At 62.6% G+C, this 45,042-nt stretch carries 39 protein-coding genes and 1 tRNA gene (1 of these 40 running past the window's edge); 16 read left to right on the plus strand and 24 right to left on the minus strand.

Features of this window, described 5'->3' with window-relative positions:
- The 12 genes from pheT to BM438_RS32185 all read right to left on the minus strand — a co-directional run.
- Positions 1 to 473: the 5' end (the start) of a phenylalanine--tRNA ligase subunit beta gene (gene pheT / locus BM438_RS32125; protein WP_093643290.1), read on the minus strand. It extends 1,963 nt beyond the left edge of the window; only the first 473 of its 2,436 coding nucleotides appear in the window; it begins with the start codon at positions 471 to 473; its stop codon lies off the left edge, out of view.
- Positions 474 to 610: 137 nt separating this feature from the next.
- A complete protein-coding gene (gene pheS, locus BM438_RS32130; RefSeq protein WP_028200200.1) occupies positions 611 to 1,624 on the minus strand; it encodes a phenylalanine--tRNA ligase subunit alpha in 1,014 nt (337 codons plus the stop codon).
- 157 nt (positions 1,625 to 1,781) lie between these two features.
- Entirely contained in the window at positions 1,782 to 2,141 is a 360-nt protein-coding gene (gene rplT / locus BM438_RS32135; RefSeq protein ID WP_006052502.1) for a 50S ribosomal protein L20, read from the minus strand.
- Between the two features lie 29 nt (positions 2,142 to 2,170).
- Positions 2,171 to 2,368 (minus strand): 50S ribosomal protein L35, encoded by a 198-nt coding sequence (gene rpmI, locus BM438_RS32140; RefSeq protein ID WP_028200199.1) that lies wholly within the window; start codon positions 2,366 to 2,368, stop codon positions 2,171 to 2,173.
- Between the two features lie 248 nt (positions 2,369 to 2,616).
- Positions 2,617 to 3,141: a translation initiation factor IF-3 gene (gene infC, locus BM438_RS32145; protein WP_074263967.1), complete on the minus strand. Its 525-nt coding sequence runs from the start codon at positions 3,139 to 3,141 to the stop codon at positions 2,617 to 2,619.
- Positions 3,142 to 3,190: 49 nt separating this feature from the next.
- Positions 3,191 to 5,098, minus strand: a complete 1,908-nt coding sequence (gene thrS, locus BM438_RS32150) for a threonine--tRNA ligase (RefSeq protein WP_093643293.1) — start codon at positions 5,096 to 5,098, stop codon at positions 3,191 to 3,193.
- A 251-nt stretch (positions 5,099 to 5,349) separates the two neighbouring features.
- Positions 5,350 to 5,426, minus strand: a tRNA-Val gene (locus tag BM438_RS32160).
- A 150-nt stretch (positions 5,427 to 5,576) separates the two neighbouring features.
- Positions 5,577 to 7,820: a RelA/SpoT family protein gene (locus BM438_RS32165; protein ID WP_093643296.1), complete on the minus strand. Its 2,244-nt coding sequence runs from the start codon at positions 7,818 to 7,820 to the stop codon at positions 5,577 to 5,579.
- Between the two features lie 84 nt (positions 7,821 to 7,904).
- Complete coding sequence (locus BM438_RS32170) at positions 7,905 to 8,258, minus strand: RidA family protein (RefSeq protein ID WP_028200195.1); 354 nt, start codon at positions 8,256 to 8,258, stop codon at positions 7,905 to 7,907.
- A gap of 106 nt (positions 8,259 to 8,364) precedes the next feature.
- A complete protein-coding gene (locus tag BM438_RS32175; protein ID WP_093643299.1) occupies positions 8,365 to 9,276 on the minus strand; it encodes an alpha/beta fold hydrolase in 912 nt (303 codons plus the stop codon).
- Between the two features lie 360 nt (positions 9,277 to 9,636).
- A complete protein-coding gene (locus tag BM438_RS32180; RefSeq protein WP_093643302.1) occupies positions 9,637 to 10,278 on the minus strand; it encodes a CoA transferase subunit B in 642 nt (213 codons plus the stop codon).
- Positions 10,279 to 10,280: 2 nt separating this feature from the next.
- Positions 10,281 to 10,985, minus strand: a complete 705-nt coding sequence (locus BM438_RS32185; RefSeq protein WP_054040428.1) for a CoA transferase subunit A — start codon at positions 10,983 to 10,985, stop codon at positions 10,281 to 10,283.
- A 250-nt stretch (positions 10,986 to 11,235) separates the two neighbouring features.
- On the opposite strand from BM438_RS32185, the gene BM438_RS32190 reads away from it, so the two are divergent.
- The gene (locus BM438_RS32190) at positions 11,236 to 11,781 is read left to right on the plus strand and encodes a LuxR C-terminal-related transcriptional regulator (RefSeq protein WP_054040426.1); all 546 of its coding nucleotides are present in this window, start codon (positions 11,236 to 11,238) and stop codon (positions 11,779 to 11,781) included.
- 37 nt (positions 11,782 to 11,818) lie between these two features.
- Here BM438_RS32190 and BM438_RS32195 read toward each other — a convergent pair whose 3' ends face one another.
- Complete coding sequence (locus tag BM438_RS32195; RefSeq protein WP_054040423.1) at positions 11,819 to 12,250, minus strand: acyl-CoA thioesterase; 432 nt, start codon at positions 12,248 to 12,250, stop codon at positions 11,819 to 11,821.
- Between the two features lie 91 nt (positions 12,251 to 12,341).
- Complete coding sequence (locus tag BM438_RS32200; RefSeq protein ID WP_093643305.1) at positions 12,342 to 13,118, minus strand: SDR family oxidoreductase; 777 nt, start codon at positions 13,116 to 13,118, stop codon at positions 12,342 to 12,344.
- Positions 13,119 to 13,308: 190 nt separating this feature from the next.
- Here BM438_RS32200 and BM438_RS32205 point away from each other — a divergent pair, with 190 nt between their 5' ends.
- Entirely contained in the window at positions 13,309 to 14,982 is a 1,674-nt protein-coding gene (locus BM438_RS32205) for an electron transfer flavoprotein-ubiquinone oxidoreductase (RefSeq protein WP_093643308.1), read from the plus strand.
- Between the two features lie 69 nt (positions 14,983 to 15,051).
- Here BM438_RS32205 and BM438_RS32210 read toward each other — a convergent pair whose 3' ends face one another.
- From BM438_RS32210 to BM438_RS32225, 4 genes are all read right to left on the minus strand, one after another.
- Positions 15,052 to 16,536 (minus strand): tetratricopeptide repeat protein, encoded by a 1,485-nt coding sequence (locus BM438_RS32210; protein ID WP_093643311.1) that lies wholly within the window; start codon positions 16,534 to 16,536, stop codon positions 15,052 to 15,054.
- A gap of 47 nt (positions 16,537 to 16,583) precedes the next feature.
- Entirely contained in the window at positions 16,584 to 17,684 is a 1,101-nt protein-coding gene (gene aroC, locus BM438_RS32215; RefSeq protein ID WP_093643314.1) for a chorismate synthase, read from the minus strand.
- Between the two features lie 70 nt (positions 17,685 to 17,754).
- Entirely contained in the window at positions 17,755 to 19,692 is a 1,938-nt protein-coding gene (locus tag BM438_RS32220; protein ID WP_093643317.1) for an MFS transporter, read from the minus strand.
- A 141-nt stretch (positions 19,693 to 19,833) separates the two neighbouring features.
- Positions 19,834 to 20,298, minus strand: coding sequence for a CBS domain-containing protein (locus BM438_RS32225; protein WP_054042287.1), 465 nt, complete (start codon positions 20,296 to 20,298; stop codon positions 19,834 to 19,836).
- A gap of 250 nt (positions 20,299 to 20,548) precedes the next feature.
- Here BM438_RS32225 and BM438_RS32230 point away from each other — a divergent pair, with 250 nt between their 5' ends.
- From BM438_RS32230 to BM438_RS32240, 3 genes are all read left to right on the plus strand, one after another.
- Positions 20,549 to 21,979, plus strand: coding sequence for an O-acetylhomoserine aminocarboxypropyltransferase (locus BM438_RS32230; protein ID WP_093643320.1), 1,431 nt, complete (start codon positions 20,549 to 20,551; stop codon positions 21,977 to 21,979).
- Complete coding sequence (locus BM438_RS32235; RefSeq protein ID WP_093643323.1) at positions 21,976 to 22,821, plus strand: alpha/beta fold hydrolase; 846 nt, start codon at positions 21,976 to 21,978, stop codon at positions 22,819 to 22,821. The genes BM438_RS32230 and BM438_RS32235 overlap by 4 nt, the downstream gene beginning before the upstream one ends.
- Before the next feature lie 199 nt (positions 22,822 to 23,020).
- Entirely contained in the window at positions 23,021 to 23,341 is a 321-nt protein-coding gene (locus BM438_RS32240) for an Mpo1-like protein (RefSeq protein WP_093643326.1), read from the plus strand.
- Positions 23,342 to 23,367: 26 nt separating this feature from the next.
- On the opposite strand, the gene BM438_RS32245 is transcribed toward BM438_RS32240, so the two are convergent.
- Positions 23,368 to 24,681: a YihY family inner membrane protein gene (locus BM438_RS32245; protein ID WP_208620732.1), complete on the minus strand. Its 1,314-nt coding sequence runs from the start codon at positions 24,679 to 24,681 to the stop codon at positions 23,368 to 23,370.
- Positions 24,682 to 24,801: 120 nt separating this feature from the next.
- Here BM438_RS32245 and wrbA point away from each other — a divergent pair, with 120 nt between their 5' ends.
- From wrbA to BM438_RS32270, 5 genes are all read left to right on the plus strand, one after another.
- The gene (wrbA, locus tag BM438_RS32250) at positions 24,802 to 25,404 is read left to right on the plus strand and encodes an NAD(P)H:quinone oxidoreductase (RefSeq protein ID WP_093643329.1); all 603 of its coding nucleotides are present in this window, start codon (positions 24,802 to 24,804) and stop codon (positions 25,402 to 25,404) included.
- Complete coding sequence (locus BM438_RS32255; RefSeq protein WP_093643333.1) at positions 25,401 to 25,853, plus strand: DUF2069 domain-containing protein; 453 nt, start codon at positions 25,401 to 25,403, stop codon at positions 25,851 to 25,853. The genes wrbA and BM438_RS32255 overlap by 4 nt, the downstream gene beginning before the upstream one ends.
- 89 nt (positions 25,854 to 25,942) lie before the next feature.
- Positions 25,943 to 27,361, plus strand: coding sequence for an FAD-binding oxidoreductase (locus BM438_RS32260; protein WP_093643337.1), 1,419 nt, complete (start codon positions 25,943 to 25,945; stop codon positions 27,359 to 27,361).
- Positions 27,362 to 27,412: 51 nt separating this feature from the next.
- Positions 27,413 to 28,219, plus strand: a complete 807-nt coding sequence (locus tag BM438_RS32265; RefSeq protein ID WP_093643340.1) for a metallophosphoesterase — start codon at positions 27,413 to 27,415, stop codon at positions 28,217 to 28,219.
- A 122-nt stretch (positions 28,220 to 28,341) separates the two neighbouring features.
- Positions 28,342 to 29,061: an SOS response-associated peptidase gene (locus BM438_RS32270; RefSeq protein WP_093643343.1), complete on the plus strand. Its 720-nt coding sequence runs from the start codon at positions 28,342 to 28,344 to the stop codon at positions 29,059 to 29,061.
- Positions 29,062 to 29,196: 135 nt separating this feature from the next.
- On the opposite strand, the gene BM438_RS45695 is transcribed toward BM438_RS32270, so the two are convergent.
- On the minus strand, positions 29,197 to 29,355 hold the full coding sequence (locus BM438_RS45695; protein ID WP_167378498.1) for a hypothetical protein: 159 nt from the start codon (positions 29,353 to 29,355) through the stop codon (positions 29,197 to 29,199).
- 220 nt (positions 29,356 to 29,575) lie between these two features.
- Positions 29,576 to 30,514: a LysR family transcriptional regulator gene (locus tag BM438_RS32275; protein WP_093643346.1), complete on the minus strand. Its 939-nt coding sequence runs from the start codon at positions 30,512 to 30,514 to the stop codon at positions 29,576 to 29,578.
- 155 nt (positions 30,515 to 30,669) lie between these two features.
- Between BM438_RS32275 and BM438_RS32280 the strand changes: the two genes are divergently transcribed.
- The 4 genes from BM438_RS32280 to BM438_RS32295 are packed head-to-tail and all read left to right on the plus strand — an operon-like array spanning position 30,670 to position 35,590.
- Positions 30,670 to 32,307, plus strand: a complete 1,638-nt coding sequence (locus BM438_RS32280) for an efflux transporter outer membrane subunit (RefSeq protein ID WP_244179511.1) — start codon at positions 30,670 to 30,672, stop codon at positions 32,305 to 32,307.
- 11 nt (positions 32,308 to 32,318) lie between these two features.
- Complete coding sequence (locus BM438_RS32285) at positions 32,319 to 34,526, plus strand: FUSC family protein (protein WP_093643372.1); 2,208 nt, start codon at positions 32,319 to 32,321, stop codon at positions 34,524 to 34,526.
- Positions 34,516 to 34,716, plus strand: a complete 201-nt coding sequence (locus BM438_RS32290; protein WP_054042269.1) for a DUF1656 domain-containing protein — start codon at positions 34,516 to 34,518, stop codon at positions 34,714 to 34,716. The genes BM438_RS32285 and BM438_RS32290 overlap by 11 nt, the downstream gene beginning before the upstream one ends.
- Before the next feature lie 13 nt (positions 34,717 to 34,729).
- Positions 34,730 to 35,590 (plus strand): efflux RND transporter periplasmic adaptor subunit, encoded by an 861-nt coding sequence (locus BM438_RS32295; protein ID WP_093643351.1) that lies wholly within the window; start codon positions 34,730 to 34,732, stop codon positions 35,588 to 35,590.
- A 408-nt stretch (positions 35,591 to 35,998) separates the two neighbouring features.
- Here the strand turns inward: BM438_RS32295 and BM438_RS32300 are convergent, their stop codons facing one another.
- Positions 35,999 to 37,678 (minus strand): methyl-accepting chemotaxis protein, encoded by a 1,680-nt coding sequence (locus BM438_RS32300; protein ID WP_054042265.1) that lies wholly within the window; start codon positions 37,676 to 37,678, stop codon positions 35,999 to 36,001.
- 521 nt (positions 37,679 to 38,199) lie between these two features.
- Between BM438_RS32300 and BM438_RS32305 the strand changes: the two genes are divergently transcribed.
- Positions 38,200 to 39,447, plus strand: coding sequence for an MFS transporter (locus BM438_RS32305; RefSeq protein ID WP_093643353.1), 1,248 nt, complete (start codon positions 38,200 to 38,202; stop codon positions 39,445 to 39,447).
- Between the two features lie 212 nt (positions 39,448 to 39,659).
- The gene (locus tag BM438_RS32310; RefSeq protein WP_093643355.1) at positions 39,660 to 41,564 is read left to right on the plus strand and encodes a propionate--CoA ligase; all 1,905 of its coding nucleotides are present in this window, start codon (positions 39,660 to 39,662) and stop codon (positions 41,562 to 41,564) included.
- 106 nt (positions 41,565 to 41,670) lie between these two features.
- Here BM438_RS32310 and BM438_RS32315 read toward each other — a convergent pair whose 3' ends face one another.
- Together BM438_RS32315 and BM438_RS32320 are read right to left on the minus strand one after the other, a co-directional pair.
- Positions 41,671 to 42,477, minus strand: a complete 807-nt coding sequence (locus BM438_RS32315; RefSeq protein WP_093643357.1) for a 5'-methylthioadenosine/adenosylhomocysteine nucleosidase — start codon at positions 42,475 to 42,477, stop codon at positions 41,671 to 41,673.
- Entirely contained in the window at positions 42,474 to 44,825 is a 2,352-nt protein-coding gene (locus BM438_RS32320) for a UvrD-helicase domain-containing protein (protein ID WP_054042258.1), read from the minus strand. The genes BM438_RS32315 and BM438_RS32320 overlap by 4 nt, the downstream gene beginning before the upstream one ends.
- Positions 44,826 to 45,042 lie beyond the last annotated feature (217 nt).

Consider the following 45,042-nt stretch of genomic DNA (forward strand, 5'->3'; position numbering starts at 1 on the left):
TTGAGCGTTTCGCGGATGTCCTGGCCGATCGGCGTAGCTTCCGGCAGGATCATCAGGCCGCTATGATCTTCCGAGAGCTTCAGTTCGCGTGCCGAGCACAGCATGCCCTGGCTTTCCACGCCGCGCAGCTTCGAGAGCTTGATCGCGAACGGCGTGCCGCCCTCTTCGGCCGGCGGCAGTTGCGCGCCAACCAGCGCGACCGGCACCTTGATGCCTGGCGCAACGTTCGGCGCACCACACACGATGTTCAGCGTCGCGCCCGTGCCGGCGTCGACCTGACACACGTTGAGCTTGTCCGCGTCCGGGTGCTTGACGACTTCCAGCACCTGGCCGACGACGATCTTCGAGGTCGGCGGCGCGGCCGGCCGCAGGTCTTCGACTTCGAGACCCGCCATCGTCAACGCGTGCGACAGCTCATCGGTCGTCAGTTGCGGATCGACAAAGGTTCTCAGCCAGGATTCCGGGAATTGCATGGTTCTGTGTACGTTCTGATCAGGTTAGGTCCAGGTCCGGCAGGCGGCCCATTGATTCACTGGGCACTGCCGGGGACGCTGCTGCGGCACTGCGTGCAGTGCCGCGCTCTATGCTTGTCGCGTTCGTACGCGCCAGTTCACGCGAATTGACGCAGGAAACGCAGGTCGTTTTCGAAGAACAGACGCAGGTCTTGCACGCCGTAGCGCAACATCGTGAGCCGCTCGAGGCCGCTGCCGAAAGCAAAACCGATGTAGCGCTCAGGGTCGAGGCCCATATTGCGGATCACCGTGGGGTGAACCTGGCCGGAACCCGAAATTTCGAGCCACTTGCCGGCGTTCTTGCCCGTTTCGAACAGCATGTCGATTTCAGCCGACGGTTCGGTGAACGGAAAGTACGACGGACGGAAGCGCACCTGAATATCGTCGCGCTCGAAGAATTTCTTGAGGAAATCGGAGTAGACGCCCTTCAGATCCGCGAAGCTGATGTTCTCGTCGATCCACAGGCCTTCGACCTGGTTGAACATCGGCGAATGCGTTGCGTCGCTATCCACACGATACGTGCGGCCCGGCACGATCACCTTGATCGGCGGCGTATTGGTACGGGCGTAGCGCACCTGCATCGGGCTGGTGTGCGTGCGCAGCAGCAGTTGACGGCCGTCGGCATCTTTGCCGTCGACGTAGAAGGTGTCCTGCATCGAACGCGCCGGGTGGTTCTCCGGGCTGTTCAGCGAGGTGAAGTTGTACCAGTCGGTTTCGATTTCGGGACCGTCGGCCACGTCGAATCCGATCGTACGGAAAATCTGTTCGACGCGTTCCCATGTGCGCATCACCGGGTGCAGACTACCTGCGCCGGTGCCGCGGCCTGGCAACGTAACGTCAATGGCTTCAGCGGCGAGGCGCTGGTTCAGCAACGCGTCGGCGAGCGCCTGACGGCGGGCCGTCAACGCGGCCTCCACTTGTTGCTTGACGAGGTTGATCCGTGCGCCTTCGGTCTTGCGCGTTTCGGGATCGAGTTTGCCAAGGCCCTTCAATAGCTCGGTCAACGCACCCGATTTGCCGAGAAAGCGCGCTTTCTCGTTCTCGAGGGTGGTGACGTCGGAGGCTTCTGCGAAGGCTTTTTGCGCGTCGGCGACAATCTGGTCCAGATCCATTGATCCCATCATTTCAACGTCAGTGTTCTATCGAAGCAAATCCGGTTCTACCAACAAAAACGGGGCTCGGTGAGGAGCCCCGTTTTTGCTGCAGCGTCACCGAGACTACCGGATGTTCGCTGCAACGAACCACGCAGTTTAATTGCCCAAAGCGCAATCAGGCTGCAACGGCGGCTTTCACCTGCTGAACGATCGCAGCAAAAGCAGCCTTGTCGAACACAGCCATGTCGGCCAGCACCTTGCGGTCGAGTTCGATCGAAGCCTTCTTCAGGCCGTTGATGAACACGCTGTACGTCATGTCGTGCTGACGCACCGCCGCGTTGATACGCGTGATCCACAATGCACGGAACACACGCTTCTTGTTGCGGCGATCGCGGTAGGCGTATTGGCCTGCGCGCATGACCGCCTGCTTGGCGATGCGATAGACGTTATTGCGACGGCCGCGGTAACCCTTGGCCAGCTTGATGATCTTCTTGTGACGGGCCCGTGCGGTAACCCCACGTTTTACTCGAGGCATGTCTTGCTCCTATGAGTGTCGGTTAAGGGTTAAGCGAACGGCAGCATTGCGCGCACGGAGTTCATATCTGCTTCATGAACTGCCGTCGAACCGCGCAAATGGCGTTTGTTCTTGGTGGTCTTCTTGGTAAGAATGTGGCGCTTGAAGGCTTGACCGCGCTTGACGGTACCGCCCGGACGCACCACGAAGCGCTTTGCAGCACTCTTCTTGGTCTTCATCTTCGGCATGACAACTCCATTATTAGATGGATATGGGTGTGCGGTCGGCCAGATGGCCATTACCCGCCCTTCGAAACCCATTCCACTTGGTATGCAGACCGCCGTTACTGCCGGCAGCCGCTTTTCAGAAAACGGCGCACATTTGCATATGCGCCGTTCCGAAACCTGCCGATCCCGCACCGGACACCCGGCACAGCATCGTTTCAATCTTTCACAACCGGAGCGCGCACCACATGGTGCGCCGCTGCTCCAGCGGCTTACTTCTTTTTCTTCGGCGCGAGCACCATGATCATCTGGCGCCCTTCCATTTTCGGCATCTGCTCGACCTGACCAACTTCGTCGAGGTCCGTGCGCAGGCGCTCGAGCATGCGCATACCGATTTCCTGGTGAGCCATTTCGCGGCCACGGAAACGCAACGTGATTTTCGTCTTGTCGCCGTCGTCGAGGAAGCGGATGAGGTTGCGCAGCTTGACGTTGTAGTCGCCGTCATCAGTGCCCGGGCGGAATTTAACTTCCTTGACCTGGACGATCTTCTGCTTGAGCTTGGCCTCGTGTTGCTTCTTCGCTTCCGAGTACTTGAACTTGCCGTAGTCCATCAAACGGCAGACCGGAGGAACCGCTTGCGGAGCGATTTCAACCAGATCCACATCCTGCTGTTCCGACATGCGGAACGCATCAGCGAGTTTCACGATGCCGAGCGGTTCGTTCTCGACTCCGACCAGACGCACCTCGGGTGCTGTAATTTCACCGTTGATGCGGTGCGCAGACTTATCAGTAGCGATGTTACGTTTCCTCTAAAAATTAAAAAAACGAGCCGGGCTGCCAAGTGGCTCAGTTGAACGACTGCACATCCTGGCGCAGACGCTCAATGAAGGTATCGAGAGGCATCACGCCCAGATCGACACCACCACGGGCACGCACGGCTACCGTTTGGGCTTCACGCTCTTTGTCGCCGACCACAAGCAGGTACGGCACCTTTTCCAGCGTGTGCTCCCGTATTTTATAGCTAATCTTCTCGTTGCGCAAATCAGCCTCTACTCTAACCCCTTGTTTTTGCAACGATTGGGCTAGCGACTGCGCATATTCGGCCTGACTTTCCGCGATATTCATCACCACAACCTGCATCGGCGCGAGCCACGACGGCATTGCACCAGCATGGTGCTCGATCAGAATACCGAGGAAACGCTCCATTGATCCGACGATTGCCCGGTGCAGCATGATCGGGCGGCGGCGGCTGTTGTCTTCAGCGACGTATTCGGCGCCCAGACGCTCCGGCAGCACCATATCGAGCTGCAACGTGCCGCACTGCCACGAGCGGCCGAGTGCATCCTTGATGTGGTATTCGACCTTCGGGCCGTAGAACGCGCCCTCGCCCGGCAACTCCTCCCACGTCACGCCGCAGGCCGTCAGCGCCTCGCGCAGGCCCTGCTCCGCTCGGTCCCATGTCTCATCCGTGCCGGCGCGCGCATCCGGGCGCAGCGACAGTTTGATCTCGACATTGTCGAAGCCGAAGTCCTTGTAGACGCTCATCGCCAGCGTGTTGAACGCGATCGATTCGCTGATGAACTGGTCTTCGGTACAGAAAATGTGCGCGTCGTCCTGCACGAAGCCACGCACGCGCATCAGGCCGTGCAATGCGCCCGACGATTCATTGCGGTGGCACGAGCCGAATTCCGCGTAACGCAGCGGCAAATCGCGATACGAGCGCAAGCCGTGGTTGAACACCTGCACGTGACCAGGGCAGTTCATCGGCTTGATCGCGTAGTCGCGCTTTTCCGATTCCGTCGTGAACATGTTTTCACGATAGTTCTGCCAGTGGCCCGACGCTTCCCAGAGCGAGCGGTCCATGATCATCGGCGTCTTGATTTCGAGGTAGCCGGCGTCATTCACGCGGCGGCGCATGTACTGCTCGACCTGCTGCCACAGCGTCCAGCCGCGCGGATGCCAGAACACCATGCCCGGCGACTCGTCCTGCATATGGAACAGGTCGAGTTGCTTGCCGAGCTTGCGGTGATCGCGCTTTTCCGCCTCTTCAAGCATGTGCAGATACGCTTCCTGGTCTTCCTTCTTCGTCCAGGCCGTGCCATAGATGCGCTGCAGCTGCTCGTTCTTCGAGTCGCCGCGCCAGTAGGCGCCCGCAAGCTTCATCAGCTTGAAGACCTTCAGCTTGCCGGTAGACGGCACGTGCGGGCCGCGGCACAGATCGGTGAAGCCGCCGTGCGAGTAAAGCTTGATTTCGTCGGTAGCCGGAATCGATTCGATGATCTCGGCCTTGTACTTTTCGCCGATGCTCTTGAAGTAGTCCACGGCCTCGTCGCGCGAAACCACACGGCGCGAAACCGGCTCGTCTTTCTTCGCGAGCTCCTGCATGCGCTTCTCGATCTTCTCGAGATCTTCCGGCGTGAAGGGACGGCTGTACGCGAAGTCGTAGTAAAAACCGTTGTCGATCACCGGGCCGATCGTAACCTGCGCTTCCGGGAACAGATCCTTCACCGCGTACGCGAGCAAGTGCGCCGTGGAGTGACGAATGATGTCGAGGCCGTCGGCGTCTTTCTCGGTGATGATGGCAAGCGCCACGTCATGATCGATCAGCGTGGACGTATCGACGAGTTCACCGTCGATCTTGCCGCCGAGCGCAGCTTTCGCGAGGCCGGGGCCGATCGAGGCGGCCACTTCGGCGACGGTCACCGGATGCTCGTACTGTCGAACAGAACCGTCAGGCAGACGTATCGAAACCATTGCGTTCTCCGTGGTGCCGACCGGCGGCGGCACATACAACCAGGTCAAAAACCAAAAAAAATGCGGCCCCGCTTTCGAGGGGCCGCATTCACATTTCCTGCTAACTACAGTGGCGAAAGTGGTCCTCGACTAGCGTCGCTCCGAAGTAGTTTCGGTCAGTGTTCGCGGTGCCATAACCGTATTTTGCCTTTTGCGCCGAAGCGCTTACTGCAGTTTGCGAAACCCCGGCAAAACCGGAATTTCTCTTTCGTTGGTAGGCTCGATTGGACTCGAACCAACGACCCCCACCATGTCAAGGTGGTGCTCTAACCAGCTGAGCTACGAGCCTGAAGAAACGAGATTATATGGAGCCCCACACCGCTTGGCAAGTACTTTTATGCGCCGACTTTAAATTTCTACTCACGCGCGCGAGCGCATCGAACCGATGCATACCGGGCACCTGCACGAATCCACAGGCACCCGCCGCCGCGTCCGCGCATCAACTCTTGCGTGAAGCGCGCACCACGCCGACTACTTCACCGAGCAACGTACACGCGCGCTGAATTTGCGCGGCGCTCGACACCTCGACAGTAAATTGCATGAACGCAGCGTTGCGACGCGACTGCGTCTTCACGCCGATCACATTCATCTTCTCGCGCGCGAAAACTTCGGAGATATCGCGCAGCAGACCTTGCCGATCCGTGGCCTCGATGCTGAGGTCGACGGGATAGACCGACTGCCCGCGGCCGCTCATGACATCTGCCGACCACGCGGTTTGCAACACACGCTCCGGCGCGCGATCGGCCATGCGCATGAAAGTCGGGCAATCGCTGCGGTGAATCGACATGCCCTTGCCACGCGTGACAAAGCCGCTGATGTCGTCGGGCGGCGCCGGACGGCAACAGCGCGCGAGTTGCGTAAGCAACGCGTCGACGCCGACCACGAGCACACCCGTGGAAGCCCCACGGGCGACGCTCGCGCCGCTACTGCGCTTCTCGAACTGTTCCGGCGCTTCGACCACGGGCTCGGGCGGCGGCGCATCGTGCAGCGCCTGCTCGACGAGCCGCAGACTGAACTCCTCTTTGCCGACCACCGAAAACAAATCGTCGGTGGTTTTGAAGCCGAGCTTGGCGGCGAGCTGATCGAGATTGACCGACGTCTTGCCCTCGCGCTGCAGGGTCTTTTCGACCATCGCACGGCCGCTCGAGATGTGCTCCTGCACTTCGACCGCGTTGAACCACGCGCGCACTTTCTGCCGCGCTCGATGGCTCTGCAGATACCCGAGTTGCGGGTTGAGCCAGTCACGCGAAGGACCACCCTCTTTCACCGCGACAATCTCGACCGTCTGACCGTTCTGCAACGCCGTGTTGAGCGGCACCATCGCACCATCGACACGCGCGCCACGGCAGCGATGCCCCAGTTCGCTATGCAGGTGATACGCGAAGTCCACCGGCGTCGCACCGTGCGGCAGCGGAATCACGCGTGCTTGCGGCGTGAGCACGTAGATGTGGTCATCGTCGAGCGTAGCCTGCCGCAATTGCTCCCACGGCTGCGCGGCGCGCTTCTCGCCGTGCTCGCCTTCGGAGACATCGTCTTTCCACGCGAGCAGTTGACGCAACCACGCGATCTTCTCGTCGTACTTCTCATTGGCGCTGAACTGGCCGCCGTAACCACGCGTGCCCGCCTCCTTATAACGCCAGTGCGCCGCCACGCCATACTCGGCGAACTGATGCATTTCCTGCGTGCGAATCTGTACTTCGAACGCGCGACCGTCGTCGCCGATCACGACCGTGTGCAGCGATTTATAGCCATTCGGCTTCGGCCGTGAGATGTAGTCGTCGAACTCTTTCGGCACCGGTTGCCACAGGTTGTGCACGATGCCGAGCACGGTGTAGCAATCCTTGATGTCCTGCACGATCACGCGAAACGCGCGCACGTCGTACAGTTCGGCGAAATCCAGCTCCTTGCCGTGCATCTTGCGCCAGATGCTGTAAATGTGTTTTGGCCGGCCGCTGACTTCAGCCTGCACGTGCGCCGCAGCCAGTTCCTGCTGCAGCCGCTCGATTGCCTGCGCAACATAGCTCTCGCGCTCAACGCGTTTCTCGTCGAGCAGCTTGGCGATGCGTTTGTAAGTGACCGGCTCTTCGAAGCGGAGCGCGAGATCCTCGAGCTCCCACTTCAGTTGCCAGATGCCGAGCCGGTTGGCGAGCGGCGCGTAAATATCGAGCGTTTCACGCGCCACATCAGGCGACGGCGTGATTTTCGCCGCCGCGTAATAGCGCAGCGATTGCAAGCGCGACGCGAGCCGTATCAGCACGACGCGAATGTCCTGCGCAAACGCGAGCAGCATCTTGCGCAGCGCCTCGACCTGCGCGCGGCGCGCGGCCTGCGCATCGCGCCCGGCTTCGGGCATCGCATTCTGCGCGGCGCGCAAGCTCACCGTACCGAGGCGCAGCAACTTGCGCACGTCGCCGACCAGTTGCGCGACTTCTTCGCCGAAGTTATCGGCGATCACGCGTTCCGGGTCTTGCAGATGCGGCGTTAGCGCAAACAAGGCCGCCGCCAGCACAGCCGGCGGATCGACGTTGAGCGTGCGCATGATCGACGCCGTACCCGCCGCGTGATCCGCCAGCAACTCGCCCGATGAGAGCCGCACTTCGCCCGCATGTTCGCGCACGAACGCCATCGCTTCGTCGAAGGAAGGGATGGGGGTCGGCGTGCTCGTAACGATTTCGGTAGTCATAGTGCGACGGCCCACCGGGCCAGACGGATCAACGGATTTTCAACAACAACTGCGAGACGACACTAAAGCCAGCCTCAGCCACGCTCAATCGCGCTGCGCCGCGACCACGACGATTTCGACGAGGCACTTCGGGTTAGCGAGCTTCGCTTCGACGGTAGCGCGCGGCGGCGTGGCGCCTTGTGCGACCCACTCGTCCCATACTGCGTTCATACCGGCGAAGTGCACCATGTCCGAGATATAAATCTGCACGGACAGCAAGTGCGACTTGTCGCTGTTGACTTCTTCCAGCAGACGGTCGATGTGGCCGAGCACTTCGCGCGTCTGACCCGTGATGTCCTGATCCGCGTCTTCGGCGATCTGGCCGGCGAGGTACACGGTGCCGTTGTACACAGCGGTTTCCGAGAGGCGCTTGCCGACGTGGTGACGAATGACTGCCATGAAGAATCCTGAGGTTGGTTGAAAATTGATCGCAGATGCGTTCCGCATTGCACCTACGCATCGCATCCACGGGTGGCCAATAAAGGACGCCGCGCGGAACTCGATATTATGACGCGTCAGCGGCCGGCCCGATAAAGAACTGCCTCGCGATGTCGATCTGATCGGCCGACAGAAACGCCGGCGCATGCCCTACGCCCGCGATTTCGGCGCTGGATACAGCACGCCCGGTCTCAACCATCTTCGCGACCGTCTCGCGCGAGAGCAGATCCGATTGCTCGCCGCGCACCACCAGTACCGGCCCCTGAAACGCAGCCAGCGAATGCCACAACGCGGCCTCGCCGAGTTTGGCCGCCTCTTCGGTTGTCGCGGTAAACGGCTGTGCGATTCGCGGGTCGTAACGGAACAACCATGCGCCGTCCTGTTCGTGCAAAAGCGGCGTATTGATCTCGCGCCACTCCTCTGGCGTGAGCGGACCGAAGGTTTGCGCGAGCAACGCGGCGTAATCGATGCCCTGCTGCAGCGTTTCAAAGCGCACGGGCTTGCCGAGGTAATCGCCGATGCGCTGCACAGCCACCGGCTCCAGATGCGGCCCGACGTCGTTCAACAGCATTTTACGAATCGGCGTTTCCGGCAGGCCGGCCAACGCGAGCCCGATCAAACCGCCCATCGAGGTGCCGAACCAGTCGACCGTTTCGACGTTCAGGCGCGCGATCAGTGTGACCATATCGGCGACGTACTGCGGCACGCTATAGAAGTTGGGGTTCGCGAGCCAGGAAGACAAGCCCCGCCCCGCTACATCCGGACATACCACACGGTAAGTGCCGGCGAATTCCGCAGCAAGGCGGTCGAAATCGCGCCCCGAGCGCGTCAAACCGTGCACGCACAGCAGCACACGTGGATTAGCGGGGTCGCCCCACTCGGTGTAGGCGATCCGGTGCAGGCCACCGGCGCTCGCGCACTGCACATAACGTTGGCGCGGCGCGGGCCGCTCGGCGGTGGATGCAGACGTCTCGGTCATCTGGGTTCCTTGCAAAAGCTCCATGGGCTCGACGCAGACCAAGCGGCGGGAAATGAATGTCGAATCTTCAAACGATTGTAAACCGCTTTGCCGCGCGGCAAGGATCGGCCGAACGGCCTAAGACTGATCAGGATGCACCAGGGTATAAGCCGCAGCGCCGGCGCCCGGATCCGGGCAGCGCAAAAACGGCGCGAAAAGGCGCCACCAAAACAAAACGGGCGAGACTCGCGCCTCGCCCGCCTACAACCTCGCGTCAATTCAATTCAATTCGCTTCGCAAGCCACCCCGAGACCTACAAGGCAACTCGCGTTGCCACCACCTTCCGTCACAAGGACCAAAGCAGGTGGCTGACACCACCATTCAGCTCACCGCGCTCACATCCAGCGGCGCGCCCGTCTTCGTCTGGATTTCCTCGACGCTGACACCCGGCGCCAGCTCAGTCACCTTCAGACCGTCTTCCGTGATTTCGATCACGCCGAGATCGGTAATGATCTGATCGACCACGCCCACACCCGTCAACGGCAACGTGCATTCTTCGAGAATCTTGTGCTGGTCGCCCTTCGCAACGTGTTCCATCAACACGACCACGCGCTTGACGCCCGCGACCAGATCCATCGCGCCGCCCATGCCCTTGATCATCTTGCCCGGGATCATCCAGTTGGCCAGATCGCCCTTCTTGCTGATCTGCATCGCGCCCAGAATCGCCAGGTTGATGTGGCCGCCGCGAATCATCGCGAACGAATCCGCCGACGAGAAAATCGACGAACCCGGCAACGTGGTCACCGTCTGCTTGCCGGCGTTGATCAGGTCGGCATCCACTTCTTCTTCGGTCGGCGACGGGCCGATGCCGAGCAGGCCGTTTTCCGACTGCAGCCACACTTCGACGCCGGCCGGCACGTGGTTCGCCACCAGCGTCGGCAAGCCGATGCCGAGGTTCACGTAGAAGCCGTCCTGCAATTCCTTCGCCGCGCGTGCGGCCATTTCGTCACGAGTCCATGCCATGATCAGTCTCCTTTCGCGCGGACGATGCGTTGTTCAATGCGTTTTTCCGGATTCGCATTGAGCACAATGCGCTGCACGAAAATGCCCGGCGTGTGGATCGCATCCGGATCGAGTTCGCCCACTTCAACGATTTCCTCGACTTCCGCGACCGTGATCTTGCCGGCCATCGCGCACATCGGGTTGAAGTTGCGCGCGGTGCGGCGATAGATCAGGTTGCCCGATTTATCGGCTTTCCACGCCTTGACCAACGCGACGTCGGCCGTCAGCGAATGTTCGAGCACGTAATGGTTTTCGCCGAACTGGCGGGTTTCCTTGCCTTCGGCGATCAGCGTGCCGTAGCCGGTGTTCGTGAAGAAGGCCGGAATGCCCGAGCCGCCCGCGCGCAGCTTCTCGGCGAGCGTGCCTTGCGGCGTGAATTCGAGCTCGAGTTCGCCGGCCAGATACTGGCGTTCGAACTCCTTGTTCTCGCCCACGTACGAAGAAATCATCTTCTTGACCTGGCGCGTTTCGAGCAGCAGACCGAGGCCGAAACCGTCGACGCCCGCATTGTTGCTGATGCAGGTGATGCCCTGCACCTTCGAATCGCGCAGCGCCGCGATCAGCGCCTCAGGAATGCCGCACAGCCCGAAACCGCCGACGGCGAACGTCTGCCCGTCCTTGACGATGTCTTTCAGCGCCTCGGCGGCGCCTGGATAGACCTTGTTCATCAGTATGTCCCTTCCTTTATGGAAACCCGAAAACGGAATTCGGATCGTTGCGACTTCGATATGGCGCTTAGCGGGCAAACGCCCGACACGTCATTCTAGTCATCCGCGGCCTGTTCTGCGCTCAGGTTACCCTGCCTCACGCAAATGCCTGCTGCGAACATTTCGCCGCGTTGTCATGTGCCCGAAAGAGTACGCTGGGCGCGCCATGCGGCACAATACGCAAAAATACATAAGTACTTGCCGCCAGCCCATGCCCGCACTGGATTACCAAACCGCGTTTCACCTCGCTCCGATCGGACTCGTGCTGTCACGCGAACGCATCATAGAAGACTGCAACGACGAGCTGGCGTCGATATTCGGCTGCACGCGCGAGGCGCTGCTCGGCCAGTCGTTCCAGGTGCTGTATCCGTCGACGGACGAATTCGAGCGGATCGGCGCGCGGATTCCGCCGATCATGACCGCCCAAGGCAGCTACGCGGACGACCGGATCATGAAGCGGGCCAACGGGGAATTGTTCTGGTGCCACGTGACGGGCCGCGCGCAGCAACGCATGGACCCGCACGCAGCGGGTGTGTGGACTTTCGAGGATTTGAGCGCGACACGGCGCGTGGCGGTCGAGCTAACGCCGCGCGAGCGGGAAATCGCCGCGCAACTGGTGACGGGCAAAACCAGCAAGCAGATCGGACGGGCGCTGGATATCAGCCCGCGCACGGTCGATGTCTACCGCGCGCGGCTGATGCGCAAATACGATACGGGGAATGCGACCGAGCTGTTGCAGCGCTTGCTCGGGCATTGAAGAGGCGCTGAGAAGGCGCTGGGAGCGCTGGGAGCTACTAAGCCGCCTTGACCAGCGCCGCGCTCTCGATGGTCGCGCGCAACATATCCGGAACCGGCACGGACTTGCCCGCAGCATAGTCGATCCACACGCAGCGCGCAGCACCGCGCGCATAGACGGTGGTCGGATCATCGGCGCGCACGAGCTCGAACGCCGTGTCAAAACTGCTGCGCCCGGGCGTGGCCACGGACATCCGGCCAATCACATCGCCGGGATAGTGCAACTGCTTGAGAAACTCCATCGACGCATTGACGATCACCGGCCCCTGCCCGTCGGCGTTGCTGCCGGCCAGACCCAGTTGCTCGAACCAGGAAATCCGCACCTGCTCCATGTAGCGGAAATAGACCGTGTTGTTCACATGGCCGAATGCGTCCATATCGCCCCACCGAATCGGCATAGACATCTCAAAAACTGCGTGAAAATCGCTCATCGTACTTCTTTAACGGGTTGAAACGAGGGTGAAACCGGCACGCGGGCCGGGGCAAACATGACAAACAACGAACGGCGGCGCAAAGCTACGTTCAGGCGAGACCGAAGCCATCGTCGGCGGCAATCACCGAGCCGTTGATGAATTGCGATTCGTCGGCCGCCAGCAGCAGCAACAGCCCGTCCAGATCTTCCGGCTTGCCGACACGATGACGCGGCAGCAGCGAGACCAGCTTCTGCCCCTGCTCGGTCGACCAGTGATGGTGGTTGATCTCGGTATCGATATAGCCCGGGCAGATGGCGTTCACGTTGATGCCGTGCTTGCCCCACTCCAGCGCCATGGCTTTCGTCATATGGACGACGGCGGCCTTGCTCATCGAGTACAGGCCGATCTGCGGCAACACCCGCAGGCCCGCCATCGACGCGATATTGATGATCCGGTATGACGGCTTCTGCGCGCTATTGCCGCGCATGATCATGCGCTTGGCGACTTCCTGCGCAACGAAGAAGGCGCCGCGCGTGTTAGTGTCGAACACGTATTCGAAGTCGGCCGGCGTGACTTCCGAGAGCTTCTGCGTGGTCGACACGCCTGAATTGTTCACCAGAATGTCGATCGTGCCCGCCTCGGTTTCCGCGTGGGCGACCGCCGACTTGATGCTTTGATAATCCGTGACGTCGAGTGAGACGACGTGCGCCGCGCCCCCGGAGGCTTCGATCTCGGCGCGCAACTCCTTCAGGCGCTCGGTGCGGCGGCTTGCCAACACGACCTTGGCGCCAGCCTGCGACAATACTTGAGCAAAGCGCTTCCCCAACCCGCTCGAGGCGCCGGTGATCAGCGCGACCTTGCCTTCCAGATTGATCGAACGGCCCATTGTCGTTCCTTGTTCGGTTGTTGTTACAGACGCGGTTGACAGGTGCGGTAGGACCGTCGCTGCGGGTCATACCGTATCACAGAAATAGAACGATCGTGCTAATCTCTGCTCATCTGGTTGCAGTGGCGGAGACCATCGCCCACAATACGATCCCGAAAAAAGCATTCTAACGGTAAGAAGAGGAGCATCAATGACCCCCGCAAGCCTCATTGAGCAATACGGTCCACGCGAGTCGATGGAATACGACGTCGTGATCGTCGGCGGCGGCCCGGCAGGCCTGTCCGCAGCGATCCGCCTGAAGCAGCTGGCGGCGGAGAAAGGCGTCGAGCTTGGCGTGTGCGTACTGGAAAAAGGCTCGGAGATCGGGGCTCATATCCTGTCGGGCGCGGTGATGGATCCGCGCGCCATCACCGAACTGATCCCGGACTGGAAGGAAAAAGGCGCGCCGCTGACGGTGGACGTGACCGAAGACAAGTTCCTGTTCCTGACGGAAACCGGTTCGAAGAGCGTGCCGACCTGGGCGCTGCCGGACAACTTCAAGAACCACGGCAACTACGTGATCAGCCTCGCGAACGTCACGCGCTGGCTGGGTCAGCAGGCTGAAGCGCTGGGCGTGGAGATTTTCCCGGGCTTTCCGGCCGCTGAGATTCTGTATAACGACGATGGCTCGGTCAAAGGCGTCGCCACTGGCAATCTGGGGATCGGCAAGGATGGCGAGCCGACCGAGAACTTCCAGCTCGGCATGGAGCTGCACGCGAAATACACACTCTTCTGCGAAGGCGCGCGTGGGCATCTCGGTCGTCAACTGAACGACAAGTTCAAGCTGCGCGAAGGCGTCGATCCGCAGGTCTACGGTATCGGTATCAAGGAATTGTGGGAAATCGATCCGGCGAAGCACAAGCCGGGTCTGGTGATGCACACCGCCGGCTGGCCCCTGGAAAACGACACCTACGGCGGCTCGTTCCTCTATCACATGGACAACAACCAAGTGGTGGTGGGCTTTGTAGTCGGCCTCGGCTACACGAATCCGTATCTGTCGCCGTTCGAGGAATTCCAGCGCTACAAGACGCATCCGGCAATCCGCGCAATTCTGGAAGGCGGCAAGCGCGTGTCGTATGGCGCGCGGGCGATCACCGCGGGCGGTCTGTTGTCGTTACCGAAGCTGGTGTTCCCGGGTGGCGCGCTGGTGGGTGACGATGCCGGCTTCCTGAACGCATCGCGGATCAAGGGTTCGCATGCGGCTATCAAGACCGGCATGCTGGCGGCTGAGGCTGCTTTTGAAGCCGTGCAGGCAGGTCGCACCAGCGATGAGCTGACGGCCTATCCGGAGTCGTTCAAGACCTCGTGGCTGCACACGGAACTGCATCGCGCGCGCAACTTCAAGCAGTGGATGAGCAAGGGCCTGTACCTCGGCACCCTGATGGTCGGCATCGAGCAGAAGCTGTTGGGCGGCAATGTGCCCTGGACGCTGCACCACCAGCATTCGGATCACGAGATGCTGAAACCGGCATCGCAGTGCAAGCAGATCACGTATCCGAAGCCGGATGGAAAGCTGACGTTCGACAGGCTGTCTTCCGTGTTCATTTCGAACACCAACCACGAAGAGAATCAGCCGGCTCACCTGACGCTGAAAGATCCTTCGGTGCCGGTGAATGTGAACTGGCAGACCTATGCCGGTCCGGAGTCACGCTACTGCCCCGCCGCGGTGTATGAGTTCGTGAAGAACGACGACGGCAGCGAGCGTCTCGTGATCAACGCGCAGAACTGCGTGCATTGCAAGACCTGCGATATCAAGGACCCGACCCAGAATATCGTCTGGGTGACGCCTGAGGGTGGCGGCGGTCCGAACTATCCGAATATGTGATTCGGTGTTTGTTTGCCGTGCGCGGAGCTTGTTTGTCCGCGCACGGCATGCTGGCAAACAGGCTCAAACTCACCGCATCATTTCAATCCGCTCCCGCACTTTAGCCAGCACCGGCGCCCACGCGCCAATCTCAGGCTGCCGAAAGAGCTCAATAGAATCGTACCAGGCCGTGGTGCCCGATTCGTCGCCCCAGAACCATGCCGACAAATGATCGATCATCAAACACGTCGGCACGCCGAGCGCTCCCGCCAGATGAGCGGGTCCGCTATCAATCGTGACGACCAGATCCAGATTCGTCAGCAACGCAGCGACATCGTCGAATCCGGACTGAAAATGGTGGGTCAGATCGACAACATCGAGTCCCTTGACGCGCCACCGCGCGACCGTCTCGCTGCGCCCAGGCGACAACGCAAACCAGGTGACGCCTGGCAAGCTCAATAGCGGCTCGAGTTGCTCGACAGGCACTGATCTCCGCATATCGCGGATATGCTCAGGATTGCCGTTCCACACTAAACCGACGTTGCGATTGCCCGGCTTGCCGGCCGTGTGCGCATGAACCCGCTCGCGCCATGCCTGCACGCGCACGGGCTCGGCGCTCAGATACGGCGCACCCCACCCCGTTGCATCGAAGACGCCAAGCCGCAGCGGCAAGCTCATCAACCCGCAATGGAAATCCGGCCGCGTTTCAAGGCTCGTTTCGAGCGGCAAGTCAGCGGGTAGCATCCGTTCGAATAGATGCCGCAACGGCCCGTCGTGACCGAAAATCACCCGGCCGCCTTCGCGTCGCGCCCGCTCGGCCAGGAGCGGCAGAAAGCGCACCGCCCAAAGGCAGTCGCCGTTACCTTGCTCGCCGTAGACGACCAGCGTTTTGCCTTGCAGCGTTTTGCCTTGCAGCGATTCGCCCTGCCAATGCGCACTGATCGCAGCGAGCGCATGCTGCGCGTTATTCAGATCGTCGCCGAACGCGACGTGTGATTCGTAATGCGCCCAGCCTTCGGCGAAACGTCCCGTCCGGATTTCAAGTTCCGACAGATCGAATAGCGCATGCATATTGTCCGGCGACAAAGCCAACACTTGCCTGAGCAATGCTTCCGCTTCCGCCAGTCGCGCCTGCTCCTTGATGCATAACGCGAGCTTGTGAAGCGCCACCGGGTTGCCGGGTACGATGCGCACCGCTTCGCGCAGTAGCCGCTCGGCCATGTCGAAGTCATTGCGCTGTTGCACGGCCGCCGCACGCCAGATCAGCGCGTTGGCGTCTTCGGCGTTTTGCGCGAGCAACAGCGTCGTGGCGGAGTCGACGAGCGACCAGTCGCGCACGATGAAGGCCGTCTGCGCGATGGTGTGTAGGAGCGTAGGTTCGCAGGAGGGATCAAGCTGGTAAGCGCGCACCAGCGCCGCGAGCGCCTCGCGCCGAAGCGACTTGTCGCGGCCGGCGCGCTCCAGCAAGAAATGTCCGAATGCAAGGCAGTCCGCGGCGCCAGCGTGTGGCGCGGTGGCACGCGCGCGCAGGTCCGCGAGTTGGCTATCGGCCGGCTCGGTGTTCGTATCGATCATTGAAACGAGAGGCCACGCGCACTACGAAGACGCCCAGAAAGCGCCCTTTACGGCGCGCTCGCCGCGATCTTCGGCGTGCTGACGGCGACGTCGCCGCATTGCGCACGGTGGCGCAACGCATGGTCGATCAGCACCAGCGCGAGCATGGATTCGGCGATCGGCGTGGCGCGGATGCCGACGCACGGGTCGTGACGCCCGAACGTTTCGACAACAACGGGCTGCCCCGCCTTGTCGATCGAGCGGCGCGGCGTACGGATGCTCGAAGTCGGCTTGATCGCGATCGACACCGTGATGTCCTGGCCGGTCGAAATACCGCCGAGCACACCACCCGCGTGATTGCCGACGAAGCCTTCCGGCGTCAATTCGTCGCCGTGGACCGAACCGCGTTGCGCGACGCTGGCGAAGCCCGCGCCGATTTCGACGCCCTTCACCGCATTGATGCCCATCATGGCGTGCGCAATGTCTGCGTCGAGCCGGTCGAACAGCGGCTCGCCCAGCCCAACCGGCACGCCGGAAGCCACGACGTTAATGCGTGCGCCGATCGAGTCGCCGTCTTTACGCAAGGCGTCCATATACGTTTCCAGCTCCGGCACGATCTCCGCATTCGGCACGAAGAACGGGTTCTCACGCACATGCGACCAGTCGACGAACGGCACGTCGATTTCTCCGAGCGCCGCCATGTAACCGCGGATCTCAACACCGAACTTTTCACGCAGCCATTTCTTCGCAACCGCGCCGGCCGCTACCGTAGGTGCGGTCAGACGGGCCGACGAACGGCCGCCGCCGCGATAGTCGCGAATGCCGTATTTCTGCCAGTAGGTGTAGTCGGCGTGACCGGGACGGAAGGTGTCGGCGATGTTGCCGTAGTCCTTGCTGCGCTGGTCTGTATTGCGGATCAGGAGCGCGATCGGCGCGCCGGTGGTCTGGCCTTCGAACACGCCCGACAGGATCTCGACCTTGTCTTCTTCCTGGCGCTGCGTGACATGGCGCGACGTGCCGGGTTTGCGGCGGTCGAGTTCGAGCTGGATGTCGGCTTCGCTAAGCGCCATGCCCGGCGGGCAGCCGTCGATCACGCAGCCGATAGCGGGGCCGTGCGATTCGCCGAAGGTCGTGACAGTGAAAAGCGTACCGAGCGTGTTGCCGGACATGGGCGTCGTCCAAAGAAATGCGGGGAAAGCACCATTATGCCAGCCCTACAGGGGCTAAGTCCCGGCCGCCCTACTTCCGCGCCCCGCGCAACTCGGTGACGATCTGCTGCAGCACCTCAGGCGTCGCCTCGGCCGGATCGATCGGCTCACCCACCGCCAGCGTCAGCCGGCTCATCACGCCCTTCTGGATCGGTCGCGGCCAGCGCGCGTCGTTGGCGCGCGAAAACACGCTCCCCCACAGCCCACGCAGCGCCATCGGTATCACCGGCGCCGGCGTGCGGCGGATGATCTCAGTCACGCCATGGCGGAACGGATTCATCTCGCCGGTCTTCGTCAATTTGCCTTCAGGGAAGATGCAGACCAGATCGCCCTCGGCGAGCGCCTCTGCGCAGCGCTCATAGGCGCGCGTCAGCAGCTCCGGATCCTGATGGGCGGGCGCGATCGGAATTGCCTTCGCATGGCGGAACACCCAGCCGGCGAACGGCGACTTGAAAATCTGATGGTCCATCACGAAGCGGATCGGCCGCGGGCTCTCGGCCATGATGACGATCGCGTCGACGAAGCTCACGTGATTGCACACCAGCACGGCCGCACCCTCTTCCGGAATCCGTTCGGCATGCACGAGGCGAATCCGGTAGAACGTATGCACCAGCACCCAGGCAATAAAGCGCAGCAAGAACTCAGGCACGAGCGAATAAATATATGTCGCGACGACAATGTTCAGCAGCGCGGTGACGAGGAAAATCGCCGGAATACTGAAGCCCGCCGCGGTCAGCCCCATCGCCATCAACGCCGAGACGATCATGAACAGCGAATTCAGAATATTGTTCGCGGCGATGATGCGCGCGCGGTGGGTCGGCTGGCTACGGCTCTGGATCAGCGCATAGAGCGGCACGCTATAGAAGCCGCCGAACATGGCCAGCAGGAACAGATCGGCCAGCACGCGCCAATGGGCGGGCCGCACGAGGAATTCGCCGACGCTCAATAGATGCCCGGCGGCCGGCAACGCATGACTCGCGAAGAACAGATCGATCGCGAACACGCTCATGCCGATCGAGCCGAGCGGCACGAGGCCGATTTCGATGCGCCGCTTCGAGAGCTTTTCGCACATCAGCGAACCGAGGCCGATGCCGATCGAGAAGGTGCCGAGCAGCACGGTCACGACATCTGGGTCGGCGGACAGCACGTTTTTCGCAAAGCTGAAAAACGAAGACAGAAAAGTCGCGCCAACGAACCACAGCCAGGAAATCCCCAGCAGGCTCAGAAACACCGTGCGGTTTTCGCGCGCGAGCTTCAGGTTGCGCCACGTTTCACTGACCGGATTCCAGTTGACGCGCAGATCGGGCTGCGGCGCCGCCGTGACAGGCACAAAGTTCGACACCAGCCGCCCCACCAGAGCAATCCCGACACAGGCGCAGGCCAGCACCACCGCGCCATGCTCGACGAAACCCGCACCCACGCCGCCGATAATCGTCCCAATCAGAATCGCGACGAAGGTGCCCATCTCGACCATGCCGTTGCCGCCGACCAGTTCCGACTTCGACAGATGCTGCGGCAGATACGAATACTTGACTGGTCCGAATACGGTCGAATGGACGCCCATCAGAAACGTGCACAGATATAGCAAGGGCGCGCTGTGCATCCAGAAACCCGTGCCGCCGATCAGCATCACGACGATTTCGAAGCTCTTAACGAAGCGCGTGAGCATCGCCTTATCGTACTTGTCCGCGATCTGGCCGGAGGTGGCCGACAGCAGCACGAACGGCAGAATGAAGATCGCCGAGATCAGGAACGCCGCGGTTTTCGGATCGACGCCTGAAAAGCGCGCCGCCTGGTACGTGACGAGCGACGTGAAGCCGATCTTGAAGACGTTGTCGTTCATCGCACCGAGAAACTGGGTCCAGAAAAACGGCGCGAAGCGGCGCTGGCTCAGCAGGCGGAACTGGGACTCGTGCGTCTCGTGGGAGCGGGCGGCGCGGCGGGCGGCAGGTATCGGACGATCGCTCATGAGGTTCGGAGAACAGGCTAATAGAGCAGCAAAGGGGAAAGGGCCGGACACAAAAAAAGCGCACGCTTTCGCGCGCGCCTTGATCGCATTTTCATACTCACAGCAACGGCGCGAGCGCCGCGGTGAGCCACCGCGCGTGAGTTAACGCGGCGCCGGTTGTTGATCCTGCGGTTCTTCCGGCCAGTCGCGGATATAGGCCTTGAGCATGCGGTTTTCGAAGCCCTGCTCTTCGACCACCGCCTTGGCGACGTCGTAGAACGAGATCACGCCCATCAGCGTGCGGCTTTCCAGCACCGGCAAATAGCGCACGTGGTGCTCGAGCATCATGCGGCGAACCTCGTTGACGTCCGTTTCAGGCGTACAGGTGAGCGGATGGTCGTCCATCAACTTGCGGATCGTGGAGGTACCGAGGCTGCCGCCGTGCTTGCTCAAGGTCAGGATAATTTCGCGAAACGTCAGCATGCCGACGAGGTCGCCGTATTCCATCACGACCAGCGAGCCGATATCGTGCTCGGCCATGGTATTGACTGCGTCGTGCAGCGTGGTATCCGGCGTGACCGTGAAAAGGGTGTTGCCTTTGACTTTAAGAATGTCGCTGACTCGCATAATCTGTCTCCGTGATACCCGCTAGGCTGATAGTGCCTGAATGACTTTCGATCCTAGCGGAAAGGTCCATAAAAGGAAAGCGGCCCGCCCACCAAGGCGCAACGGGCGTTTGCAAGGTCGGCCCGGCGCCGTTCAGCGCGCCCACATTGTCCGACCCGCGGGAAAACCGCGCTTGAAGCGATCCATGCCGGTGATAGGATGGCCGCCACTTTCACCTTTCGCGAGGCCGTCCGTGGCCTCGCCGCCCAGGATGTCCGCCAACCGTTTCGATACGCTTGCGCTGCACGCCGGCGCCGCGCCCGACCCGACAACCGGCGCGCGCGCCACGCCTATTTACCAGACTACCTCGTTTTCGTTCCGCGACTCGGACCACGCCGCGGCGCTCTTCAATATGGAGCGCGCCGGCCACGTCTATTCGCGCATCTCGAATCCGACCGTGGCCGTTTTCGAGGAACGCGTTGCCGCGCTGGAAAACGGCGCGGGCGCGATCGGCACGGCCAGCGGCCAGGCCGCGCTGCATCTGGCGATCGCCACGTTGATGGGCGCCGGCTCCCATATCGTCGCCTCCAGCGCGCTGTACGGCGGCTCGCACAACCTGCTGCACTACACGTTGCGGCGCTTCGGCGTCGAGACGACCTTTGTCAAACCCGGTGACATCGACGCATGGCGCGCCGCGCTGCGCCCGAACACACGCCTGCTGTTCGGCGAGACGCTCGGCAACCCGGGCCTCGACGTGCTCGATATCGCCGCGGTGGCGCAACTCGCGCATGAGCACCGCGTGCCGCTACTGGTCGATTCGACCTTCACGACACCCTACCTGCTCAAGCCGTTCGAGCATGGCGCCGACTTCGTCTATCACTCGGCGACCAAATTCCTCGGCGGCCACGGCACCACGATCGGCGGCGTACTCGTGGACGGCGGCACATTCGACTTCAACGCATCCGGCCGCTTCCCCGAATTCACCGAGCCGTACGAGGGCTTTCACGGCATGGTGTTCGCCGAGGAAAGCACCGTCGCACCGTTCCTTCTGCGAGCACGCCGCGAGGGCTTGCGCGACTTCGGCGCGTGCCTGCATCCGCAGGCCGCCTGGCAACTGCTGCAAGGCATCGAGACGCTGCCGCTGCGCATGGAGCGGCACGTCGCGAATACGCGCAAGGTGGTCGAATTCCTGAGCGCACACCCGGCCGTCGAAGCCGTCGCCTACCCGGAACTGCCGACGCATCCGGACCATGCGCTCGCGAAGCGTCTGCTGCCGCGCGGCGCGGGCGCGGTGTTCAGCTTCAATCTGCGTGGCGACCGCGCCGCCGGGCGCAGCTTCATCGAAGCGCTTTCGCTGTTCTCGCATCTCGCGAACGTCGGCGACGCACGCTCGCTGGTCATCCATCCGGCATCGACGACGCACTTCCGCATGGACGCCGCCGCGCTCGCCGCGGCCGGCATCGCCGAAGGCACGATCCGCCTGTCTATCGGCCTTGAAGACCCCGACGATCTGATCGACGACCTCAAACGCGCACTGAAAGCCGCGCAGAAAGCGAGTGGGACGACCACGGGAAGTGGGCCATCCGGTAGCCCGTCCAGTACGGTAAAAACCGGCCCGGTCAGTTCATCCGCCGCTCCAGCAATCGGCAACGCCTCCGCCTCGCCTGCCGATGCCGCCAAACCCCGCCCGGAGTCCGCATGATCCTCACCGTTCAAGGCAAGCCCGCCTACGCGTACGCCGGCGGCAAACCCTTCGACCCTAGTCTGCCGACGGCGGTGTTCATCCACGGCGCCGAGCATGACCATAGCGTGTGGGCATTGCAAACGCGTTACTTCGCGCATCACGGCTTCAGCGTACTGGCGGTCGATCTACCCGGTCACTGCCGCAGCGCCGGCCCGGCGCTCACCACCGTGACCGCAATGGCCGACTGGCTGGCCGCCCTGCTCGACGCCGCCGGTGTGCAACGCGCCTTCGTGGCCGGCCACAGCATGGGCTCGCTGATCGCCCTCGACTTCGCCGGCCGCTATCCGGAACGCGCGACGCACCTCGCGCTGCTCGCCACCGCCGTGCCGATGGCTGTCTCCGACGCCTTGCTCGACGCCGCCCTGCATCGCGAGCCCGATGCAATCGACATGGTCAATCAATGGTCGCATTCGACGCTCGCCGCCAAGCCGTCGTGCCCCGGCCCGGGCTTCTGGCTGCACGGCATGAACCAGCGGCTGATGGAGCGCGTCTCGGCAAGCGGTGAGCCGCAGCTGTTCCACACCGACTTCACCGCCTGCAATAGCTACGCGGACGGCCTCACACGCGCCACCGAAGTGCGTTGCCCGACGCGCCTGATCGTGGGTCGACGCGATGCGATGACGCCGCCGCGTGCGGCCAAAGCGCTCGCCGCCGCGCTCTCCCAGGCCGGCGTACCGGTCGACACCGTCACGCTCGAGGCCGGCCATGCCTTGATGACCGAACAGCCGGACGCCACGCTCGACGCGCTGTTCAGCTTCGCCTCGAAAGCCGTAGGCGCGGTTCCAACCGGCGTTCGATAGTCGCTGCGAGTCGTCACGATAACCGGGCACGTGGAGACGCGCCATCGGCCGAATGGCCTAGTTGCGCGCATGGTCCGATAGCCGCACAATGGGCCAAGCCTGTCCTATTTCGAGCGCGTTCCGAGCATGCCCGCGCGCGGCGAAGCAACCTGGGAGCGACGGGCACGGAATCGAGTAGCGTCGACCTTCGGAGGCCGTGATGGCTCAAACCGCGCACACCGATCACTTCGCGAGTTTCGCGGAGTTCTACCCGTACTACCTGAGCGAGCATCGCAACACGGTATCGCGGCGGCTGCATTTCGTGGGGTCGCTCGGCGTGATCGGGTGCCTCGCCATGGCGCTCGCCACTGGTGACTGGCTATGGCTGCCGGCTGCCGTGATCTGCGGCTATGGCTTTGCCTGGGTCGGGCATTTCTTCTTCGAGAAGAACCGGCCGGCTACCTTCCGGCATCCGTTTTATAGCCTGATGGGCGATTGGGTGATGTTCAAGGACATCTGCGTGGGGAAGATTTCGCTGTAGGATTGCCGCCGCTTCAGGCGGCCTGCTCATGCAGCCTGATGCGGCATTGAAGAAGTACCCTGCTCACTTTCCTGCGCACGCGCTGCCCGCGCGGCAGCACGCGCCGCCAGCAGTACTGCGAGCGTCACTTTCAGCTTGTCGTTTTCCAACGCCGCAAGAAGTGTCTGGCCATCCACGCGCGTAGAGTTCAGTTCAAGCTGATATTCGAGTTCCGCCCGATCGATCACGAACAGGTCGAACAGACGCTCGACGGTGATCTGCGCGGGATTTGCCAGCAGCAGGAAGTACGGACGCGTGTCGTCGTCCTGCAAGCGCGCGATCCACTCGATCTCCTCGAGTTTTAGCAGCAGCCTGACCGTGGTATCCATGTCGCGGCGAAGCATTCGCGAGATCTCCGGCATCGTGTAGCCGCGCTTACCCGCATCGCGCGCTTCCGAGAGCCGCGCGAGGAGTTCAAGCGAATCGAACAGATCGCTGCCCTCGAAAGTCGGCCGGTGAAACTGGCCTATGCGGATCGCCGGCAACGCCGACGCGATCATCGCCCCTGCCAGCGCAATGAACCAGCACAGGTACATCCACAGCAGGAATAGCGGCACAGCGGCAAACGCACCGTACACCGCGGTGTTGGTGGGAATGCGGCGTACGTAGTAGCCAAAGCCGCGCTTGGCGAGTTCGAAGGCGATCGCGGCAGTAATCCCGCCGATCACCGCGTCGCGCCACTCCACCCGGCAGTTCGGCAGAAATACGTAAAGCATCGTGAAGGCGAGCGCCGTCAACGGCAGCGCGGCGCCGGTCAGCGCCCAGTCGATCACCGACGGAATATGCTGGACGGCCGTGACCGCCATGGACCGGGTGAACAGATAGGAAGAAATCGACAGGCTCACGCCAATCAGAATCGGGCCGAGCGTAATGATCGCCCAGTAGACCAGGATGCGCTGCGCGATCGGCCGCGCCTTGCGCACCCGCCAGATCACGTTGAACGCGGATTCCACGGTCATCATCGTCATCACGGCGGTGACGAACAGAAAAATCATGCCGATGGTCGTAAGGCCCTTGGCCTTCGACGCGAACTGATTCAGATAATCGAAAATCTGACTGTTGAGCTGCGCAGGCATCAGATGGTCGGCGAGGAAAATCTGCAGCGACATCTGAAACGAGCTGAAAATCGGAAACGCCGTGAACAGCGCAAACGCGACCGTGGCGAGCGGCACTAGCGAGAGCATGGTGGTGAACGTGAGGCTGCCGGCCACCTGCGGAATGCGGTCTTCGCTACTGCGCTTCGCCGCAAACTGCGCGAGCCGTTTGAGCGTGTCGAGATCGAAACGCACCCTGGACAACAAACCCACCTCCTTGCTTCATAAAACGGTGTTTCAGGACCGTGCCCGAGGCTTGGCCGAATGGCTATGGATGGCCTGTGCAGCGGACCCAGCCCCTATAATACCCGTTCACCGATGAGGCCTATGAAAGACATTCTCGTGCTCTATTACAGCCGTCACGGCGCCACGCGCGAACTTGCGCTGGCGATCGCGCACGGCGTCGACAGCGTCCCCGGCATGCAGGCGCGCGTGCGCACCGTGCCGGCGGTTTCCACCGTCTGCGAAGCAACCCAGCCGGACATTCCCGCTGAAGGGCCACCCTACGTCGAACTGCGCGACCTCGAAGAATGCGCCGGTCTCGCGCTCGGCTCGCCCACCCGCTTCGGCAACATGGCGGCGTCGCTGAAATATTTTCTCGACGGCACCACACCGCAGTGGCTGTCGGGCGCGCTGTCCGGCAAACCGGCCTGCGTGTTTACGTCCACCGGCAGCTTGCACGGCGGCCAGGAGTCCACGCTGCTATCCATGATGCTGCCGCTTCTGCACCACGGCATGCTGATCGTCGGCATTCCGTACACCGAGAGCGCGCTCTCCACTACGCAAACCGGCGGCACGCCCTACGGCGCGTCGCACTTCGCACGCGCGGGCACGGCCGAACAGGGCATCTCCGCCGACGAAAAAACGCTTGCGATTGCCCTCGGCGCCCGCGTTGCCCACACGGCGGCCTCCATGAGCGAGCGGCCGTGAATACAGCCGCCCTGCCGGTGCAGCAAAAACGCGCCGTCGCTTTCGGCGCCACCACCGCCTTGCTCGCGCTGATCGTTTTGTCAGTCGCGTGGGAATGGTGGCTCGCGCCGCTGCGCCCGGGCGGCTCGGTGCTGGTGCTCAAAGCCGTGCCACTGCTGCTCGCCCTGCCCGGCGTGTGGCGGCACCGGCTTTACACGCTGCAATGGGCGTCCATGCTGATCCTGCTGTATTTTGCCGAGGGCATCGTGCGCGGCTGGAGCGACCGGGGCCTGAGCGCCCGCCTCGGCTGGCTCGAAACCGCGCTCTCCGTGGTTTTCTTCGTCTGCACGCTCGCCTATGTCGCGCCGTTCAAGCGCGCGGCAAAACGGGCAGCGAAGCTGGCGGCAAAGCAGGCCGCACAAGAAAACGCACAGCAGAACAGCGGCCAGGCCGAGGGAAGCACACGATGAGAACAGCGCTTTTCGCGTCGCTTTTTACGTCCCTTTTCGCCTCACCTCCCGCGTAATCTATCCGCCGCCGAACATCCTGACCGACCAACATGACTCAAGCCGCTTTCCTCACCGCTTGCCGCAACGCCATCGGCGCCACTCAGGTACTGACCGATCCGCACGACACCGCCCCCTACCTCACCGACTGGCGCCGCCGCTACACCGGCGCAGCCTGTGCGGTGCTCTGCCCGGCCACGCCTGACGAAGTCGCGGCGCTCGTCAAACTTGCCGTCGAACATCGCATCGCGCTGGTGCCGCAAGGCGGCAACACCGGTCTGGCCGGCGGGGCCACGCCGGACGCAAGCGGCGCGCAGGCGGTGATCAGTCTGCGGCGTCTGAATCGCGTGCGCGACATCGATCCGCACAACAACACGATCACCGTCGAAGCGGGCGTCATCCTTGCCGAAGTACAGAAGCACGCCGAAGAAGCCGGCCGCCTGTTTCCCCTGAGCCTCGCCGCAGAAGGCAGTTGCACGATCGGCGGCAATCTCGCCACCAACGCGGGCGGCACCGGCGTACTGCGCTACGGCAACACGCGCGAGCTGTGCCTGGGCCTCGAAGTGGTCACCGCGCAAGGCGAACTGTGGGACGGCCTGCGAGGACTGCGCAAGGACAACACCGGTTACGACCTGCGCGATCTGTTCATCGGCGCGGAAGGCACGCTCGGCATCATCACCGCCGCCGTGCTCAAGCTGCATCCGCAGCCGGCCGCGCGCGTCACGGCGCTCGCCGCGCTCGCGTCGCCGCATGCGGCGCTCGATTTCCTCTCGCTCACGCAACGCGTCGCCGGGCCGCTGCTGACCGGCTTCGAACTGATGTCGGATTTCTGTCTGCGGCTAGTGGGCCGGCACTTCGAGCAGATGCGCTATCCGTTCGCCGAATCGCATGCGCAAGTCGTGCTGTTGGAGCTGTCGGACAGCGAGAGCGAGGAACACGCACGCGGACTATTCGAGCGACTGATGGAAACCGCGCTCGAAGACGGCCTGGTCGAAGACGCGGTAGTCGCGGAAAACCTCGCGCAGTCGCGGGCATTCTGGAATCTGCGTGAACACATCCCGCTCGCGCAGGCTGAGGAAGGCCTGAACATCAAGCACGATATCGCGGTGCCGATTTCGCGCATCGGCCACTTCATCGAGGAAACCGACGCGGCAATCGCGCAAGCCGTGCCGGGCGTGCGCATGGTCACGTTCGGACATCTCGGCGACGGCAATCTGCACTACAACGTGCAGGCGCCCGAGGGCGTCGACGCAAAGGCATTCTTCAAGACCTGGCAAAGCCCGATCAACCAGCTCGTCTACGACAGCGTGCACCGGCATCGCGGCAGCATCAGCGCGGAACACGGCCTCGGCCAGTTGAAGATCGACGAGGCGATGCACTACAAGCAGGACGTCGAGGTGCAATTGATGCGCGCCGTCAAACGCGCGCTGGACCCGCTGAACCTGATGAATCCGGGCAAGGTGCTACGCTAGGGTTTGAAGCCTTCGCCGTCTGGTGCGAGGCTAATTGCAGGAGTCGCTGTCGTGAAGATTCGAGTGTTGTCCGATCTGCATCTGGAAAACGACGAGCCCGAACTGGTCCCGCACGCCGAAGCGGATCTGATCGTGCTGGCCGGCGACATCCACAATCACGCGGCGGGTCCGCGCTGGGCCGCGCAGACTTTCGACGGCGCCGTGCCGGTGGTCTATGTGCCCGGCAATCACGAGTACTACGACGGCGAATTCAGCGCGCTCGACACGGCGCTGTACGACGCAGCGGCCCAGGTCGACAACGTGCACGTGCTGAACAATGCCGCGCTGGTCGACCCGCAAGGCCGCTGGCGCGTGCTCGGCACCACCTTATGGACCGACTTCGCGTTATACGGCGGGGATCCGGACACGCTCGCCGAGTCCATCGATGCATCGCGCCGGGTGATGCTCGACTTCCGCGGCCTGATCCAGATGAACTGGCCGCACGACACGCAGGATTCGCCGCGCGACTTCACCCCGGACGATTCCCTCGCGCTGCACCGGCGGGCGCGCGCCTGGCTCGAAAGCGAGCTGGCGAAGCCGTTCGAGGGCAAGACAATTGTTGTCACCCATCACGCGCCGCATCGGCTGAGTCTGGCCGAGCGCTACGCGGAGGACCGCGTCTCGGCCGGTTTCGTCAATCATTTGCCGGAACTGGTGCGCTCGCCCGTTACCCTGTGGATTCACGGACATACGCATACGCCGTTCGATTACACGGTGAACGGCACGCGCGTGGTCTGCAATCCGCGCGGCTATTTCGACCGGCGCACCCGCCAGTGGGAAAATCCTCAATTCGCGTGGGACAAAGTCGTCGAGATATAGCGTCGGCTTGGGGCCGATCTGGGTAGCGCGGCCAGGCGCCACGCACTACGCTGTTGTTGTCGTGGGATTCGGGTCTTCGACTCGGCCAAACCCGCCAGCCCGGTCATCTCCGGAGGTCGCTCATGTGTGGTCGAATCAGCCAGTACCGCGATCCGCATCTGTACGCACGGCAGCTCGGCCTCGCCGATCCGCTCATGCTATTCGACGACGCCGACCGCCGCCCCGGCTACAACCTCGCGCCGGGCACTCACCCGCTCGCGATCTACCCGGACCAGACGCTGCACGCGATCCATTGGGGTTATTGCCCGGATTGGGCTCGCGAGCAGCATCTGCCGCAGACCATCAACGCGCGCGCCGAAACCGCGCCGCATACGCGCTACTTCAAAGATCTGTGGAAAACCGGGCGAGTATTGGTGCCGGCGGACGGCTGGTTCGAATGGCGCATGGAAGCGGCGCCCGGAACATCGAACGGGGATAACGCGGCGGAAGCCGACGCGACGGTCCGCCAACCCTACTTCGTGCACCTGAAAAGCGACGCGCCGATGTACCTCGCGGCGCTATCGAGCGTACGCGGCACGGAACTGCAAACGGAAGGCATGGGACTGGTGATCGTGACGGCCACCGCCGACAAGGGTCTGATCGACGTGCACGGCCGACGCCCGCTGGTGTTCGCGCCGGAGGCGGCGCGCAGATGGCTGGATCCGGCCCTGCAATTCGACGAACTCGAACAGCTCGCTCGCAGCGCCTGCCTGCCCGCTGCCCGGTTCCGCTGGCACCGGGTGAGCCCGGAGGTAGACCGCACGCTCAATGACGAGCCGGGCCTGATTGAAGCGCTGCACTGAACGTGCGGAGCGCGGATCGACACTGATCGGCGACCGGACCGCAACGGCGCGGCAACGCACGCGCAAGGCACACCGAAAAGGTACAAAAGCAAGCTCAAATGCCGCGCGCCCAGCAACCTGGCGCACTGGCCAGCTTCAACGATAGCGCTGCTGTCCTTGCAAATCGGGGCGCTCGACCTTGATCGGCACCAGTTGCGGCTGCTGGTCACGCAGGCGGCGCAGCAGATCGCGCGATGCGGCGATTCCGATCAGTCCCAGCATGACGGCCACGCCGATCATCAGATGCGTATCCATGAATCCCTCTTCCTTCGATTGTTGCGGATCTTGCGATTTGCCGAACAGCGGCTAATTGAACGCGTCCGGCAGAATGCCGGCAGCGCATGAACCACACGTTAGCAAATCGACCCCGGCGCAGAAGTAAGGAAATGTTGCGACGCGGCACTTATGTAACAGTCTGTCACGCCACCGCCGCCTGGAACCGTCAACAATGGTCAACCGCTCGCGTAGCGCCGCTTCAGCTGCGCGCGAACTGGCGCAACTCTTCCTGGTCGACGGCCAGCGTGGCGGGCAGTTCGTCGCGCAAAAATTCGACCCAGGTGCGAATTTTCGCGTCCAGATACTGCCGTGACGGATACAGCGCGTACAGATTCATTTCCTGCGAGGTGTATTCCGGCAACAGCCACACCAGGTCGCCGCTGCGCAGACCGCTAATCGCCGAGTAGATCGGAATCAGTCCAACCCCCATGCCGCTGCTCACCGCGACCGCCATCGCTTCGGCGACATTCACCTGAAAAGTGGTCGGGCCGAGGTTGATGGTTTCTTCACCGTTCGGGCCGTCGAAGATCCATTTGTCGGTCGGGAATATCGGCGTCACCATTTGCAGACACGTGTGGTGCGCGAGGTCTGAGGGTTTTTCGGGCACGCCGTGCCGCTCCAGATAAGCCGGCGACGCGCACGCGATGCTGAACGCGCTGCACAGTCGCTGCGACACGAGCCCCGAATCCGGCAGACCGATTGCCAATGTCAGCGACACGTCAAAACCTTCGTCGAGAAGATCAGGCATGCGCTGCGCGAGCGTCAGCTCGATGCTCACATCCGGGTAGCGTTGCTGATAGCGGCCCACCGCCGGCACCACGTAGTGCTGGCCGAAGCTTGTCATCGCGTGGACCTTGAGCTTGCCGGACGGGCGCGCGTGGGCGTCGCCGGCCTCCGCTTCCGCCTGGTCCACGTACGCGAGGATCTGCTCGCAGCGCTGCAGATAGCGCTCACCCGCCTCGGTCAGCGCGATACGGCGCGTGGTGCGGTTCAACAGCCGCGTGCGCAGGTGCGCTTCCAGGTCGGAAACCGCGCGCGACGCGTACGCCGTGGTCGTGTTGAGGTGTTGCGCGGCACCCGTGAAACTGCCCGCTTCGACGACGCGGACAAATACGCGCATGTTTTGAAGCGTATCCATACTTTTCCCTAGTAATCCGCTGCGATTGTTACACGATTCGCAAAGGCGATTATCTCATATCGCGTAAAAATGCCTTGCATCTTTACCGGTTATTCCCCAATCAATCAAAAAATATAATGACGCACATGCTTCTATAGCCAATTTTGGAGGAAATCGTGCAGTCTCCGGTACAGAAAGGGGTCGCCGCAGCCGCGGTTCTTACGATCCTATTAACAATCGCCGGCTGTGCCAGTACCGGAGGCATCGCGCCGCAGGATCGCGGAATGGAGCCCTCCTCGCTCGACGTGGGCAACGCCATCCGGGCCGCCGACGCGGACGCCCAATGGCCTGCCGCCGACTGGTGGCGCGCCTATAACGACCCGCAGCTCAATGAGTGGATCGAAGCCGCGCAGACGAGCAACCCGAGTCTCGCTGTCGCCCAGGCGCGCGTGCGCGAGGCCATGTCGATGGCGGGTGTCGCCCGTTCGGCGTTATCGCCGCAAGTGAACGGCAGCCTGTCGATCCAGCGTCAGAAATGGGCCGACAACCTCTACTACGGCCCGGGCCCGCTCGCGGGCCAGCAGTCGTGGAACAACACCGGCACGCTGGGTCTCTCGTACAACCTCGATCTCTGGGGCAAGGACAAGAACGCCGCCGAGAGCGCGCTCGACGCCGCTCATGCCAGCGCGGCGGACTTCCGCGCCGCCCAGCTCGAACTCGAAGGCAACGTGGTGCGCACGTACATCGAGCTGTCGCTGAACTACGCGCTGCTCGATATCGCCAAGTCCACGCTGCAGCAACAGCAGCAGATCGTCGACCTGGCGAACCGCCGCCTGAAAGGCGGCATCGGCACCCAGCTCGAAGTGAGCCAAGCCGAAACGCCGATGCCGGAATACGAACGTCAGATCGACGAGATCGAGGAAAAGATCGCGCTCGGCCGCAATCAATTGGCCGCGCTGGCCGGCAAAGGTCCGGGCGCGGGCGATACGATCCAGCGCCCGACGCTCTCGCTCGACAATTCGCCCGCCGCTCTGCCGAGCGCACTGCCCGCGGATCTGATCGGCCACCGGCCCGACGTGGTTGCGGCGCGCTGGACGGTTGCGGCGCAAGCGCGCGGCATCGACGTCGCCAAGGCCAGCTTCTATCCGGACATCAACCTGCTGGCGTCGATCGGCGGCTATGCCGCAATGGGCCCGCTGTTCCAGTTCCTGAAGGACCCGTCGCATAGCTGGAGCGCGGGTCCGGCACTGTCGTTGCCGATCTTCGACGGCGGGCGTCTGCGCTCGCAGCTCGGCGCGGCGTCGGCTGGGTACGACGAGGCGGTGGATAGCTATAACCAGTCGATCGTCGGCGCGCTGAAGGACATCTCCGATCAGGTGATCCGGATCCGTTCGCTCGCCACCCAGGCGCAAGACGCAGACCGTTCGGTCGCAGCGGCGCGTAAGAACTACGACCTCGCGCGCGAAGGCTATCGGCGCGGCTTGACCGACTATCTGAACGTACTGATCGCGCAAAGCCAGTTGCTGCGCGCGCAGGAAGGTGTCGCGAAGATTCAGGCCGAGCGGCTGGGCGCGCATGCGTCGCTGGTCACGGCTTTGGGTGGTGGACTCGACGAACCGGCCAACGGCCCGCAGGCAAACGAGACACTGCCGGCGCATGGGAAAGGTAAGGGCAACGCCGCGCCAGCCAGTTCGAACACCGCGGCCAAACCGTCGGCCGCGCCGGCGCAAACCGGCTCCGCCGGCCATGCGGATAATGCCGCGGCAAGTACGAACCACGCTTCCGCCAGCGTCAACGCCGGCGCGGCTGAGTGAAGAAGCCGACCATGTCAGCCTCCCCTTCTCCCTCGCGCCCGTCGTCGTTCGCCGCGCTCTACTCAGCCGCCGCCGACTGGGCCCGCACCGACGGTCTCACGTGGGTCTATCTGTTCAAAGCGCTCGCCGCCTGCTTCCTCGCGCTCGGCATCGCGATGAAACTCGACCTGCCGCAGCCGCGCACCGCGATGACCACCGTGTTCATCGTGATGCAGCCGCAAAGCGGGATGGTCTTCGCCAAGAGTTTCTACCGGATCTGCGGCACGCTGGTCGGCCTCGTCGTGATGCTCGCGTTGATCGGCCTGTTCGCGCAGCAGCCGGAACTGTTCATCGTCACCACCGCGATCTGGGTCGGCATCTGCACCGCGGGTGCCGCGCGTAATCGCAACTTCAAGTCGTACGGTTTCGTGCTGGCCGGCTACACCGCCGCACTGATCGGCATTCCCGCTTCACAGCATCCGGATGGCGCGTTCCTCAGCGCGCTCACGCGGGTGGCTGAAGTGGTAGTCGGCATCATCTGCGCGGGCGCCGTCAGCGGCCTCGTGTTTCCGCAGTTCGCCGGCTTGCAGATGCGCAGCACCGTGCGTGCGCGTTTCTCGGCGTTCGTCGAGTATGTGTCGGCCTCGTTGGCCGGCCGCAACGATCGCGCGCAGATCGAAGCGACCAATGCGAGATTTGTCGCCGACATCGTCGGTTTTGAAGCCGCGCGCAGTGTCGCCGTGTTCGAAGGTCCCGATTCACGAATGCGCGGCGGGCGTCTCGCGCGTCTGAACAGCGAGTTCATGACCGCCTCGACGCGCTTTCACGCACTGCATCAGTTGATGAACCGGCTGCGCGACTCGCAGACTAGCGGCGCGATGGTCGCGGTCGACGCGCTCGAACCGTACTTCAAGGAAATCGCCCCGTTGCTCGCGAAATCCGGCGAACCGGTATTGAGCGCCACGGATGCCGCCCACGCCGCCGCGCAGCTCGACGCGTACAAAGCAGAGCTGCCCAAGCGGGTGCGCGAGACACGCGCAGCACTGGAAACGCAGCCGGACGCACCGCTGCTCGACTTCGACACCGGCGCCGAACTGCTGTATCGCTTCATCGACGATCTGCACGCGTACGCGGCCACCTATGCATCGCTTGCCGTCGACATACACGAGCGCGAGCGCTGGATCGAGCGTTACGAACCCAAGACGAATGGAATTGCCGCGGGCGTCGCCGGCTTGCGCGCGGCCATCGTCATGGTGGTGCTCGGCGCGTTCTGGATCGCGACCGCGTGGCCGAGCGGCTCGACCTTGACGCTGGACGCCGCGGCGGTCTGCGCGCTGGCGTCAGCGTCGCCGGATCCGAAGCGCACGGCGTTCCAGATGGCCGCCGGCACGCTGGTCGCCTCAGTGATGGGGATGATCGCGGTGTACGGCGTGTATCCGCACATCGACGGCTTTCCGCTGCTGTGTGCCGCGCTCACGCCGTTCCTGCTGCTCGGCGTGTTCATGACGACGCGGCCCGCGCTGGCCGGCTACGGCGTCGGCTACTGCATCTTCTTCTGTTTCCTCGCCGGCCCGGACAACCTGATTCACTACGACCCGAGCGGCACCATTAACGATGCGATTGCGCTGGTGCTGTCGATGCTGGTGTGCGCGGTAGCCTTTGCCGTGCTGCTGCCGCCCTCGACTCCCTGGCTGCGCAACCGCCTCTTGATCGACTTGCGCCGTCAGGTGGCGCTGGCGAGCCGCGTGGGCATGCGCCGGGTGCGTTCACGCTTCGAGAGCGGCGCACGCGATCTGATGTCCCAGATCAACGCGCTCGCGCAGAACGAACCCGAGGTCAAACGCGACACCTTGCGCTGGCTCTTCGCGGTGCTCGAAGTGGGCAACGCGATGATCGACCTGCGCGGCGAAGTGGCGGCGCTGCCCCGCGACGCGCGCTACGCGAAGTCGATGCCGTGGCGCGTCACATTGCGTGCGATGCGCGATGCGGTGACCGCGCTGTTCGAGCGACCGCGTGCGGACCGCTTCGACCGCGCGCTCGCCGCCACCACCGATGCGATTGCCGCAGTCCAGCTGATGCTCGCCACCTTCACGCCGCCGCGTGAGGATCGGCACCGGCTGCAACGTATTCTGAGTCAACTGCATTTCATTCGTACCGCGCTGCTCGATCCGCAATCGCCGCTTGAACCGCTGATGAGCGGACGTGCCGACGCGTCAGAAGGAGTTCGTCATGCCACGTGATATCGCCGTTTTCGACGCCTACGTGCCGGCCATTGTGCTGCTGTTTGTCGCGGGCGCCGCGCTTACCTGGGTGCTGGACCGCGTGATCGCCTATACGGGCCTGTATCGCGTGGTGTGGCATCCGTCCTTGTTCCGGGCCAGCTTGCTCGTGTGTGTGTGCGGCGTGCTGGGTCTCGCCGTTTATCGTTGATCAGAGTCGAAACATGACCATCCGAAATGTTGTGGGCTTCGTCGCGACAGCCGTTATTTTTATTGTCGCGATTTTGATTGGGCGCGTGTTGTGGGTTCATTACATGGATGAGCCGTGGACACGTGATGGGCGCGTGCGCGCTGAAATTGTGAATGTGGCGCCTGATGTTTCTGGCGCTGTTGTGAATTTGCCTGTTAAAGACAATCAACTGGTTAAGAAGGGGGATCTGTTGATGCAGGTCGATCCTTCGCATTATCAGATTGCTGTTGAGCAGGCTGAGGCTGCTGTTGCTGCGCGTAAAGCTGAGTTGCAGATGAGGCGGGATGATGCGCAGCGGCGGGCTGATATGGATGCTTTGGTTGTCTCCAAAGAGAGTCGCGAGAATGCGACTCATACTGCTTCGGCTGCTGAGGCTTCTTATCAGCAGGCTTTGGCTGCGCTTGATGCGGCTAAGCTGAATCTTGAACGCACTCGCGTGGTGTCGCCGGTTGATGGGTATGTCACTAATCTGAATGTGTTTCGTGGGGATTATGCTACTGCTGGCTCTGCCAAGCTGGCGATTGTCGACAGTCACTCGTTCTGGGTCTATGGGTACTTTGAAGAGACCAAGCTGCCTCATGTGCGGGTCGGAGATAAGGCTGAAGTTCGGTTGATGAGTGGGGGTACCCTGCAGGGGCATGTCGAGAGTATTTCTCGTGGGATCTATGACCGGGATAATCCGGAAAGTCGTGAGCTGCTCGCTGATGTTAATCCGACGTTCAATTGGGTGAGGTTGGCGCAGCGGGTGCCTGTGCGGGTGAGGATTGATTCTGTGCCTGAGGGGGTTGTGCTTGCTGCGGGGATTACTTGTACTGTTGTTGTTAAGCCAAGCTAAGGTTTTTTTGCCTTCGCGGCGTTTGTTGTCTGTGTTCTTAGGGCTTTGGCCTTTCCTTGGTTTGTTAGTGGTCTATTAGTGTTGCCCCTGTGCGGGGCGGCACTTACTTTCTTTGCCGCCGCAAAGAAAGATAAGCAAAGAAAGCGGCTCAAACCGCTAATGCTAAGTGGGCACCGTGGTCTGCACAGGGTAGTGGTGCGACTGGAATCCGTGTTCTCTCACATTCAGCGTTAGTGACAAAGGAGTCATCAGCTCCCACTCCGCACTGCGTGCGTCGCGGACGGGTATGCATGGGAAACCACGGGCTTCGCTTTTGCACAGCGGGAACCATCGGCTTCGCCTCGGCGGCGCGGCGCGCGCCGAGGCGGTACTTCAATATCGTTGCTTCTGTTGCGGTGCTGCGCTGTTTTATAGCCTGAACTTTCCAACCATCTGCTTCAGGCCGCGGGCCTGGTCGTCCAGGGATCGGGCGGCTGCGGTGGCTTGTTCTACTAGTGCCGCGTTTTGTTGTGTGCCGGAATCCATCTGTGTTACCGCAAGATTGATCTCTTCAATTCCCGCGCTCTGTTCCGATGATGCCGCCGAAATCTCGCCCATGATGTCGGTTACGCGCTTCACCGCCTTCACCACTTCGTCCATCGTTTGTCCGGCATCCTGCGCCAGCGTCGAGCCGTTGCTCACTCGCTCCACCGATGTGCTGATCAAACCCTTGATCTCCTTGGCGGCAGCCGCGCTGCGTTGAGCCAAGTTGCGCACTTCGGCGGCGACTACCGAGAATCCTCGGCCTTCTTCGCCGGCGCGTGCTGCTTCCACCGCCGCGTTCAACGCGAGAATGTTGGTCTGGAATGCAATTCCCTCAATCACGCCAATGATGTCGCCAATGCTCCGCGCACTGTCGTTGATCTCGTTCATCGTCGCCACCACGCGGCTTACTACGTCGCCGCCCTTCTCTGCAATTTCCGACGCGTTGTTGGCGAGCGTGCTTGCCTGCTTCGCGTTATCGGCGTTCTGACGAACCGTCGAGGTCAGTTGTTCCATACTGCTCGCGGTTCGCTCGAGCGCCATCGCCTGTTGCTCTGTACGCTGCGACAGGTCGAGGTTGCCCATCGAGATTTCGCCCGATGCGGTTGCGATTGCGTCCGCGCTGGATGCAATGTCGGACACCGTCGTCGCGAGGCCGCTTTGCATGTCGTGCAACGCGTAGAGCATGCTCGACTTGTCCTTGCGGCCCAATGCGATCTGGTTCGATAGGTCGCCCGCGGCAATCCGGCTCGCGATTTCCTTTGCGTATGCCGGTTCGCCGCCGAGTTGGCCGGCGAGGCGTCGGATTACCCACTCGCTAATGCCGAACGCCAGTACGATCAGTGCGACTGTCATCGCCGCGAGCATCACGAACGATGAGTGGAAGATAAAGCCCGATGCTTCGATGGTCGCCTTGGCGGCTGTGCCGCGCTGGGCTACGAGTTCGTCGACCAGTTTTTCGAGCTTGCCGGTCTCGACCAGTAAGGAAACGTCCTGGGTGCCGACCTGCCAGTTCATCTGCGAAAGATCGAGCGGTTGCGCTTTTACGAGGGTCACGAAGTCGCGCAAGTGGCCGCTCCATACCGTGACGGCTGCGGCGAATTTTTTCTGCTGGTCGACGGCCTTGGCGTCGGATGTGTCGACGTACTGTTGCAGCGTGCCGAGCTCTCTGGCGAGGCCGCTCAAGCCCTTGTCGATGTCGGCGCCGAGTTCGTCGCGTTCCTTGGCGGTGGTCGCGGTCAGCAGCATCTTTTGCGCGCGGCTTGCGCGCAGCATGTGGCCACGCGCCTCTTCGGCAGCGCGGCTCGCGACGTGGCCCTGGTCGTAGATCGATTGTGCGGAAGCATTCAGGCGGCTGATCTGGGTCAGCGAAAACACGCCGATCGCGAGTGTGCCGATCAGCAGCACGGCAAACGCCAGCCGCAACGTCGCCTTCACCGACAAGCCCTTGAGCCGCACGGCCCGCGAGCGGTTGCCCTGGCCACGCGATGGCGACGGCTTGCCCGCCGCTTCTCCTTCCGGTACGAACCCCGCGCCCGTCTGGCCACCCAGCGAAACTGCTTTCATATTCCTCGTCCCCACGTTTCGAACTGCCGGAAAGGTCGGTTCCGGCATTAATACTTATCTCTCCGGGTCTACGGCACAAACGTCTGCGATCTTTAACGCCGCTCGTCTCATGCCGATTGTCGCGCCCGGTCCTCGACGCGTCGCCTTGTAAGCTTCGCGCCCGCGACCGTTTTATACATGGCCAAAAATCCACGAATCGCATTTATCAGACGACGTGCCGCCCACACGTCGCCCTGCGCAACACACTTGACACAGGCACCACCACAGTGCACCGCGTTTGGGTTTCGGCACATCCATGACGCATGGGAAGCGTAATACGTGTCCGATTCTCGACAAAACTTGTCCTTACAATTCGTGCGAGCCACATTAAACTTCGACAAATAGCTGACAAGGCCCGGCGCCGCGTCGATATGCCGCGGCACCCGGCAGGTCACGCACAGGCATGCGAACGCCTGGAATCGCGGCACGCCGGCGCGCCTGAAGTCATGACCGCACACCCTTTCTTCTCTCTCATCTAGCGTATGGAAACGAGCCTCGATAAAAGCGCCCTCGCCGGCGCCTCAGCCTCCCCCGCTGGCGCGCAGCCGGCTGCCAAGGTCCAGCGCACGGTCTATTCCGTGCTGGGTGCGATCAGCTTTTCGCACCTGCTCAACGACATGATCCAGTCGTTGATCCTGGCGATCTACCCGATGCTGAAAGACAACTTTTCGCTGTCGTTCGGGCAAATCGGGTTGATTACGCTGACTTACCAGATCACCGCGTCGCTGCTGCAGCCGCTGGTCGGCAGCTATACCGACAAGCATCCGAAGCCGTATTCGCTGCCCGTCGGCATGGGCTTTACGCTCGCCGGCCTGCTGCTGATGTCGGTCGCGCCGAGTTTCGGCGTGTTGCTGGTCGCGGCGGCGCTGGTCGGCTGCGGCTCGTCGGTGTTCCATCCGGAGTCGTCGCGGGTGGCGCGCATGGCCTCGGGCGGCCGTCACGGTCTGGCGCAGTCGCTGTTCCAGGTGGGCGGCAATGCGGGTTCGTCGCTCGGACCGTTGCTCGCCGCGTTGATCGTGATTCCGCACGGCCAGCGCAGCATCGCGTGGTTCTCGGTGGCGGCGCTGGTCGCGATCGTCGTGCTCACGCAGATCGGCCGCTGGTACAAGCAGCATCCGGCCGTGAAGAAGGCGCGCAGCCAGACCGGCCACGCGACGCTGTCACGCAACCAGGTCATGTTCGCGATGGGCGTACTGATGCTGCTGGTGTTCTCGAAGTACTTCTACCTCGCCAGCATCAACAGCTACTTCACGTTCTATCTGATCGACAAGTTCCATCTGCCGGTGCAGGCCGCTCAGGTTCACCTGTTCGTGTTCCTCGCGGCGGTTGCGGCGGGCACGGTGATCGGTGGTCCGATCGGCGACAGGATCGGCCGCAAGTACGTGATCTGGGTGTCGATCCTCGGCGTCGCGCCGTTCACGCTGCTGCTGCCGTACGCCAACCTGTTCTGGACCGGCGTGCTGACGGTAATCATCGGTATCGTGCTGGCTTCGGCGTTCTCGGCGATCCTCGTCTATGCGCAGGAACTGGTCCCCGGCAAGGTGGGGATGATCGCGGGCCTCTTCTTCGGTCTCGCGTTCGGCATGGGTGGAATCGGCGCGGCCGTGCTCGGGCAGTTGGCCGACGCCACCAGCATCACCTATGTGTATAAGGTCTGCTCGTTCCTGCCGCTGATCGGCCTGTTGACGGTGTTTCTGCCGGATGTCGAAGGCAAGCGCGCGAAAGCGTGATGGGATCTCTTCTGGTTGCATGGAGAAAAAGGCGCTACGGCGCCTTTTTCTTTGTGTCGTCCCCTCATGGTGAACCCGCGTTGTCCGCAAGGTGACGCCTGCTCTATGCTTGTGCGGATGTACGCACTGCTGCCCTCTCGCCGCGCCCGGCAGCCGCCCCGAGCCGTACGACTCGCCATCCGTTCACTCACGCAGCAGAAGGATCGCCGCCGATGACCACCTACCGCGACTTCCACCGCCGTTCGATCGAGCAGCCCGAGGAATTCTGGCGTGACGAGGCGCAGCGGATTCATTGGCAAACGCCGTTCGATACCGTGCTCGACCGCTCGAATCCGCCGTTCGCGCGCTGGTTCGTCGGCGGCCGCACGAACCTGTGCCATAACGCGGTGGACCGGCATATGGCCGAGCGTCCGCAGCAGAACGCACTGGTGTACGTGTCGACGGAAACCGGTATCGAGCGGCGCTACACCTATGCCGAGCTGTACGCGGAAATCAACCGTATGGCCGCGGTGATGCGCTCGCTGGGTGTGAAGCGCGGCGACGTCGTGCTGCTCTATCTGCCGATGATCCCCGAAGCGCTGTTCGCGATGCTTGCGTGCGCGCGGCTCGGCGCGATTCACTCGGTGGTGTTCGGCGGCTTCGCGGCGCCTAATCTGGCGGCCCGCATCGACGATGCGAAACCTGTCCTGATCGTCACCGCCGACGCAGGCGCGCGCGGCGGCAAAGTGATCGACTACACGCCACTGGTAGACGAAGCACTGGCGCGCGCGACCCACAAGACACCGCACGTGCTGTTGATCGACCGGCAACTCGCGCCCGAGCGCCTGAACGCAAGCTACCTCGTCGCCTACGAGCCGCTGCGCGAGAAATTTTTCGACGCCCATGTGCCGTGCGAATGGCTCGAATCGAACGAACCCTCGTATGTGCTGTACACGTCGGGCACCACCGGCAAGCCGAAGGGCGTGCAACGCGACGTCGGCGGCTATGCGGTGGCGCTGGCGGCATCGATGGAACATATCTTTCAGGGCAAGCCCGGCGACACGATGTTTACCGCGTCGGACGTGGGCTGGGTGGTCGGCCATAGCTACATCGTCTATGCGCCGCTGATCGCGGGCCTCACGACCGTGATGTACGAAGGCACGCCGATTCGTCCGGACGGCGGCATCTGGTGGCGCCTCGTCGAACAGCACAAGATCAATCTGATGTTCACCGCGCCGACTGCGTTGCGCGTGCTGAAAAAGCAGGACCCGGCGCTGCTGAAAAAATCCGATCTCTCGAGCCTGCGCGCGCTGTTCCTTGCCGGCGAGCCGCTCGACGAACCAACCGCCGCATGGATCACCGACGCGCTCGGCAAGCCCGTGATCGACAATTACTGGCAGACCGAAACCGGCTGGCCGATGCTGGCGATTCCGCGCGGCGTCGAAGCCTTGCCCACCAAGCTCGGCTCGCCGGGCGTGCCGTCGGCCGGCTTCAATCTGACCTTGCGTAACGAACTGACGGGCGAGCCCTGCCCGCCCGGCGAAAAAGGCGTGCTCACGCTGGGCTATCCGCTGCCGCCGGGCTGCATGTCGACGGTATGGGGCGACGACAAGCGCTTTGTCAGCACCTACTGGTCGAGCATTCCGAACCAGCAGGCCTACTCGACCTTCGACTGGGGCATTCAGGATGAAGACGGATATGTGACGATCCTCGGCCGCACCGACGACGTGATCAATGTGGCCGGCCATCGTCTCGGCACGCGCGAGATCGAGGAAGCGTTGTCGAGCCACGCGGCGGTCGCGGAAGTGGCGGTGGTCGGCGTGACGGATGCGCTGAAGGGTCAGACGGCGATGGCCTTCGTGGTGCTGCGCGACGCGCAAGCCTACGCGAGCGAGAAGGCGCGGGCGAAGCTGGAAGCCGAACTCACCGCGACGGTGGACCGCCAACTCGGCGCGATCGCGCGGCCGGCGCGCGTGGTGGTGGTGTCGATGCTGCCGAAGACACGCTCGGGCAAGCTGCTACGCCGCGCGATTGCGGCGCTGGCCGAGGGACGCGAACCCGGTGATCTGCCGACGATCGAGGATCCGGCGGCGCTGCAGCAGGTGCGGGAGGCGCTGGGGGATTCAACGAAGCACTAGCGAGCGGCGAGGCTGATCGTGCGGTGAAAGGGCGACGCAGTCATGCGCCGCTCATTCGTGTGACTGCCGGCTGATCAGCGCCCTGCGCGTACCAACGGCGAACATGTCACGCCACCCGACGCGCCTCCAGAAACCGCTTCAGAATCGCATTCGAATACGTCCCGGCAATCGCCGTGAGAAACGACACGAACGATTGCGGTGCGTGATCGTCGGCGGTGTCGGAGATGGTCCGCACTACCGCACACGGCACACCGTACTCGTAACAGACCTGTGCGATCGCCGCGCCTTCCATCTCCACCGCAAGCGCATCCGGCAGCGCATCGCGCAAGGCCTTGACGCCCGTTGCACTCGCGACGAACTGGTCCCCGCTGATAATCAAGCCACGATGTACGCGCGGTTCGCGCGTGCCGAAGCGCGCCGCCGCAGCAGCGCCCTCCTCAGCAACAAAACGCTCGCACGCGGCGGCCAGTTGATCGGCAAGCGCCGCATCGGCTGCAAAGCGCGACACGCCGAGCAACGGCACTTCGAAGCGTGGAAACAACGGGGACGCGTCCAGATCGTGCTGCATCAGCACGTTGGCGACGACGATGTCGCCGACCCGCACTTCAGTCCCCACGCCACCCGCCACGCCGGTGAACACAACCGCTTCGACATCGAACGCATGGATCAAGGCGCTGACCGTGGCTGCCGCCGCGACCTTGCCGACGCGCGCCAGCGTCACGACGCAAGGCGCGCCATGTACGGTGCCGAGGTGATAGTCACGCTGACCGTGAGTGATGGTGCGCACGCCGGATTCGGCGCGCATCGCTTCGATCAGATCGCCGAGTTCCTGCGGCAAAGCCGCCAGAATGCCTAGCGGACGATGCGAAACCGGCGCACCGCCGCGGTTTGGATCGATGCCGCCCGCGCTCATTCGACCGCCTGCAATTTAGCGACCGCAAGCGCCAGCCACTTCTCGCCGTGCCGCTTGAATTTGACCTGGGCCTTGGCATCCGTGCCACCGCCTTCCAGTGCGGTGATCGTGCCTTCCCCGAACTTGGTGTGGAACACCTGCTGGCCGACGCGGAAACCCGTTTCAGCTGCGCGCTGTTCGTTCGCAAAGGCCGGCAACGGCGCCGGCGTCGACGACACCGCGCCCGTGTAACCCGGCCGCGCGAACCAGTCGCGACCGTAACCGGCGTTATCCGAACGCCCGCCCCAGCGCGCGCCTGCCTCGACCTTCGGCGTGAGCCACTTGAGCGTTTCCTGCGGCAGTTCGTCGAAGAAGCGCGAGCGGATGTTGTAGCGCGTCTGGCCGTGCAGCATCCGGCTCTGCGCGAACGACAGATACAAACGTTCCTTGGCCCGCGTGATCGCCACGTACATCAGACGACGCTCTTCTTCCAGCCCATCCGATTCCATCGCGCTGTTTTCATGCGGGAACAGCCCTTCTTCGAGCCCGGTGATAAACACCGCTGTGAACTCGAGACCCTTGGCCGCGTGCACTGTCATCAACTGCACGGCTTCCTGACCGGCTTGCGCCTGGTTGTCGCCTGCTTCCAGCGATGCGTGCGACAGGAAACCGGCGAGCGGCGTCATCGTGTCCGGGTTTTGCGCCGGATCGGCGATGCCGGGCGCGTCCAGCACGACGGTATTCGGATCATCCGTGGCGACGGCCAACTCAGGCGCCGTGGTCGCGCCTGGACGCAGCGGAATCGAGCGCGCCGGCGTATCCATGCCGTAGCCTTCTTCGCTGACGAAAGCAGCGGCCGCGTTGACCAGTTCCTGCAAGTTCTCCAGCCGGTCCTGGCCTTCACGTTCGTTCTGATAGAACTCCGTGAGACCGCTCGTGCGGACCACGTATTCGACGGTTTCCGGCAGACTCATTTGTTGCGTTTCGGCGCGCATCTTGCCGATCAGGTTTGCGAAACTCGCGAGGCTCGACCCCGCCTTACCCGCGACATACGGAATCGCCGCAGCCATCGAGCAGTTGTATAGACGCGCCGCGTCGGCAAGCTGTTCGATCGAGCGCGCGCCGATGCCACGGGTGGGGAAATTGACGACGCGGGCGAACGCGGTGTCGTCGTTCGGATTGTCGATCAGGCGCAGATAGGCGAGCGCGTGCTTGACTTCCTGACGCTCGAAAAAGCGCAGACCGCCGTACACGCGGTACGCGATGCCCGCATTGACCAGCGTGTGTTCGATCGTGCGCGACTGCGCGTTGCTGCGATACAGGATGGCGATTTCGCTGCGCGAGGTGCCGGTGCTGATCAGCGCCTTGATTTCCTCGACGATCCAGCCGGCTTCCTGGGTATCGGTGGCGGACTCGTAGACGCGCACCGGTTCGCCGTGACCCGCGTCGGTGCGCAGATTCTTGCCCAGACGCCGCGAGTTATTGGCGATCAGCTGATTGGCCGCATCGAGAATATGGCCGTGCGAGCGGTAGTTCTGCTCGAGCTTGATCATGTGCCGGACATTGAACTCGTGCTCGAAGTCGCGCATGTTGCCGACGTTCGCGCCGCGGAAGGCGTAGATCGACTGGTCGTCGTCGCCGACCGCGAAGATCGAGTTGGTCTGCCCGGCCAGCATTTTCAGCCACGCGTATTGCAGCTTGTTGGTGTCCTGGAACTCGTCGACGAGGATGTGCCTGAAGCGCGCCTGATAGTGGGCGCGCAGCGGCGGATTGTGCGCGAGCAGTTCGAAGCAGCGGAGCAGCAGTTCCGGAAAGTCGACGACGCCTTCGCGCTGGCATTGCTGGTCGTAGGCTTCGTAGAGCTCGACGAATTTGCGGTTGAAGTTGTCGGTCGCGTCGACGTCTTTCGGGCGCAGGCCTTGTTCTTTGGAATTGTTGATGAAGTACTGGAGATTTTTCGCCGGGTACTTTTCATCGTCGATGTTGAGGCCCTTCATCAGACGCTTGATCGCGGAGAGCTGGTCCGCGGTATCGAGAATCTGGAAGGTGGCCGGCAGGCCCGCATCGCGATGATGCGCGCGGAGCATGCGGTTACAGAGGCCGTGGAAGGTGCCGATCCACATGCCACGGGTGTCGATCGGCAGAAGCGCCGAAAGACGCGACATCATTTCGCGGGCGGCCTTATTGGTGAAGGTCACCGCCAGGATGGTGGCGGGCGACGCCAGACCGTGCTGGATGAGCCACGCGATGCGGGTGATGAGGACGCGGGTTTTGCCGCTGCCCGCGCCGGCAAGGATGAGTGCGGGCTCGTTGGGGAGCGTGACGGCGGCGTGTTGTTCGGGGTTTAGATTGGCTAGCAGATCGGGCATTTTTTGGGAGGACGGCGAGGGCGTTCGACATTATATGCCCCTCCGGGGGTTGGGTTTTTTTGCGGGTTTTTTGCCTTCGCGGCGCTTTTTTCCGTGTTCTTAGCGCTTTGGCCTTTCCTTGCATTGTTAGTGGTCTATTAGCGTTGCCCCTGTGCGGGGCGGCACTTACTTTCTTTGCCGCCGCAAAGAAAGCGGCTAGAAGCCCCTGCTAAGTGGG

Source organism: Paraburkholderia aspalathi (assembly GCF_900116445.1).
In the GTDB taxonomy this organism is placed as follows: domain Bacteria; phylum Pseudomonadota; class Gammaproteobacteria; order Burkholderiales; family Burkholderiaceae; genus Paraburkholderia; species Paraburkholderia aspalathi.

Coding starts and splice junctions, on each gene's coding strand:
- BM438_RS32310 (WP_093643355.1), top strand. CDS start 39,660: ATGACCACCTACCGCGACTTCCACCGCCGTTCGATCGAGCAGCCCGAG.
- BM438_RS32225 (WP_054042287.1), bottom strand. CDS start 20,298: ATGCGAGTCAGCGACATTCTTAAAGTCAAAGGCAACACCCTTTTCACG.
- rpmI (WP_028200199.1), bottom strand. CDS start 2,368: ATGCCGAAGATGAAGACCAAGAAGAGTGCTGCAAAGCGCTTCGTGGTG.
- rplT (WP_006052502.1), bottom strand. CDS start 2,141: ATGCCTCGAGTAAAACGTGGGGTTACCGCACGGGCCCGTCACAAGAAG.
- BM438_RS32220 (WP_093643317.1), bottom strand. CDS start 19,692: ATGAGCGATCGTCCGATACCTGCCGCCCGCCGCGCCGCCCGCTCCCAC.
- BM438_RS32185 (WP_054040428.1), bottom strand. CDS start 10,985: ATGAACAAGGTCTATCCAGGCGCCGCCGAGGCGCTGAAAGACATCGTC.
- BM438_RS32275 (WP_093643346.1), bottom strand. CDS start 30,514: ATGGATACGCTTCAAAACATGCGCGTATTTGTCCGCGTCGTCGAAGCG.
- BM438_RS32210 (WP_093643311.1), bottom strand. CDS start 16,536: ATGATCGATACGAACACCGAGCCGGCCGATAGCCAACTCGCGGACCTG.
- BM438_RS32315 (WP_093643357.1), bottom strand. CDS start 42,477: ATGAGCGCGGGCGGCATCGATCCAAACCGCGGCGGTGCGCCGGTTTCG.
- BM438_RS32305 (WP_093643353.1), top strand. CDS start 38,200: ATGGAAACGAGCCTCGATAAAAGCGCCCTCGCCGGCGCCTCAGCCTCC.
- BM438_RS32285 (WP_093643372.1), top strand. CDS start 32,319: ATGTCAGCCTCCCCTTCTCCCTCGCGCCCGTCGTCGTTCGCCGCGCTC.
- BM438_RS32180 (WP_093643302.1), bottom strand. CDS start 10,278: ATGGCATGGACTCGTGACGAAATGGCCGCACGCGCGGCGAAGGAATTG.
- BM438_RS32205 (WP_093643308.1), top strand. CDS start 13,309: ATGACCCCCGCAAGCCTCATTGAGCAATACGGTCCACGCGAGTCGATG.
- thrS (WP_093643293.1), bottom strand. CDS start 5,098: ATGGTTTCGATACGTCTGCCTGACGGTTCTGTTCGACAGTACGAGCAT.
- wrbA (WP_093643329.1), top strand. CDS start 24,802: ATGAAAGACATTCTCGTGCTCTATTACAGCCGTCACGGCGCCACGCGC.
- pheS (WP_028200200.1), bottom strand. CDS start 1,624: ATGGATCTGGACCAGATTGTCGCCGACGCGCAAAAAGCCTTCGCAGAA.
- BM438_RS32295 (WP_093643351.1), top strand. CDS start 34,730: ATGACCATCCGAAATGTTGTGGGCTTCGTCGCGACAGCCGTTATTTTT.
- BM438_RS32270 (WP_093643343.1), top strand. CDS start 28,342: ATGTGTGGTCGAATCAGCCAGTACCGCGATCCGCATCTGTACGCACGG.
- BM438_RS32165 (WP_093643296.1), bottom strand. CDS start 7,820: ATGACTACCGAAATCGTTACGAGCACGCCGACCCCCATCCCTTCCTTC.
- BM438_RS32175 (WP_093643299.1), bottom strand. CDS start 9,276: ATGACCGAGACGTCTGCATCCACCGCCGAGCGGCCCGCGCCGCGCCAA.
- BM438_RS32320 (WP_054042258.1), bottom strand. CDS start 44,825: ATGCCCGATCTGCTAGCCAATCTAAACCCCGAACAACACGCCGCCGTC.
- BM438_RS32235 (WP_093643323.1), top strand. CDS start 21,976: ATGATCCTCACCGTTCAAGGCAAGCCCGCCTACGCGTACGCCGGCGGC.
- BM438_RS32200 (WP_093643305.1), bottom strand. CDS start 13,118: ATGGGCCGTTCGATCAATCTGGAAGGCAAGGTCGCGCTGATCACCGGC.
- BM438_RS32260 (WP_093643337.1), top strand. CDS start 25,943: ATGACTCAAGCCGCTTTCCTCACCGCTTGCCGCAACGCCATCGGCGCC.
- BM438_RS32195 (WP_054040423.1), bottom strand. CDS start 12,250: ATGAGCGATTTTCACGCAGTTTTTGAGATGTCTATGCCGATTCGGTGG.
- BM438_RS32290 (WP_054042269.1), top strand. CDS start 34,516: ATGCCACGTGATATCGCCGTTTTCGACGCCTACGTGCCGGCCATTGTG.
- BM438_RS32190 (WP_054040426.1), top strand. CDS start 11,236: ATGCCCGCACTGGATTACCAAACCGCGTTTCACCTCGCTCCGATCGGA.
- BM438_RS32300 (WP_054042265.1), bottom strand. CDS start 37,678: ATGAAAGCAGTTTCGCTGGGTGGCCAGACGGGCGCGGGGTTCGTACCG.
- aroC (WP_093643314.1), bottom strand. CDS start 17,684: ATGTCCGGCAACACGCTCGGTACGCTTTTCACTGTCACGACCTTCGGC.
- BM438_RS45695 (WP_167378498.1), bottom strand. CDS start 29,355: ATGGATACGCATCTGATGATCGGCGTGGCCGTCATGCTGGGACTGATC.
- BM438_RS32170 (WP_028200195.1), bottom strand. CDS start 8,258: ATGGCAGTCATTCGTCACCACGTCGGCAAGCGCCTCTCGGAAACCGCT.
- BM438_RS32240 (WP_093643326.1), top strand. CDS start 23,021: ATGGCTCAAACCGCGCACACCGATCACTTCGCGAGTTTCGCGGAGTTC.
- BM438_RS32230 (WP_093643320.1), top strand. CDS start 20,549: ATGTCCGCCAACCGTTTCGATACGCTTGCGCTGCACGCCGGCGCCGCG.